The following is a 43,300-nucleotide window of genomic DNA, read 5'->3' on the forward strand; positions in this document are numbered from 1 at the left end:
CAAGCACTAGATCTTCACTCAGGTTTTGACGGGCATAATTGTAAAGATCCCGTATCAAGGTTTCTAGGTTTGGTTCTTCCATACCTATTACCTCCATTTTTTCTGTTTAATAGTTTTTAATCAAATCTACTGTAGAACGATCCAATTTTTTAACCAAGGCTTGTAAGAATGCTTGTGCTTCAAGGAAATCATCCATAGCATAGAGTGTTTGGTGAGAGTGGATATAACGGGCACAAACACCGATTGTTGTTGATGGGACACCACCATTTTTCAGATGAGCTGCACCTGCGTCAGTTCCACCTTTTCCACAGTAGTATTGGTACTTGATTCCAGCTTCTTCAGCAGTTGTCAAAAGGAAATCCTTCATGCCTGGGAGAAGCAAGTGACCTGGATCATAAAAACGAATCAAGGTTCCGTCACCAATCTTACCTTGGCCACCATAAACGTCACCAGCTGGTGAGCAGTCAACTGCAAGAAATACTTCTGGGTCAAATTTGGTTGTTGATGTATGTGCACCACGAAGTCCAACTTCTTCTTGGACATTAGCCCCAAGATAAAGCTCATTCCCTAGTTTTTGACCTGACAAGTTTTCTGCCAACTCACTCACCATAAGAACTCCGTAACGGTTGTCCCAAGCTTTTGAGATGATATTTTTTTCGTTAGCTGTTAGGATTGCGCTACTATCTGGAACGATGGTGTCCCCAGGACGGATACCAAAACTCTCAGCCTCAGCCTTATCCGCAAAACCACCATCAAAGACGATATCTGAAATAGCTGGCATGGTTGGCCCACCTGTTCCACGAGTCAAATGTGGAGGTACTGAACCTGAGATGACTGGAATTGCACGTCCTTGGCGCGTAAAGAGTTTAAATCGTTGGCTGCTAACAACCATTGGGTTCCAACCACCGATTTCAACTACTCGGAAGGTTCCATCTGGTTTGATTTCACTCACCATAAAACCAACTTCATCCATGTGAGATGCTACCAAGACGCGAGGTGCATTCGCAACTTCTGAATGTTTGATACCAAAAATACCACCTAGGCCATCTGTTACTACTTCATCCACGTGAGGAGTTATTTTCTCACGAAGATAAGAGCGTACAGGCGCTTCATGACCTGAGATAGCAGAAAGTTCTGTTACTTCTTTGATTTTAGAAAATAATGTTGTCATTTCTATCCCTTCTTTCTTTCAACCATTTTACCACTTTTTATAGGAGAAGGGTAGCGAAAATCATCAATCTATAGATCTATCTACACCAAAAAAGAATCACAGTCGTGATTCTTTTTATTTTGAATTTCTCTTTAAAGAAAAGTGATCTGGTACGGGGTCCTTACCTATTTCAGACCAAGGATGACATCGTAATATCCGTGCCAATCCCATCAGAACCCCCTTAAATCCATGCTTTTCAATAGCCTGAATCATGTAGTTTGAACAAGTTGGCTCAAATCTACAAGAAGGTGGGAATGCAGGGGATATAAAGCGTTGGTAAAAGCGCACAGGCGCAATTAAAATTCGTTTCATTATTTATTAGTTGTTACAGCCATGGTATGTAGTTGGCTAATTTCCTTTTTATTGAGACGACGTGATTCTCCTGGACGAAGACCTGTCAAGTCTAGATGTCCAAAACGTGTCCGAGACAACTTATCCACTTGAAGCCCAACTGCTTCAAACATCTTTTTAACCTGGTGGTTACGTCCTTCATGGATGGTCAACTGTACAACAGAACGATTTTTAACAGGATCTACTTTAAGAATCTCATAAACCGCTGGCTTCGTTTTCTTGCCATCAATCTCAAGACCACGAGTCAAGGGACGGAGATTTTCTTTGTTAGCAATTCCTTTCACACGCGCAACATAAACCTTGTCAATCTCATTACGAGGGTGAATCATCTCATCGGTAAAGTCACCATCATTGGTCAAAATCAAAACACCTGAGGTATCCCAGTCCAAGCGACCCACAGGGTAAATACGCTCTTTGACATTGGGTAAGAGATCGACAACCGTCTTACGTCCCTTGTCATCTATCACACTGGAAATCACTCCACGTGGTTTGTTAAGCAGATAATAGACTTTTTCTTCGTTATAGATGGGTTGACCTTCAACCTCAACCTTATCGCCTGACTTAATGGTTGTCGCTAATTCACGTACTACCTGTCCATTGACGGTTACCAAGCCTTGCTTGATCAACTCCTCTGCTTTTCTCCTACTGGCCACTCCTGCGTGGGCAATATATTTATTGATTCTCATCTTCTTCTATCCTTTCACCAAACAATTGGCTTTCTTGCGCTTGAATTTCAAGCTCGTCAATCACAGGCAATTCTTCCAAATGGTTAATACCCATGTAATCTAGAAAATAATCCGTAGTTACATAGAGATTAGGTCGTCCAAGAACTTCTTTTTTCCCATCTTCTCTTATCAAATCAAAGGCCTGTAACTTAGCTAGAGCTCCGCTTGAATTAACCCCACGAATAGCATCGATTTCTATACGTGTGATAGGTTGCTTATAAGCAATGATGGACAAGGTTTCAAGGGCGGCCCGAGATAAGCTCTGGTTGATGGGCGCCTTAGAATATTCCTTCAAAACACCCGCAAATTGAGTCTTGGTCACCAATCTATAAGCACCACCTGTCTCAATCAAATCTAGACTAGAATCCTGATCTTTTTTATACTTTTTGGCTAATTTTTCTAAGCTTTGCTGAATTCCTGTTGGTGGAAGCGATAGAACCTCCGCCAGCTGGCGGACTCTAATGCCATCCTCCCCCGCTACAAACAGGAGCGCTTCTATTTTTGCTAAAGTACTCATACTTCCTCTCTATCAAGCCTGACTTTGCTCTACTTGATTTTCGTCTTTCTTTTTCATGAGATAGATATCTCCAAAACTCTCTTTTTGAATCAAGAGAATTTCTTGGGTTTTAATCAACTCCAGGGTCGCTAAAAAGAGTGTAATAACCTCTTGCAAATCCTTGGTTTCTTTAAACAAATCCTGCAAGCATAATTGTTGACCTTCAACCATGGCTTCTCGGACGATAACCATCATATCCTCAATCTTATACTCATCTCGTAAAATAGTTGTATGATTTTTCGAGAATTCTTCCTTTTTCTTGGTCAATAAAGTTGAGAAGGCTAAGAAAAGATCAATCGTCGTCTTATCATGCACAAGTTCTGCATCCTCGTATATTAACTCTGTCGGTGCTTTTGAGTAATATTGAGCTCGTTCCTGGTGCTTGACTTCCAACTGCTCTCCCAAAAGTTTAAATTTGCGGTATTCTTCAATCTGAGAAAGGAGGTCCTGCTCAAGGTCATCCTCTAAATCCGTCACTTCTGCAACCTTTGGTAAGAGCTTGCGACTCTTGATTAGCATCAGTTGGCTAGCCATCACCATATACTCTCCTGCCACTTCTAAACGCATGGCTCGTAAAGTTGATATGTAGGCTAGATACTGCTCGATAACTTCTGTAATCGGTACATCATAGATATCCATCTGATACTTTGAAACCAAGTGTAAGAGCAAGTCCAAAGGCCCTTCAAAATCTTTTAATTTAATATCCATTATCTATATTTTTCTAAGGTCATGACTGTTTTTAATCCTAACTTTTTAGCGATTTCGTACAAGTCAACCTTTTCTTCAATTTGTCTCAGTATAAACTGTTCTCTCAATCCTTGAGCCGATAAATCTGCAAATCCTTTTTCCTTTAAAAAAGATTCCAACTGACGAAAGGCCCATTGACGGGAGTACGGTTTCCCCGCTTTTTCAAAGAGATAGGTCTGTCCCATCAAGGGTTCTAACTCTGCAAGTAATTTTGTGGGAAGACTCAAGATTCTTTGTTGAGAAGCTTTATTGATTCTCAACACTTGAAAATCTAGATTCACATCACTTATTTTTATGGCTAGAATTTCACTAGGCAAGAGGCCCAATTCAACTATCAATAAGGCTATTAAACGCCCTTCTGGATAGGTACTTTCTTGCCAGAAAGAACTCAAGTCTAAAAGCTCTGACTTGACTTGTTTTTTCTCAGCCTGTTTCGGCAATTCCAAACGATAAAAGGTGCCTATCTTTCCTTTTTGGTACAAAAAGAAGAGAAATTGATTACAAGCAGAAACTTTACGCTTTTGGGCACTAATCTTAAAATTTGATAGTTGAGCTTGGTAGATTTTTAAACTTGTCTCAGAAATTCGTTCTCCAATAAGATCTAAAAACTGCTCCAAGTCATACTTATAAGACTGTTTAGAATTACTAGATAGATTTTGTTTTTCTTCTAAAAATGTTAAAATCCATTCTCTCATTTGCTTCGAATCTCATATTCCTTACTAAAATCATGCAGGAGAGCATTGACAGCCTTGAGGATTGACTTCCGCGTGATAATCCCTTGGAAAATACCATCCTTATCAACGACTGGCAAGAAAGACTCATCCACTAGCTTGTGTAATACATCCGTGAGACGATAATCTGGCTCTACTACTGCAACATCCTTTTTAGTCATATGAACAATGTCTGTATCCGCCATGGCCTCTTGACTCAAGCCATTCTCCATTTGATAGGCCAGAATATCTCTAAGTCCAATTGTTCCGACAAATTTCCTCTTATCTGTTACTACTGGAACCCTACTATAGGTCATCTGACTAAGCAAGAGGATTGCATGATCTGCATTGTGGGTATCAATTAAGACAGCCAAATTTTCCGCAGGTGTCAAAAAAGTCTCTTCTTGCTCCAGTAAAAATAGTTCAAATTCCTTGGCAATCATCGAGCGAACTCCTTGGACAAGCCTAGATAAACCTCATGATTACGTGTCAAAAAATCTACTTTAAAATGGCTATCATCAATTTCCACACGAGCATAGAGACATTCTCTGATGGTCCCACGTGGTTGACTAATAGAACCTGGATTTAGAAAGAGGGTCTTCCCCGCCATCCAAGCACTTGGAACATGCAAGTGACCATAGAGACAGATATCTGCCTCTTCTTCTTGTGCCCAGAAATACAATTTTTGAAAATTAAAGTTAATATCAAACAAGTGGCCATGAGTTTGGATAATCTTAGTTGGACCTAGTTGGGTCACCAAACGTTCTGGGTAATCTGAATAAAAATCCATATTCCCTCGGACTACCTGAATCCCTTCCCAGAGTGGAGAATCTGGGCGAAGCTCCGAGTCACCATCGTGAAAAATGGCATCAACTTTCCCAAGATAGCGGTCACGTATTTCTTCTACAATCAAGCTATCTCCATGGGAGTCACTCATTACAATGATGGTTTGCTTTGCCATGATGGAAATACCTCCAAAAGTTTCTTAACGGCTAAGGCACGGTGAGATTGACTATTTTTTTCTTCAAGGGTTAATTCAGCTGATGACTTGCCTGTTTCTCCTACTAGGAAGAGCGGATCATAGCCAAAACCATTTTCACCCTTAGGTTCAAAGTTAATATAGCCTGGCCAATCAGCTTCGACAACCAAGCTTTCCTTACCTGGGCTAGCAACGACCAAGGTTGTGTGAAATTGCGCTGAGCGGTCCTTGAGTTCAAAGACCATGGCTAATTCGTGTAAGAGTTTAGCATTGTTTTCTTGATCGGTTGCTCCGACTCCTGCGAAGCGAGCCGACCAAACGCCTGGTAGACCACCAAGCACATCGACTTTGAGTCCAGAGTCATCAGCTAAAACCATCTTACCTGTCAATTTGGAGATGGTTTCAGCCTTGAGGCGAGCATTTTCTTCAAAAGTCATACCAGTTTCAGCAACTTCAGGCAGATCTGGATAATCATTAAGATTCTCCACATCATAGCCTAGCTTGTCAAAGATAGCACGAAATTCCTTGGTTTTACCCTCGTTACGAGTCGCAATCAGCAAAGTTTCTCTGACCTTGTTTGTCTCAAAGAAGGATTCCACATCGACTCCTTCTTTAGGTAATTCAACATGCAAGAGTTTTCCATTTTCAACTAAGAGCAAGGCACCTTGGCGTTGAATGACTTCCAAGTTTCGACCTGCTTCTGCATTTAAAATCTCAACGATAAAAGATAGCAAGCGGAAGTTGGAAGACCAGCGCATTACCGTAATCGTGATTGGAAAACCATTTTCCTCATCACGGAAAATGCGAGCCAAATCCATAAAATCGAGATCAAGAGGATCTTTTATGAGGCTATAGATTCCACCGTAGACGTCCCAGACACCTACATACCAGTCCTGGTCATCCTTGTATTCATAAATTTTGTTTGTCATAATGTTACATGCTCCACATGAATCTCTTTTTCTAACCATTCGGCTCCAATTTGGGCAAAACTATGGCTATTTGCAGTCGTATAAAAACGGTGTTGTAAAGGCCCTGCATCGCGGCCACGATTAATCTCGAAATAATTGAGTAGGACAGAGATATCCCGCACGCACTCTGCACCACTATCAATCAGTTTTACGTCAGGCCCCATCACATTTTGGATAATGGGTCTGAGGAGTGGATAATGGGTACAACCCAAAATCAAACTGTCTACCTTGCCCACTAATGGACGCAAGGTTTCATAGACCACCTTCTTGGTCACACTGGTTGAAAGAGCACCTGACTCAACCAAAGGAGCAAATTTGGGACAAGCCAGACTTTCAACCTGCAAATCTGGATCCAAATCATGGATCTTCTGACGATAGATGTCAGATGATACAGTCATAGGTGTTCCGATTACACCAATTTTACCACCTTGGCTGGATTTGATAGCCGCTGATGCACCCGGTAAGATGACACCCAGGACAGGGATATCCAACCTAGCTTTGACTTCTTCCCAGACAACTGCTGTTGCAGTATTACAGGCAATGACAATCATTTTGACATTCTTGGTCAAAAGAAAGTTGACCAGTTGCCAAGTGTATTCACGAATTTGCTCAGCAGGACGAGGACCATAGGGTGCCCGTGCTGAATCTCCAATATAGACGATTTCTTCATGGGGAAGCTGGCGCATGAGTTCACGTACAACCGTCAAGCCTCCGACACCCGAATCCAAAAAACCAATTGGTCGATTATCCATATAGTCTTCTTTCTAGTCTTATATTTCTGATTGATAGTTCATTATCATTACATTTCTTACTGAAATTTCTGACAGTTTGGTAAAGTTCCAACTGTCTCCCTCTTAATCATAATCAAATATCAATAGAATGCAAGCAAAATGCTTCAAACTTCAATAAATGTGAACATAGTGAGAAGTCTGGAACTTTCATCCCAGACTTTTCCTATTTATAGTGACAAGAAGCTTTTATTTTTTCTTTTTGCTGTTAGCAAGAGCTGCTTTTTGTTGACGAATAATTTGGTGATACACTTGTTGTACCTTAGCTTCACTTGGTTTTTGACCATTAGCACTCAAAAGGGTACGAACTGCTTCTGCATTCAGACGTGGGTTGTCAGCAAATTCTTTTTCAATTTGTTTACGCACCAAGTACATGCCTCCAAGAGCACCTCCTAGAAAAGCTAAAACAATCAAGATAATCGCTAAAATAAGATCCATAATATTTCTCCTGTTTCTTTTAAAGTCTACTATATTATACCATAAAGTCCCACTGCTGACTAGTTTGATTTGCGCTTTCAGAAAGCAACTCTGCAACATTTTAATTCACTTCACCTATAAAAAAGGCTTGCTTACTATCCATTATAAAATCTAGAATATACACTGTCCTTAAAATAAACAAATGAGGCCTTTAAAACCTTGCAATAAGTTAATGTGTCTGCTATAGTAAAAGCATAGAATTCACTATACTATTTGCTTCAATAATAAAAAAACTATGAAAAATAAAAATAACTATCAACTAATATACGACCAACCAACTGTTCCTTCTTATGATGGATGGGAAAAACAAGCCCTCCCAGTCGGAAATGGAGAAATGGGTGCCAAGGTTTTCGGATTAATCGGTGAGGAAAGAATCCAATACAACGAAAAAACTCTCTGGTCTGGTGGACCGCAGCCAGATAGCATCGATTACAATGGGGGGAACTATCAAGACCGCTATAAGGTTTTAGCAGAAATTCGTAAGGCATTAGAAGAAGGAAACCGCCAAAAAGCAAAACAATTAGCGGAGCGCAACCTAGTCGGACCAAACAATGCTCAGTATGGTCGTTACTTATCTTTTGGTGATATCTTTATGGTCTTTAACAACCAAAAGAAAGGCTTGGAGAATGTTACCGACTATCATCGTGGTTTAGATATTTCTGAGGCCATCTCGACCACTTCTTATACCCAAGACGGTACGAACTTTAAACGCGAAACCTTCTCTAGCTATCCTGACGATGTTACTGTGATCCACTTGAGTAAAAAAGGGGATAAAACCCTTGATTTTTCACTCTGGAATAGCTTGACAAAAGATTTGATTGCTAATGGAGAGTACTCTATGGAAGAATCAAATTTTAAAGAAGGAAGTGTTAATGTCGATACCAACGGTATTCTACTCAAAGGCAGTGTCAAAGATAATGGTCTTCAATTTGCTTCCTATCTTGTAATCAAGACAGATGGACAGGTTACGGCCCAAGATGGCTATTTGACTGTCACTGGAGCTAGCTATGCTTCCCTTTTACTCAGTGCCAAGACCAACTTTGCTCAAAATCCAAAAACCAACTATCGCAAGGATATTGACCTAGAAAATACTGTCAAGTCTATCGTAGAAGCTGCCAAGGCAAAAGATTATGAAACCCTAAAAAATAACCACATCAAGGATTATCAAAGTCTCTTCAATCGTGTTCAACTAAATCTTGGCGGTAGCAAGTCTAGCCAAACTACAAAAGAAGCTCTGCATACCTACAACCCAGAAAAAGGGCAACAACTAGAAGAACTCTTCTTCCAATACGGACGTTATCTACTCATCAGTTCTTCTCGTGACCGGACAGATGCCCTTCCTGCCAACTTGCAAGGAGTCTGGAATGCTGTAGACAATCCACCTTGGAACTCAGATTACCACCTCAATGTCAACCTTCAGATGAACTATTGGCCTGCCTACATGAACAATCTTGCAGAAACTGCTAAGCCAATGGTCAATTATATTGATGACATGCGCTACTATGGTCGTATCGCTGCTAAAGAATATGCATGTATCGAATCCAAAGAAGGCCAAGAAAACGGTTGGTTGGTTCATACTCAGGCAACACCATTTGGCTGGACAACTCCAGGTTGGAATTACTATTGGGGTTGGTCTCCTGCTGCCAATGCTTGGGTGATGCAAAACGTCTATGACTACTACAAATTCACCAAGGATGAAACTTATCTCAAAGAAAAGATTTATCCAATGCTCAAGGAAACAGCCAAGTTCTGGAATTCCTTCTTGCACTACGACAAATCTAGTGACCGTTGGGTTTCTTCTCCATCCTACTCACCAGAGCATGGAACTATCACGATTGGGAATACCTTTGACCAATCTCTAGTTTGGCAGTTATTCCACGACTATATGGAAGCGGCCAATCATCTCAATGTCGACCAAGATTTGGTGACAGAAGTGAAGGCTAAATTTGACAAGCTCAAACCACTTCATATCAACCAAGAAGGCCGAATCAAGGAATGGTACGAAGAAGACAGTCCTCAATTCACTAATGAAGGAATTGAAAACCATCACCGACACGTTTCTCATCTGGTTGGGCTCTTCCCAGGAACCTTATTCGGCAAAGATCAGCCTGAATATCTGGAAGCAGCACGCGCAACCCTAAACCATCGTGGAGATGGTGGAACTGGTTGGTCTAAGGCCAATAAAATCAACCTCTGGGCTCGTCTCTTAGATGGAAATCGTGCCCACCGTTTGTTGGCTGAACAGCTCAAGTCTTCAACTCTAGAAAACCTCTGGGATACGCACGCGCCTTTCCAAATTGATGGAAACTTTGGTGCAACCAGCGGTATGGCAGAAATGCTCCTTCAGTCTCATACCGGCTACATTGCTCCATTACCAGCCCTTCCAGATGCATGGAAAGATGGTCAAGTCTCAGGTCTAGTAGCTCGTGGTAACTTTGAAGTCAGCATGAAATGGAAAGAAAAAAATCTTGAAACGCTATCTTTCCTTTCTAATGTAGGTGGAGACTTAGTCGTAGACTATCCAAATATCGAAGCTAGCCTTATCAAGGTTAACGGTAAGGAAGTACAAGCTACCCACATCAAAGACAACCGCATTCAACTTACGACACAAAAGGGAGACCTAATTACCTTTGAGCACTTGCCTAATCCTGTATCTCCTGAACTAAACTAAGTAGAATCTAACTGATAAAAACTCTACGAAGTTATCATCAGCTTCAACTCTAGTATTGCAATAAATTAAAAAAGGATGGAGGTTTTTCCATCCTTTTTTATCATCTAATTTCTTCATTACTAAAGTAATTTTACAATCCAATCTACAATTGATGTCCCTATGTCTATAAAGAAATTGTATACTACAGAGCAAATAATATACCAAATAATCTCTATTAAAATTATGATTGGTTTAATCAAGATAAAAAATAGAATATCCCAAATCAATTTCATTTCTTATCTTCCTTTCTAGGAAGACCAAGAATCCCTGGTAAGGAGGAACTTAGTTTTAAAGCTAGAATAAATCTAGTCAACTCTAACACTTCTGGCTCTGATTCCTTCTTTTCAGTTAAAACTTCCATCCCCTTTACCCAAAGGCATGCTCCAATAGTTCTAGCAAGATCCGTAAATAAATTTGGTTGATGATCCATTTGAGTCTCCCTTGGTTAATCACACTCATAATCGCTTTCTTCTTATTGTATTCAGTATATCAAATTGTTAAAGATAATCAAGTTTTATAACTAAAAGAAAAAAAGTTTCATAATCTTCATAGAATGAATCTACAAAAATTATAAAACCTTTTCTTATTTCATATCATTTTTATAGCGTTCCAATTCAGCTTGGTTAGCCCAAACATAATGACCTGGTCGGATTTCAACCATAGATGGTTTATCAGTCTCATAGTCGTGTTGGTTTGGATCATAGACTTTTAAGACTTTTTTACGTTCCAAAATTGGGTCTGGAATCGGTACTGCAGACAAGAGAGCTTGAGTATACGGATGGATTGGATTGTTAAATAATTCTTCCGTTTCCGCGACTTCAACAATGACCCCTTTGTAAATAACTGCAATACGGTCAGAGATAAAACGAACAACTGACAAGTCATGGGCAATAAAGAGGTAAGTCAAGCCTAGTTCTTTTTGGAATTTCTTGAGCAAGTTCAAAACTTGGGCACGAACTGAAACGTCCAAGGCTGAAATCGGCTCATCTGCGATAACAAAGTCAGGTTGCATAACCAAGGCACGAGCGATACCAATACGTTGACGTTGTCCACCTGAAAACTCATGAGGATAACGTGTCAAATGTTCAGCCAAAAGTCCAACTTCACTAATAATCTTTTTAACTTTCTCTTGTCTTTCTTCCTCATCCTTAAATAGATGAAAATTATAAAGACCTTCAGAAATGATATAGTCAACCGTTGCACGCTCATTCAAACTAGCAGCAGGGTCTTGGAAAATCATTTGAATACGACGGATTACTTCAGCTTCTTGAGCTCGTGATTTTTTACCGTTGATCTTTTTACCTTCGAAGAGGATATCCCCTTTACTGGTATTATTCAAACCGATAATTGCACGACCAATCGTTGTTTTACCACTACCCGACTCACCAACTAGAGAGAAAGTTTCACCTTTGTTGATAAAGAAGTTAGCATTTTTAACGGCTACAAACTTTTTGCTTCCTTCACCGAAGGAAATCTCTAAGTCTTTAATTTCTACTAATTTTTCAGACATTTCCTTCCTCCTAGTTTTCTAGATGAACAAGACCCATTCTCTCACGAATCTTGTCATGTAAATTTGAAATTACTGCTGGTTTTTCAACTTTTGGAGCTCGTTCATCAAGCAACCAAGTTTTAGCCCAATGAGTATCTGACACAGCAAATTGAGGTGCTTTTTCTTCAAAATCGATCTTCATTGCGTAATCTGAACGAAGAGCAAATGCATCACCTTTTAATTCTGTATATAGTGACGGAGGAGTACCTGGAATTGAATATAGTTCTCCTTTATCATCAGCTAACTGTGGCAAACTTGATAGTAGGCTCCAAGTATAGGGATGACGAGGATCATAAAAGATTTCTTCAACAGTACCGTACTCAACAATCTCACCAGCATACATAACTGCAACTTTATCTGCAATACTTGCTACAACACCGAGGTCGTGTGTGATAAAGATAGTTGTAAAGTGATATTCATTTTGAAGCGACTTCAGCAAGTCAATAATCTGAGCTTGAATAGTAACATCGAGGGCCGTAGTTGGCTCATCACAGATAAGAACATCTGGACGACACGCAAGTGCAATAGCGATAACGATACGTTGACGCATTCCTCCAGAATATTGGAATGGATACTCCTCAAAACGCTTTTCAGCATCTGGAATACCAACCTTATTCATATAGTCGATAGCCAATTCTTTTGCTTCTTTAGCTGTTTTACCTTGATGTTTAATGATAACCTCGGTGATTTGGCTTCCGATTGTTTTAATTGGGTCCAAACTAGTCATAGGATCTTGGAAGATCGTTGCGATCTTAGCCCCACGAATCTGTTCCCAATCCTTGTGTGAAGAAAGTGCTGTTAGGTCTTGACCACGGTAATCAATGTTACCAAAAGCAATACGTCCATTTTCTTCCAACATTCCTGTGAATGTTTTTGTCAAAACAGATTTACCAGATCCAGATTCTCCAACCAAGGCAAGAACTTCTCCTTCAATCAACTCAAGAGAAACTCCGCGAATAGCGGTCAAAACTTTGTCACGAACATCAAATTCCACGACAATATCTTGAGCAGATAAAATTACATTTTTATTATTCGTCATTTCTACTCCTATCTATGTGTACGTGGATCACTAGCATCGGCTAAGTTTTGTCCAACAATGAATAGTGATAAAGAAACCAAGACCAAAGTTGTCAATGGAATCCAGAAGAGGTAGGCATTTGTCGTTACGTTCTGAGAATAATCTGAGATCAAACGTCCCAAACTTGGAACTGTAATCGGCAATCCGAGTCCAAAGAATGAAAGGAAAGCTTCATACGAGATAAAGGCTGGCAGCATTTGTGTCAAAGTCGTCACGATAACAGATACCAACTGAGGCATAATATTTTTTACTATAATTTTATAAGTTGGTGTCCCCAGCGTCTGAGAAGCAAGGTTATATTCCAAATCACGATAACGCATGATTTGAATACGGATTGAATAAGCAATACCAATCCATGTAGTTACACTCATGGCAAAAATCAAGTTCCAGAAACCTGCTCCGATAGAGTAAGTCAAAACGATAACGATCAATAGCGATGGAATATTGTTGATAACGTTGTAGACTTCCATCATGATACGGTCTACTGATTTTGAAATACCCCAGATTCCACCTACAATCACACCGATAACAAGGTTGATAAAGGTCGCAATTACAGAAATCAAGATAGAGTTACGAGCTCCAAACCAGACACCATCAAAGAGAGATTTCCCGTTACTATCTGTACCGAACCAATATTCACCATTCGGTTTGATATAGCGAGCACTAAAATCATTTACCTTACTTACATCGTTAAAGTCAAAATCTGAGAACATTGGATAGATGAAACTCATCAAAACGATGGCAATCAAGATACCGAGCATGATGACTGTTGATTTTTTCTTCAAAAACTGTCTAAAGACAGAACCCCAGTATGAATAAGCAGGAGTATCAATTGCTTCAGAGGCAAAATCATCACGTTTTACAAATTGAAATTTATCATTACTAATTGTAGACATTATTTGCCTCCTTTCTCTGTCAGTTTAATACGTGGGTCAATCATAGTCATCCAAATATCCCCTACAAATAATGAGAAGATAGAAATACATGTAAAGATAAAGACAAGACCAACAACCATATTGTTGTTTGATGCTTTTACAGAGTCAATCAGCATTTTACCCATACCAGGGAAAGCGAAGACTGTTTCTGTAAGAGTTGCTCCACTGATAACACCAATAATAGAACCTGGAATACCTGAAACGAGTGGTACCATAGCGTTCTTAAAGATGTGTTTGTTTGAAATTTCTTTCTCAGATAGACCTTTTGCACGTGCAAAACGAACGAAGTCTTGAGATTGTAAGTCAATCATGTAACGACGAATCCAAATTGCCATACCAGGTGCACCCAACAAGCCCAAAATCACTACAGGTAAAACATATGAACGCCAGTCTCCAGCACCCAAGATAGGGAATGAATCTGGGAATCCAATTGAAGAACCAATCAAACGAATGATGTATACAAGGGCAATCGTTGGAAGAGCAAGTAAGAAGGTCAAAGCTCCTGTAGAGAAACTATCAATCCATGTATTTTTGTAACGAGCCATTGCAGAACCAAGTGGAATTGCAATCGCGTATGAAATAGCAAGACCAATCAAACCTGTAATAGCAGAGCTTGTAATCATTGAAGGATATTGATAATTACTTTCAGTAGCTGTATAAGGATCATCCTTACCATAGTTTGCTACTTCACGTGCATCTGCTTGACTTGGAGATTTGTAGGTTCTTGAGTAAATGTTAACTGATGATGTTTTCTTACCAGTTGGGAATTGAACTTCTGAAGTCTTGGTTTGTCCTTGACCTTGTGTGATAACTTGAAGAACAGGAGTATTGGCATAAGTTGGGTAAGAATCTCCTAAGTTCAAGTTGACAAAGTTTTGGTGAACAAATGGGAATTGACTGTTGAAGTACAAGAGGTATTTATGTTTAGTCCCTGAACCTACTAGAGACCATCCAATAGCCGGATCGTTTTCAAATCGCAAATAACGCTCTAAATTAGGATTTTCCGGGTCTTGAATCTTGTTTGTATGGTCAATGTCAAGCAAGTTTGCATAGAATTTGAACACACGCTCGAAAATAGGGATTTCACGAGTAGCATAGAATTGTCCGCTCTCTGTGAATACACCCAAAGTCCAACCGTTACCAAGTTGTTGGATATATTTTTCGTAGATAGCTTTATTTGTATCGTTTGCATCAACGGTTACAGAAGGGTCAATGCTACTAGCTTTTTCCTGCAACTCTTTCGTATCGTAATATTCGATATACCCCATACGCTCAAAAACGGTATTTTCATAGTTATCACGTTTATCAGCTGTTGTTGCAATTTTATTGTAGTTAGTATCTTGTTTGAAGATCAACTTCCGTGGAACCATCGTATAGATGATTGTGTAAATCAAGGTCGTTACTAAAAAGATAGAAACTAACGACCGCAAGATACGCATAAAAACATATTTTTTCATATTATTTCCTTTAAAATCCCAAAAGAACCTTCTCCTTTTGGAGAGAAAGTTCTGATGAGCATTATTTATTTCACGTGGCTCGCTAATTCTTTTTGAGCTTTTTCGTTTGATTCAGCTTTTTCTTTGAGCCATTTTTCACGAGCTTCTTTGTACTCTTTAGCAGTTACAGTGTTAGCTTGCAATTTAAGATATTTGAAGTAAACATCTGAACCTTTATCACCAGATTGAGTATAAGATGCTGAGAATGGAACAACACGAGAGATAATAGGAGCTGCTCCTGAAGATGCCATTGCAGGAAGGAAGAGTGAGCTATCTGTCAACCAAGCTTGAGCTGCTGCGTATTTTTCATAACGAACTGCTAGGTCGCTTGTTTCATTTCCAGCTTCGTCAACTAATTTATCATATTCTTTCAAACCAACTTGAGCAACTGCTGGGCTAGATGGGTTGTCATATCCCATATAAGACTTAGTTGTTTCGCTATTAGTTGTTTTCAAGATATCTAGGTAAGTTGATGGGTCTTCATAGTCAGGGTTCCATCCAACTGCACCTGAAAGGTCCCAATCCTCTGCAGCTGCGTTAGCTGCGTAGTATGTGATATTGTGTAGTTCGTCTGTAGTGATTTGTTGGATATCAATCACTACATTTTCAGTTCCAAGTGTAGTTTCAACTGATTGCTTGAATGACTGGATACGAGCAATGTAACCTTTAGATGTTTGGTCTACTGGAATGTCAATATGGATAGGGAATTTCACACCTTCTGCTTCAAGAGCAGTTTTCGCTTTAGCCAATTCAGCTTTAGCTTTTTCAGCATTGAAGAGTCCATCTTGACCATCAGCAAGGTTTACATTTTTCCACTCATCACCATAAGTAGCAACTTTTTCAGTTACCATATCACCAAATGATTTACCGTTAGCAGACACAAACTCTGGTTTTACAAAAAGGTTACGAACAGCAAGAGGAGCTCCCTTTTCACCATTAAGTTGAGCAGAGTATGCAGTACGGTCAAATGCAAAGTTCAAAGCTTGACGGAAATCTTTGTTAAGAAGGGCTTTCTTAGTAGCAGTTTTTTCTTCGTCAGTAGTTTTTGAAGTGTATTTGTATGATTGACGGTCAATATTGACACCCAAACCAGCGATACCAGGACCTTGTGGATTGTAGTAGATATTGTCTTTGTATGTTTCTTCAACTTTTGAGAAGTTTGAGCTGGTTGGGAAAAGACGAGCATAGCTGTAAGCTCCACTTGTAAAGTTACGTTCAAGTGACTCTTGGTCTGAACCATCGTAGTAAGCAAGAGTTACAGTATCCAAATGAACATTATCTTTATCCCAATAGTTTTCATTCTTCACAAATTCGATAGATGACTTAGCAGTCAAACCTCTAAGCAAGAATGGACCATTATAAAGCAATGAAGTAGGGTCAGTTGCTTTACCAAAGTCAGCTCCTTTTGATTTTTCAAATTCTTCGTTCAAAGGCCAGAAAATTGAGTAAGCCATTTTAGTATTCCAGTATGGCTCAGGTTTGTTCAAAGTATATTCAAGAGTGTAATCATCAACTGCTTTGACACCAACTGAAGCAAAATCTTTATTGTTTCCAGCTACATAATCAGCAAGACCTTTAACTGAATTTTCAGCTAAGTACATCGCTGCTGATTTATTGTCAGCCGCGTGTTTCAAACCATTTACGAAGTCTTTAGCAGTTACTTCTGCGTACTCTTCACCATCAGATGTGAACCATTTTACTCCCTTACGAATCTTGTAAGTATAAGTTAAACCATCTTTTGATACAGACCAGTCTTCTGCAACTGCTGGTGTAAGGTTCCCATACTTATCATTTGTAAATAGGCCATCAATACCATTTGAAGTAGCCACTTTTGTACTTTGTTTACCTGAGATAAGATAATCCAAAGTTTCTGGATCAGCGGTATATGTATAACCGTAAGCTTTTGGAGCCTCTGCATCATTAGATGACTTTGATGAACCACATGCAGCAAGAACTCCAGCTGCAACTAAAGCAACGCCTGCTAGAGCAAAAATCCGACTTTTTTTCATATTATCTAACTCCTTTGATAAAAATTATATGATAATGATTATTATATCACAGATTCTTAAAAAAGTAAACGAATTTTCAGAATATTTTGTCGCATTTTTTTGAAACATTGAATTATCACTTTTCAGAAAAGAAAGTATTGACGTAAGGAAGTTTTCAAGGTATAATATTAAAAGTTAAGGCGGTATAGCCAAGTGGTAAGGCACGGCTCTGCAAAAGCTTGATCGTCGGTTCAAATCCGTCTACCGCCTTTATATAAAAAGACTCCAAATGGAGTCTTTTTCTTTTTAAAAATTGGAAAAAGCTTTACTAGCCTAAAACTAGTAAAGCTTTTCTGTTAATCAGTTTCTTCTTCTGGTTCGAGTTCTACAATGTGAACCTTAACCTTGGTTACACGACCATTTTTTACTTTGTCATTGGTCAATGTGATGTGTTTGTTTGAGCTTTCCAATTCGTAGCTGAGTTTTTCACTTGTTGGGATAGTACCTACTCCAGTTAAATAGTAACCCGCAATGGTATCTACATCATCACTCTCAAGTTCAACATCAAAGTAATCATTGAAGTCATTCAAATTCATTGTTCCTTGGACGATATAGGTATTTTCACCGATAGTATGAACGTATACTTCAGCACGGTCAGTTTCATCATCTATCTCACCAACAATCTCTTCAAGTAAGTCCTCAAGAGTAACTAAACCAGCCATACCACCATACTCATCAAGGAGAATAGCCATCTGTCTTTGTGTATTACGAAATTCTTTTAACAAATCATTTATAAAGATAGTTTCAGGCACAAAGAGCGGATCTTGTAAGATTCGCTTCCAGACGATATTATCGAACCCACTGGCAAAGGCTTCTTTAAGGAGACTCTTTGTATGAATCAAACCAATGACATTGTCCTTATCACCGTCATAAACAGGAATTCGAGAAAAGTTTTGTTTTAAGATACTTTCGATAATGGTCTGAGTGTCATCTTGGATATCTACCATAAATGCATCTGTTCGAGGGACCATCACTTCACGAGCCAGCAACTCGTCTAGTGAGAAAATCCCTTGTAACATCTCAATTTCATCAGCATCCAAAGTTTCTTCACTATTGGTTAACATATACTCAATTTCATCACGAGTCATCTTTTCATCTGCATCATCAAAACTCATAGGAGTCAAACGACTTAGTAAATTAGTTGAAGCAGATAATAACCAAACGAAGGGACTAACGATCTTACCTAGTCCAATAATAATTGGGACAGAGCGAATTGCTAAAGCATCTTTCAGATTTAGAGCAATACGTTTTGGGTAAAGTTCCCCAAAGACAATCGAAATATAAGTCAAGAAAGCTAGCGACAAGAAAGAAGACACTGCTCTCGCTGTCTCACTATTTCCAATCCATGAAGCAATCTCTTGTCCAAGTGTATCAGCCAATTGCGCCCCAGATAAGATAGTGATTAAGGTGATACCAACTTGAATAGTCGATAAAAAGTGATTAGGGTTTTCAAGTACTTTTAACAAACGGATATAGCGTTTATCTCCCTCTTCTGCTTTTTGCTCAACACGAGAACGACTGAGTGATACCATAGCCATCTCTGTTGCAGAGAAAAAAGCGTTGAAAAGAGTTAATACGACTAATAGTAAACATTGCAGTAACAAATCCTGACTGCTCGGGTCTTCCATTTTACCTTCTCCTAAATAGTATAATTGACACTATTATACCATATTTTTCCTCTTCTACACATTATTTTATGATTTCAAAAATAAATGCCCCCATCTAACAAGATAGGGGCATTTATCTATTTATCTTTTGTTACCGTAACTTCACCTGTACGATAATCTAGTTTGATACCTGTCTGTACATTTGGTACAACTACATTAAACTCTAATTCTCCATCAGAAGATTTGGCTTCAATTTGTGATGCTGATGGAACCAAGTCCTTATCTGTCGCATAGAGAAGAGTAACACGGTAACGAACACGTTTATTTTGGTCCAAGGCCTTACGGACCAAACTCTCATAGTAGTTTTGACCAGTAGAATCTTCTGCACGAGCTTGATTGGCCCAGGCTGTCTGAACAGCAATGTTTTTAGGATTACTTGTAGAGGCATCAAAACCCTCGAGACCTCCGATTAAGGCATAGCCCAGCAAATGACCTCTATCAACCGCATGATTGTAGTTCCCTTTTAAATTTTTAACCTGATGCCATCCTGCTGGCGTCCATGATGTCGAACCATTTCCGGTTTCTTCACGGTCCTTATACTGCCTTGTTGCCTTAGACATTAGGGCATTAGCTACTGTTGGAACTATCTCACCACCCACAGTCTTGGTTTTGTTATCAGCATAGGGTTGACTTGAGACCTTTGCATCTAGATTCGTTTTATTGCCATTGATGATAAAAGCCCCTGCTCCGTTCCATTCAATTGAACCTTTTATTTGTTTCTTAACCGAATCTGTCAGAATGCTTTCCGCTAGTTCCCTACTTGGGGCATCCGACGATTGTGACTTCTGTTTTACTTGCGTCTGAGGCGCAGAATTGGAATCCTGCATCTCTTTGATGTAGTAACTTCCTGCAGACAAGAGCAGAAATATTAGTAAACCAACTAGAGCCTGTCTTGTATTTTTTTCCATTGTGTCTCCTTAATTTCCTAGAAAAAGACTGGTCTCCCAGCCTATTTTCCTGTAAATTTTGTTATGAGTTCTTGCCATTTTGCTGGTGCCAAAATAGCCCATGGATCTTGTCCTTTGCCTAAGATACCATAGCCAATCATTAAACCAATACCAAGCGCTAAAACACCTATTAGAAGCACTATAATCACCAACAAAAAGCGATGTAATACATATGTGACTTGCTTATTCATCTTCATCTGCTTCCACACTTACCCGTTCAATCTTAGCTCCTAGCTGAGCCAATTTTTCATGGAAACGATAGTAACCTCTATCCAAATGGACAAGTTTACCAACAACAGTTTCACCTTCAGCAACTAGGCCAGTTAAAATCAAAGCCGCACTAGCTCGTAAGTCTGTTGATAGAACTTCAGCACCTTGGAGACGTTGACCACCAATGATACGAGCAGTATCACGGATAATTTCTGAGTGTAAGCCCATCCGACGCATCTCCTCTAGATGTTGGAAACGATTCTCAAAGACTGTCTCAACCATAGTTGATTCTCCTTGAGCAACCGTCATAAGAGCAGTAAATTGAGCCTGCATGTCCGTAGGAAATCCTGGATGTGGCAAGGTCTTAACATGAACTGCTTTCAGTTTCTCGCGTTGAGAACGGATACGAATCCCTTCATCTTCATCGATTACTTCAACACCCATTTCCAATAACTTAGCAATCAAGGGACGGTTATGTTCCCAAATCGCATCTTGGATTAAGACGTCTCCACCAGTCATAGCAGCTGCCACCATGAAGGTTCCCGCTTCAATACGATCCTGTACAACATTATGTATAGCACCGTGTAGCTTCTCAACACCAGTGATGGTAATCGTTTCTGTACCAGCACCCTTAACCTTCGCACCCATTTTATTTAGTAGAACAGCCAAATCCACAATCTCTGGCTCACGCGCAGCATTTTCAAGGACAGTTACACCATTAGCAAGAGTAGCCGCCATCATCAAGTTTTGAGTTGCCCCAACACTAGGAAAGTCCATATAAATATGGGCCCCCTGCAAGCGTTCTGCCTTAGCCTCGATATAACCAGCAGTTTGAGTAATCTGAGCGCCCATTGCTTCTAGTCCCTTTAGGTGAAGGTCGATTGGACGACTACCAATCGTACAGCCACCAGGCATAGAAACCTTTGCATGCCCCATGCGTGCTAAAATTGGTCCTAAAACTACAATAGAGGCACGCATCTTGCTCACATACTTATATGGCGCTTCTTCTGTGATATCACCTGTCGCATCAACTTCGACAATATGAGCATCCTGATCGAAATCAACCTGAGCATGCAGGCCACGAACTACCTGATTCATGGTAAACACATCTGATAAGATAGGGACATTTTTTAAGACAGTTTTTCCTTCACTTGCTAAAACAGTTGCAGCAAGTAAGGGTAAGACTGCATTTTTTGCACCCTCAATGGTGACACTTCCTACCAGGCGATTATCCCCACCTTGGACTACAATTTTTTCCATAAAATATTTTCCTTTGCTTACAATTTTAGAGTAGTGTTCGAATCGCTTCTCGCCATAGTTGGAATAGACTTAGGAAAAAGGAGCTAATAAGATAGCCTAGTCCTAAACTAATCAATGCTACTAAGAATCGAACTTTTCCCGCATTTGCCTTTGTTACCTTCAAAATCTGATCCCATTTGACTAAATCCTTCAAAAGTTGAAAGACGAGGTAAATAAAGAACATATGACTACTAAGGGTAAAAAATAATTGAATCATCGGCTTATTATACCATCTTCTTTTGCTCTATGCTAGTTTATGGACTAACTATCTTTTTAAGGATTGTTTTTCAGATAGTCTATCGCATCCTGAAGTGTTTTTACTGGAACAATCTTCATATCTGTCTTAATCATTTCAGCAGCTTCTAAAGCTGTATCATAGTTGTTTTTAGCATAAGGATTAGCTTTTTTAGTCTCTTCAGTGACTGGATTATTTGGAGCAAAGAATACTGTAGCCCCTTTTTTAGAAGCAGCAACAACCTTTTTATCAATCCCACCAATATCACCGACATTTCCATCCCTGTCGATACTTCCTGTACCTGCGACGATACGGCCGTTACGAAGAGTTGGCTCAGCAATTTGTGTATAAATCGATAAACTAAACATCAATCCTGCACTAGGTCCACCGATTCCTGCTGTTGAAAACTGAATAGGTACATCACTCGTTACTTCTGTACGGTCAATCAATCCTATTCCGATTCCATTTTTTCCGTTTTCTAACGTAATAATTTTTCCCTCTGCAGATTTGATCTGTCCGTCTTCTTCATAGGTGACCTTAACCTTATCTCCTAGATTTTGAGAGTTGACATACTCAACCATTTCTTTGGAACTCTCAAAAGTTTTATCATTAACTGCTGTTACTGTATCTGCAATATTGAGAATCCCCTTAAAGGTTGAATTATCCGTTACGGTTAAAACGTAGACACCCAAATAATTGAGCTCTATCTTTTTACCAGCAGTCTTTAGTCCCTGGTATTTTGCCATATTCTGAGAAGTTTCCATGTAAAATTGATTAATACGGACAAATTCTGCGTCTGATGAACCACCCGTCATTTCTTTGGCGCTATGGATATCTGTGAAAGGCGTCAACCAAGCATAAATCAAGTGAGCTAATCTAGCTCTTTGAACTCCAACTGTCACAAATTGGTAGGATCCTGGTTCACTATCTAATTTATCATCTACTTGCAAAATACGTCGGATATCTTCTGATGTCCCCGGAACCTCTATATAGTATGGAAGTGGCACCGTGAATGCAAGAAAAGTCATCACCAAACCTATAATCAGGTATATGGGCCATCTAGTTTTTTTCTTCATTTTTTAACTCCTCTAAGACAGCATCTGGCACATACTCACTAATATCTCGATTAAATTTTAGTAATTCCCTTACCGCTGAAGAACTGAGATATAAGTGTTCTAGTCGACTGTGGAGGTAGACTGTCTCAATTTCTCTTGCCAACTGATGATTGTAATAATCAAAGCTTGCTTCATATTGTAAGTCTGCAGCGTTACGTAATCCACGAACAAGAACATGGACACCCAGTCTTCTAGCAACATCAACAACTAATTCGTCGTGAGATGCCAACACTTCAATATTTTCCAAATGCGCTACTGCTTTTTCGACAGATTTCTTTCGACTTTCTATCGACAAAAAACCTGTTTTATGCGGGTTATAAAAAATCCCTACATACAATTTATCAAACAATATACTAGCACGCTCAATTAGTTCCAAATGTCCATTGGTAATTGGATCAAAAGAACCTGTGAATAGCCCAATCTTATCTGACATAAACCGTCACCTTACTAATACCATATATTTTTTCTTTCCAGATACCCACACAGGCGATTTCTTCTGGAAGCTCTACCGATTTATCTGTTTCACAGACCACCATGACATCATCTGCCAAAAGATTTCTCTCGGCCATTTTTTCAATGTCGGAAACGATCTGTTCCTTTGCATAGGGAGGGTCCAAAAAGATGAGATCAAAGACACCTTCCACTTGTTCCAAAGCCCGTTCAGCTTCCATTTTCAATAACTGAAACTTAGAAGTTTCCTTGGTCATCTGGATGTTCTCTGTCACAATACTTTGAGCTCTTCGATCTTTCTCCACTAATACCGCACTTGACATGCCTCTTGAAACTGCTTCAATAGATAAACCACCACTCCCTGCATAGAGGTCTAATACACGTCCCCCTTCAAAGTAGGGACCAATCATATTAAAAATTGCTCCCCTAACCTTATCAGAAGTAGGTCTGGTCGTTTTTCCATCAAGCGTCTTTAGAGGACGTCCTCCGTAGATTCCTGATACAATTTTCATAAATTATATTATACCAAATTCTTGCAAAAAAGAAAAAACCGAACCTTGTGGTTCGATTCCTTAGAGAATATTTTCATAAGTATCTCTGACTTCTTGAGGCCAAACACTGGTTTGGACTTCACCGATATGCTTCTTACGTAGCAGGAACATCGCCATACGAGATTGACCTATCCCTCCACCGATTGTCAGAGGGAAGAGACCATTCAAAAGTGCTCTATGCCACTCAAGATTTAAGCGTTCTTCATCTCCCGTGATAGCTACTTGACGACGGAGAGTATCTTCATCGACACGAATTCCCATTGAAGATAATTCAAAAGCCGCACTTAGGTTATCATTCCAAACAAGGATATCTCCATTCAGACCCTTATAGCCATTTTCAGACTCAGTTGTCCAATCGTCATAGTCAGGTGCACGTCCGTCATGAGGTTTCCCATCAGACAATTCTCCACCGATACCAATTAGGAAGACTGCGCCAAACTCTTTACAAATAGCATTTTCACGTTCTTTAGGTGTTAAGTCTGGGTAACGCTCTACAAGTTCCTCAGTATGGATAAAAGTAATTTGCTTAGGCAGAATTGACTCAATATCATAACGAGCTTCCACTGCAAGTTCCGTCAGGCGAATAGCCTTATAAATCTTTTCAACTGTTTCTTTAAGATAAGCTAGGTTGCGATGCCCATTAGGAATGACCTTTTCCCAGTCCCACTGGTCAACATAAACCGAGTGAGTCGCATCTAGTGAATCTTCGTCTGGGCGAAGAGCCTTCATATGAACAAAGAGACCCTCTCCTTCGCCAAAACCAAAACGAGCCAAGGTATGACGTTTCCATTTGGCAAGTGAATGGACTACCTCATAAGTTTCATTAGGAATCTGCAAAACCTTAACTGAAACTGGATTTTCAATACCTGAAAGGTTGTCCTGCATCCCATCACCAACCTTACTCAATATTGGGCCTTGTACTTCAACCACTTCTAATTTATCTTTTAAATACTGGGTAAAGGTGTTTTTTACAAATGATATTTCCTCTTGTTGGAGGATAAAACTTTTCTTCATACATCTCTCCTTCTGAATAATAAGATGATTATACCCTTTTGACAGTAAAATTGAAAGCAAAAAATAAAAAAGAGCTCATTTGAGCTCTAAAAGTATTAATCGTCTCTTCCAAAGATACGTAGGAAGCTAAGGAAGAGGTTGATAAAGTCGAGGTAGAGGCTAAGTGCTAAAGAAATTGCCCAGCCTGTAGCTACCTGACCATCTGACTCTTCGTAAACATAACGAATTTTTTGGTTATCCCAAGCAATCAAACCTGAAAAGACAAGAACCATGACAATACTAATGATATAGTCAAATAGACCACTATTCAAGAAGATATTAACAATCATGGCAAGAATGAGTCCGATTAAGGCTGCAATCAAAGCTCGCCCCAGTCCACTCAAATCTTTTTTAATAACAACTCCTACGATAGCCATTACAAAGAAGAGAGCCGCACTAGAAATAAAAGCTGTCAATACTGTTCCAGGAAGGTAGAGCGACACAATAAAACTAAGTGAAAAACCATTTATTACAGAATAAATGAGGAAAATAGGAAGGGCTGCTGGGCTATTCTTATAAGCCATATTACTGGCTGCAATGACAAGGGCAACTTCCACCACACCTGTCACAATTAACCAAATTCGAGCATTCAGCATCAACTGAACTAAAACATCTTGGAAGGTTGTTAGCATCAAGGCTGAAACAAGAGCAGATAAGGCAATTCCAACTCCTACAAAAGCATAGACTTTTGCATAGAATTGATTCAAACCAGAATGTTCTTGAATAATTGTTTGATTCATATTACTTCTCCTTTTAAAATCTTTTTACTGATTATAACAAAAATTAACTATTTTAACTCAAATAAAACATGAGTATACCTGCCGCAATAGCGACATTTAGACTTTCCGCCTGCCCTTTCATGCTTATGTGAACCAGTTGGTCAGCTTGCTCCGTCATGAACGGACTAATTCCTTGACCTTCATTTCCCATAACCAAGGCAAAATTCTCTAGCCGAACCAGCTCACGATAATCTTTAGAATTTTGAGATAGGCTAGTTGCTAGTATCGGTAGGGCAGTCTTTTTTGCCTCTTCAACAAATGTTTCAACAGGCATGCGATAAATCGGCAAATGGAAATGACTACCTTGCATTGAACGAAGTGTTTTTAAACTATAAATATCAGCTGACTTACTTGAAACGATAACTCCAGAAAAACCTGCTGCATCTGCCGTCCGAATCATCGTGCCAACATTTCCAGGATCCTGCACGTCTTCCAAGAAAAGATATTTTCCAGAGGTCAGGTCCGGCACTTGTTCCTCCTCCTTTTTTACTATGGCAACGATGCCCTGAGGAGTTTGCGAATCTGCTAAATCAAGCAAGATTTCTTCCGACACAAAGACAGTCTGAGGATAAGTTCCTAATATTTCACCATGCTCAATCAAAGCAAATATTGTTTCAATGGTGGCACCTGCTTGAACAGCCTCCTCAAACAAATGCCAACCTTCTATTAGGTAACTATTTTTTCGATATTTTTTTTGATGTAATTTCTTAGCCTTTTTCACCACAGAATTGGCTTTAGAGGTTATAATAGTCATAGATATATTATAACACACTCAAGGAGGTTTGGTATGCAAAAGGTGAAAATGATTGCTCAAGGACGAGTCCAAGGAGTCGGTTTTCGCTGGGGTGTCTATAGTCTTGCTTTAGAATTAGGCGGAATCACTGGACGTGTTTGGAACAATGATGACGGAACTGTTGAAATCCTTGCTCAAGCAGAGTCTTCAACCATTATGGCCAAATTTATCCAAGAAATCAGAAAAGGACCAACTCCCTTCTCAAAAGTAACCTACCTAGATGTGCAACTGAGCAATTTCCCTTCCTATCCGGATTTCAAAGTCGCAAATTAGGTCTCTAGAACTATTGTATATTTTCAAAAAAAACAGTAGAATAGAAAGGTATAATTTTTAGATAAGGAATAAAAAATAGTGAAATTAGTAAAACGTTTTGCCATTTCAGCTATGGGAATGGCTATGCTATTAGTCTTGACAGGTTGTGTACAGGTTGATAAAGCAACAGGACAACCTACAGGATTGATTTGGAATACAATCGGAGCACCTATGGCTGAAGCCATCAAGTACTTCGCTAACGACCAGGGGCTTGGTTTTGGTCTAGGAATCATCATCGTGACCATTATTGTCCGCTTGATTATTTTACCGCTTGGTATCTATCAATCTTGGAAAGCAACGCTTCATTCTGAAAAGATGAACGCTCTCAAACATGTCCTTGAACCACACCAAACTCGACTCAAGGAAGCAGAAACACAAGAAGAAAAACTCGAAGCCCAACAAGCTCTCTTCGCCGCTCAAAAAGAGCACGGTATCAGCATGTTTGGCGGAGTAGGATGTTTCCCACTCTTGCTTCAAATGCCGTTCTTCTCAGCTATCTACTTTGCAGCTCAACATACAGAAGGAGTTGCTGAAGCTAACTTCCTAGGAATTGAACTTGGATCACCAAGTTGGATTTTAGTGGCCTTCGCAGGTGTTCTCTACTATCTTCAGTCACTTCTTTCTCTTCATGGGGTTGAAGACGAAACTCAAAGAGAACAAATCAAGAAGATGATTTACATGAGTCCGATGATGATCGTCATGTTCTCAATCTTCTCACCAGCCAGTGTAACTCTATACTGGGTTGTCGGTGGTTTCATGATGATTCTTCAACAATTCATTATTAACTACATTGTTCGTCCAAAACTTCGTAAAAAAGTCCGTGAAGAATACGCTAAAAACCCACCTAAGGCTAGCACTAGTTCAGCTAGTCGAAAGGACGTGACTCCTGAGTCAACAACTGCTATCACAACTTCTAACAAGAAGAAAAACAAAAAACGCAATTCTGGAAAACAACATTCTAGATAAAAAATAAAAGGCTTAGCATTCTAGCTAAGCTTTTTTAATACAACAAAAGCCCGATGTTCCCATCAGGCTTCTTTTTATCCATGTACACGTTTCATGTAATCTTGATAGCTTTCTGTATCCATCAATTCCTTAGCATTCTTCACACGTTCTGCTGTCGGAGGTTTAACCCCTTCAAGTGAATACGGAATCCCAAGTTCACGCCATTTGAACTCTCCCATGGTGTGGTAAGGTAAGATTTCAAACTTATCAACGTTTTTAAGAGTTTTTACGAACTTACCAAGTTCAATCAAATCTTCATCACGGTCTGTCAATCCAGGCACTAGTACGTGACGAATCCAAACAGGTTTACCAATATCTGATAGATATTGAGCACAAGCCAAGATATTTTTATTGGTCTGACTAGTTACAATCTTATGTTGCTCCTCATTGATTTCCTTGATGTCAAGAAGAACCAAATCTGTCACATCCATAAGCTTATTGAATTTTTCAAGATACCGTGGTTTATTACGGAATGGAAGAGCACAGGTATCAAGGGTACAGTGTATACCTTTTTCTTTTGCCTTTGTAAAGAGGGCAATCAAAAAATCAATTTGAAGTAGAGCTTCTCCACCGCTGACTGTAATACCACCCTTTTTGCCCCAGAAACCCCGATAACGAAGAGCTTCTTCTAAAACATCATCCACTGTTCGTTCACGAGACTTATTGGTTTCCATAGCCCATGTATCTGGGTTATGACAGTACTGGCAACGCATTTGACAGCCCTGAAGAAACACAATAAAACGAATACCCGGTCCATCAACAGAACCAAAACTCTCTGTTGAGTGTACCATCCCTGTCACTTGTCCATAATCAATTGTTTCTTCACTCATATCGTTCCCTTTCTTGAAACCGTTTTATAGCTTTATTATATCACGACTAAAAGGAAAAACAAGAATTTTTGTTTACTTTTTAGAAAACAAGCTATTTTTTTCTTTCAACTTTCACGATTTTCAAAAACTCTATTCATTCTTGTCAAAATCAAAGCCATATAAGGTTGCAAAATAGTCCTCAGGTCGCTCTGCTCTACGGATTAGCCGTGCACCACCATCCTCTGTGTAGAGGATTTCAGCTGAGCGTAGTTTAGCATTGTACTGGTAACCCATAGAAAATCCATGCGCACCTGTATCATGAATAACCAACAGATCGCCAATTTCTGTTTGAGGTATTTCACGATTAATCGCAAACTTGTCGTTGTTTTCACATAGTGAACCAACAACATCAACGACTTCAGCTTTACCGTCAGGATTCATCATATTAGTAATATGGTGATAAGCACCATACATAGCTGGTCTCATAAGATTGACAGCTGACGCATCTACCCCTAGATAGGTACGGTAGGTTTTCTTTTTATGAGTTACTTTTGTAACTAGAATTCCATGAGGTGCCAACATAAAGCGTCCTAGTTCTGTAAAAATCTTAACTTGACCAAGACCTGCTGGTGTAAGGACTTCTTCATAAACCTGACGAACTCCCTCACCAATTAAATCAATGTCATTAGGCTCTTGGTCTGGGCGATAGTTGACCCCTATACCACCCGAAAGATTGATAAAGTCTAGTGAAATACCCAATTTATCCTTAATTTCTACGGCTAACTCAAAGAGTTGGCGTGCCAATTCTGGATAATAGAGGTGGGTCACTGTATTTGAAGCAAGAAAAGAATGAATCCCAAAGGTTTTTGCTCCCTTTTCTTTCAGAATAACAAGGGCTTCAAAGAGTTGCTCCTTGGTCATCCCAAACTTAGCTTCACCAGGATTATCCATAATATCTGTTCCTAGTTCAAATACTCCACCGGGATTATAGCGGCAAGAGATAATTTCAGGAATTCCTGTAGCTCGCTCTAAATGCTCAATATCTTCGAAGGCATCCAAGTTAATGGTAGCTCCCAATTCATGGGCATAGGCGTACTCTTGATCAGGAGTGTTATTGGATGAGAACATCATGTTTGGGCCTGTAAACCCAAGCTTGTGACTCATCAAAAGCTCTACATAGCTAGAGCAATCCACTCCACATCCTTCTTCTTTCAAAATTTTTAAGATGGCTGGAGTTGGGGTTGCTTTTACTGCGAAGTATTCTTTAAATCCTTTATTCCAAGAAAAAGCTTGATTAACTGCGCGTGCTTTCTCGCGAATCCCTTTTTCATCGTAGAGGTGGAAAGGGGTTGGAAACTCTTCAACGATTTTTTCTAAGGCTTCACGTTTAATAAATGGTATTTTCATAGAACTCCTTCATATCCATTATCAAAGAAAGGCTGGGACAAAAGTTCCAACCTTTTAGTATCTTATTATCTCTTATTTTTCTGTATCGAAGATATTTCCAACTTCAACAGCAATTTGTTGGTTCTTCACATCAATATTGGTAACCTTCAAGAGTGACTTGTAGTCGAACTGTTGCTCACGGTCTTCCTGTGCATTATCAGCAAAGACAGCTACACCAGCCAACTCTGAATCAAACTCAGACAAGAGGCTAATCATCCCGTTAATGGTTCCTCCACCCTTCAAGAAGTCATCGACGATCAAGACACGACTTCCTGCTTTGAGACTACGTTTTGAAAGAAACATTTTTTCGATACGGTCACTAGAACCTGATACGTAGTTGACACTAACAGTTGAACCCTCAGTAATTTTTAAGTCACGACGGACAATGACAAATGGTACGTTGAGAACATTTGCTACTGCATTTGCAAGCGGAACTCCTTTTGTAGCAACTGTCATGACTGCATCAATCTTTTGATCCATGAAACTTTTCGCAATAATACGGCCAATATTTTTCAAGATTGACGGTGTGCTGAGTAAGTCAGATAGATAGATATAGCCACCAGGAAGGATACGATCGCTTTCTGAAAGCTTTTCCCGTAGCTCATTAATAATTGCTTTAGAATCTTGAGTAGAAATAGATGGTGTAAAAATAACTCCTCCACCTGCACCTGTCACAGTTTGGATATGACCAATTTCAATTTCTTCAAAAGCTCGCTTAATAATGACAATATCTTCTGAAATTGAAGATTTAGCTGATTCATACTTTTCTGCAAAAATATTAAGGCTGGTTAATTTATAAGGATTGTTGATCAAATAATTGGAAATCACAACCATCCGGTCACTTCTTCTTAATTTCATTACGTATTCACCGTTCTTTTATTTAGTCTTGTTTTCATTATAACATACTGAAGTCAAAAAAACGAACTTTATTGTCAAAATAAAGCTCATTTTTTTGTTTCTAGTCTATTTTTGGTTTGTAGAAGGAACGATTGTCCATTGCAAAGACCTTGTTGGTCATTTCTCCTTGATCAACCAATGCTAGTGCAGTTGACATCATCATCATGCTTGCATCTAGATTATCAATCATATGAATAATCTCTGCTTCCATGATACGTGGACGAACAGGACTTCCATATTCAAGAAGACCGTGGTGGCTAAGAATAACATGACGAAGGAGGACAACCTCTTCTTTCGTTTCATCGATTCCCAACTCCATCACTGTCTTTGTAATTTCACTGTCAATCAAAGCAATATGCCCTAAAAGATTTCCTCTTACTGTATATTCTGTCTGATTAGGGCCCGTTAACTCAATGACTTTAGCTAGATCATGAAGCATGATTCCTGCATATAATAGACTTTTATTGAGTTGAGGATAAACATCTCCTATTGCATCTGCCAAACGTACCATAGTTGCTGTATGATAGGCCAAACCTGTTTCAAAGGCGTGATGATTGGTTTTAGCAGCTGGATAAGAATAAAACTGCTTATCGTACTTGGTATAAAGGCTACGAACGATTCGTTGCCAGATGGGATTTTCGATTTTAAAAATCATCTGTGCCATATAGTCACGGATTTCCTTTACATCTACTGGAGATTTCACCTTAAAATCTGCTGGGTCAATGGGTTCTCCAGGCTGAGGCAAACGCAGTGTAATTTGATTGACTTGCGGAGTGTTATTGTATACTTCACGACGTCCCTGCATGTGAACAACCTTCCCTGCCGTAAAGACCTCAACGTTATGAGGTTGGGCATCCCAGAGTTTTCCTTCGATTTCCCCGCTATCATCTTGAAAGGTGAAAGCTAAATAATTTTTTCCTGCACGAGTTTGCCTTAAATCAGCTGACTTAATCAGGTAAAAACCTTCAAAGTATTCGTCTTTCTTCATGTTACTAATCTTCATATTCTTCCTCATCTTCTTGGAACTGGAGTAAATCAAGCGCAGGTTCACCTTCTGACAATTCAATATGTCGAAGAGTTCGCTCGATAGCAGTAGTACGTCGGTTTAATAATTCATCAATATTGCCCGAGGCATGTTGGAGGTGTTTTTGCGCTTTAACCAAAATACCACCGAACTTACCAAACTCAGTTTTAACACTAGCAAGAGTTTTACTAATATGGTCAGCACTCTTTTGGATATTAAGGGTCTTGAAACCAACTGATAGGGAATTGAGAAGAGCTGACAAGGTACTTGGTCCCGCAACGATAATCTGCTCTTCCCGTCTCAAATCATCAAAGAAAATTGGATTGCGAACAATTTCTGAGTAAAGACCTTCCGTCGGTACAAACAAAACTCCAAAATTAGTTGTCCGAGGCGGTGCTATGTATTTGCTCTTAATATCCTTGGCAAAGCGTTTAACACTTGTTAAGAGAGATTTACGACAACGCTCAATCTCATCCTTATCACCTGCTTCATAAGCCTCTTCTAAGCGGTAATAATCTGCAAGTGGAAACTTAGAATCAATCGGTAGGTAGACATATTCCTGGTCACCTTGTCCAGGCAACTTGATGGCGTATTCTACACGTTCACTAGAGTTTGCAACCGTTGCAAATTCTCTTTCATACTGGGCTGGTGTCATGATATCTTCAATAATCTGCCCCAGTTGTAATTCACCTAGAATTCCTCTAGTTTTCGTACCAGACAAGACTTTATTAAGAGCGCCAACATCACGCGCCACAGTCTGCATTTCTCCAAGTCCTCGGTTGACAGACTCCAGTTGTTTGGAAACCGTTTCGAAGGAGGCTTGCAAACGCGTCTGCAAGGTCTTTTCTAACTTTTCCTCGACCGTTTGACGCATCTGCTCTAAACGTTGTTCATTTGATTCCTGCAGGGCTTGGAGTCGTTGGTCGGTCTTATCTCTAGTTTGGAGAAGATTCTCATTCATCTCCTGTCGAACCTGAGTCAGACCTTGGTGCAATTCAATTCGCACTTCCTGCAAACGGTCGCTAACAGCCACTTCTAGATTTTTTTGGTCCAGCTGACTGGCTTGTCTGGCTTGCTCAAATCGATAATCTAGCTGGTCTGAAAGGTTGTCTGCCTGATCTTCTAAACTCTTGGTCAGATATTTCTCCTGCTTGTCCTGCCTCTGCCAAATGAGAAAGAGGCCGGCTAGGTTCACAATTAATAATACAAGAAGTAAACTTTCCATCCTACCTCCTATCCTTGCTATGCAGTACGACCACATAGCCATCTTGGCAAGTCACTGAAACTTCCCTATCTATATATTCGTTAGAGGCGTATACTTTCTTAAAGAAAAAATTCTCCTCTGTCAGTTCATACTTAGCACCGATAATGGTCAACTGGCTATCCCTCACAGGCATAAATGCAAGGTAATCATAGTCCGAACGTGGTTCTAGCTGACTGGTCCCTTCTGGGCAATAGCTAATCAAGTTTTGCCCATCCTCAATCTCTATTTGGCGCATATAGGGTGCCAACTTAGGATTACTAGGTAGAAAAACATTTGCCAACATATGATCGATTCGACCACCTAGGGCACCAAATATAGTCACCTGAGCCTGAGGATTTTTTTCAAAAATCGTTAAAAGTGCTAGTTCCAGATCAGTATCATCCTTCTCTGGCTGAGCTTGGACAAAGTACTGTGAACGTTCTTGAATCAACTGACGCTCTTCTACAGTCACAGAATCAAAATCCCCAACTGCAAGAGCAAGAGGAAGTTTTTCCTCCAGTACCCAAAGTGAGCCTCGATCCACACCGATAAAGCAGTCAAAATCTGTCCGATAGTGACCGCGGTCTCCGCCTGCAAAAACTGCAACTTTAGTCCAGTTGTTTTCTGAGAGCTTGCACTCGTTCATTGACATCTCCCTTAAAGACATAAGAACCTGCTACAAAGACTGTTGCACCAGCTTCTTTGGCTTGAGCAATAGTTTTATCATCAATCCCACCATCAACTTCGATTTCAAAGTTCAAGTCCTTCTCCTCACGAAGTGCCACTAACTCACGAATCTTATCCATAGTTTCAGGTAGGAAAGCTTGTCCGCCAAATCCAGGGTTAACCGTCATCACTAAGACTTGGTCAACTAGGTGAAGCACGTGCTTAATGGCTTCAACAGGAGTACCTGGGTTAATGACAATCGAAGGTTTAACACCGAGAGAACGAATCTTTTGAAGAGCCCCGTGGATATGAGGTGTTGCTTCCACATGGATGCTGATGATATCTGCTCCTGCACGCGCAAAGTCTTCTAGATGATGTTCAGGATTTGATACCATTAAGTGGCAGTCAAAGACCATCTTGCTATGAGGACGAAGAGCCTCGACTACACCTGCACCAAAGCTGATCTGAGGTACAAAGTGACCATCCATGATATCGATATGGGCGTATTCTGCCCCAGTTGCTTCTAGGCGTTTTATTTCACGTTCAAAGTTGGCATAATCTGCTGCCAGAATTGACGGAGCAATCTTGTATTGAGACATAGGTTTCTCCTTATTTTGGAATTTTTTTGCTGACTTTTTTATAGGTTTCTCTACGATTTTCAATCTCACTGAGGAATTGTAGGTAGTTATCAAAACGGAAGGTGGCAATGATGCCCTCTTCTACTGCAGGTTTAACCGCGCAAGAAGGTTCGTGGGTATGCGTACAAGTACGGAACTTGCAGTCTCGACTGACACTAGCAATTTCTGGAAAGGCTTGATTCAGGTCTTCTGCTGTTGTCACTTCGTAATCCAGCGATGAAAAACCTGGTGTGTCTGCGATTTTCCCACCATTGAGATTGTAAAAACTAACCGCTCGAGTAGTATGGCGACCACGGCCTAGACTATCAGAGATCTCTCCTGTTTCTAGATTAAGATCAGGTGCGATTTTATTGAGGAGGGTTGACTTCCCAACACCTGTCTGCCCCATGAAGACCGTAACTTTATCTGTCAACAAGGGTAAAAGTTCCTCTTTACTCGTCACAAAATCGTAACCAATAGCACCATAGGTTTTCTCGTAAAAATCCAGCTCTTCGCTATCCTCTAGTAAGTCCATTTTGGAAATATAGACGATAGGATGAATGCCCTTATGCTCTAAAAGAACCAAGAACCGATCCAATAAGTTGCTATTAAAGTCAGGCTCTTTGGCCGACATGATCACCACAGCTTGGTCAATATTGACAATGGGTGGGCGAACCAGACTATTTTTTCGTTCGTGAATCTTGAGGATATAACCTTCGGAATTTTCCTCCGCAGAAAAATCTACCCAATCTCCAACATATGGCGTATGGCCTTTTTTACGAAAATTCCCACGCGCGCGTGTTTGATAAACCTTGCTATCACTCTCCACATAGTAGAAACCCGCCAAGGCTTTAATGATTTGTCCCTGCATCTTAGAGCCCTTGTCCTTTAAGCGCATCTGCTAGACTGGCAAATTCTTCTAAACCAAGAGCTTCACCACGTACACTTGGTGACAAGCCGGCTTGCTCCAAAGCCTTGGTCAGCTTATCCTTGATCTCCTCAGTCTTCCCAAAGTAACCTGTCAAGTTGTTCCACAAGGTCTTGCGACGATGAGTAAAACTAGCCTTGGAAACTTTAAAGAAGAATTTCTCGTCTTCCACTGCTACAGCCGGTTCTGGGCGACGTACCATTTTCAGGATAGCTGAGTCCACATTTGGTGCTGGCACAAAGACTGTACGAGGTACGATAAAAGCAACCTTAGCTGTCATGTAATACTGAACTGCAATGGACAAGCTACCATATGCCTTGGTATTTGGTTGAGCAGAGATACGATCTGCCACTTCTTTTTGCATCATGACCACAAACTCACTAAAAGGAATGCCACTTTCAATCAAGTGCATGAGAATAGGCGTCGTGATATAGTAAGGCAAGTTGGCTACCACCTTGATTGGTAAGTCAGGATTTTTGAAATTCTGGATATGTTGTGCCAAGTCAACTTTTAGTATATCCTCGTTGACTACGGTCACATTGTCAAAATCACGCAGAGTATCTGCCAGGATTGGTACCAAGCGGTGGTCAATCTCAAATGCCATGACTTGAGCTGCACGCTCAGCTAAAAACTCAGTCAAGGCACCAATTCCTGGCCCAATCTCGATGACATTGACTTGGTCATCAATTTCAGCCGTATCCACAATTTTTTGAAGGATATTGGTATCGGTCAAGAAATTTTGTCCGAAGGACTTTTTAAAGGTAAAACCGTGACGCTCCAGCACTGCCTTGGTCACGCTATAATCTGCAATTCTCATTTATTCTCTTTTCTAATATTAAAGAACTTTCTAATCTTGAGTTCTTCCTTCTTGTCCCTCACTAAGCTTTTGCATGTCTCTAAAAGCTGTTAGGCTAACATAGGCACCCGCTTCATAATACTCAGTTGGGTTAATGGCATAATCAAAAACTTCAATCATGCCTCCCGCTTCTTCAATCATGCCATTCCATTTTTCATCGAAAACCATTCGTAGACGTTTCCAATCAGTAAATACTGGGACGGAATTTCGTCCATCTTTTCCCTCTCTAACGGGAATATTAAAGTTAGCGTCTTTTTCCAAAACAAAGGAATTTCCTTCTGAATTATCCTCTGGGAATCCTGATGTTGCATCTAATGGAAGCAAGAATTTTGCTTTAGGCATAGCCATAGAGAAGAACTTGTAGTAAAGCCCATAAACTAGTTCTTGCTCTTCTGTAGTCGGTTGATCCATCTGCCCCATCAAGAGCATCCATCTTACTAGATCAGGATTCATGACAGGCACTTGTATTTCTGGCAAATCAGAAAAATCTGGTTTTTGGACTAAGGCTGAAGCACTGATGCTGACTTCCTTGGAATTAAAGATTGCTCCCAAGGCACCATTTAAGTAAAAGGCTGTCCCTAGGAAATTTTCAATCCCTTTTTTATCTTCCGTATTTTCAATCAATTTTACGACTGAGTTTGGTCGGCTGTCAATGGTTTCCTTGAATTGGCGATACCAAGATGGGGTCAAAAGCATGATCATGGGATCAGTACACAGATAACCTTCCTCACCTCTGTCATAAGTAGTTGAAAAGAGGTAAGGTTCGCCTGTTTTTTCCGAATAAACAGCATAAATTGAATCTGCTACTAACAACTTATCCTTGACAATTTCTGCTAGACGTTCCAACTTACGAGTGTTGATTTGATAGCTTTCTTCACTTTCAGTTTCCTGATTTTGACGGCATTTCCATAAAAAGAGACGTAAAATCTCTACGCTGTCATCAAGGCTAGCTGCCAAATAATCCTCGTTGGTCAACTGCCCCTCTTGGATGGCTACAAAAGCACGATAAAGAGCATCTGAATAGCTAGATAATTTTTGCTCTTCATCAATGCCTGAACTAAAGAGCACACTTCCCTTTTTCAATTCATCCAAAGAAGGATTCCTATCAACTACTAGATGGGCAAGAACTTCATCAGTTAGACTATCTGCATCTTTGTTTTGACTGCTGAGTTTTTTGACTTCTACAGTACCAAGAGCCTCCATTCCTTGGTCAGGATTGCATAACTGCAACTGATCCCCAACCTTCAGAGTCCCTTCTAAACTCCCAACAATCAATAATTGATTCGTTTCCTTCATAGGAAGAAAATCTAGAACTCCCACACAAGCATTGTCTCTTGTTTCTACTGTTTCCTTATTGGATTCAGTTGTTTTTGTTGCTTCTGTCTTTTTTAAAAAATCAAAGATTCCCATAACTTTTCCTCATTATCTCCACTCAGCACAAATCCTATGGAGTCACTTTTCTAATGATTGCTACCAAGCCTGATTAAACCGTATATGATTACTTCTATTGTATCACATTCCCCTTACATTTTGGGGTAGTTTCTCAATTCTCATAAGATTTCATGGCATCTTCAACTTCAGCTAAACTGATGCCAAATAACTCTAAACGCTTGAGGAGTTGCTTACCGTTAGAATAGCCAATGCGTAGCTGTTCGCCCAGATACTCTCGGCGTTTTCGGCTATCCGCTCCGGCTAAAAAACCTAGACGAATCAAGTCACTACGGTTAATATCAAAGTCGCTTTCTGCTTCAAACTGCTCGGTGACTTGAGCCAAAGCTGTCTTCAAATCTTCGTAGCTGGCATGTTCGATTCCTAGAGAACGTCCCTTTGTCTTAGACTTAGGCACTGCTTCTTCTCGTTTGAGAAAGGCGTGTTGCACTGTCGGAATGGCCGTCATAATCATCCGACGAATCCGCTCCCCGTTAAAATCAGGATCTGTAAAAACAATCACCCCATGACGCTCATGTAAACGTTGAATTCGTTCAAGATCTTGTTCATTGATAGCCGATCCACGAGTCTCATAGGTCTCCACATCAAAATAACGTTTTAGATTTGCCGTGTCATCACGTCCTTCGACTACGATGACTTGGTAAATTTTCTCTTTCATGATTTACTTTCCAATCCAAAGATGCCTTCTGCATTGGCACTTGTCGCAGCAGCTAATTCTTCTGTTGTCATACCACGCAAGTCCGCAATAAAGTCTACTACATAGCGCGTGTAAGCTGTCTTGTTTTCACGACCACGCTTGGGTACTGGGGCTAAATAAGGTGCATCCGTTTCTACCAAAATCTTATCCAAAGGTAAATCTTTGGCTGCTTCCTGAATATCTGTCGCCTTCTTGAAGGTCACCACTCCAGAAAAAGAAATAGTCATACCAAGCTCCACGAACTTCTCTGCCCAATCCAAAGAACCTGAGAATGAGTGCATAATCCCGCCACAAGGACCAACTCCCTCGCTTTTGATAATCTCATAGGTATCTTCTAGCGCATCACGGGTGTGAACCACAAAAGGTAAATCTAGTTCCTTAGATAGCTGAATCTGACGACGGAAAACTTGTTCCTGCACTTCTTTAGGCGCTGTCATCCAATGATAGTCCAAACCAATCTCACCCAAGGCAACCACTTTTGGATGTTTTAGTTTTTCTAGCAAGTAATTCTCAACATCCTCTGTATAGGTCCCTGCCTCTGTCGGATGCCAACCAATAGTCGCATAGAGTTGATCATACTTATCTGCTAGTTCTATGGCCCGCTCAATAGTAGGCTTGTCAAAACCCACGATATTCATACGAGTTACGCCCATTTCAGCTGCTAAGGCAATTTCTTCTTCCTCGCGTCCCAAAAATTCTTCCACATTCAAGTGGGTATGAGTATCAAAAATCATTTATATTTCCTCGTTTTTTCTACCTTCTATTATACCAAAAAAAGTAGTCTCATCCTTATAGGAAAAAATATTTTGAAATCATTCATTTTTTCTTGACTGCTTATTTTCATAGCAGTATAATAACTCTTGTTGAAATTTTCAAAAAAGGAAAGAAAATGTTTACAAAACTAAAATATACCTTCATTGGTCGTCCCCTTAAATCCTTAACAGAGGGTGAAGGAGGACTTCTTGGAAAAACACAAGCACTCGCAATGCTCTCAAGCGATGCTCTATCATCTATTGCTTATGGACCCGAGCAGGTCGTCCTCGTCTTGGCTAGTCTTTCTCCCCTAGCTATTTGGTGGAGTCTCCCTATTGGCATCTTTGTCCTCTTACTATTAGCTAGCCTGACCATTTCTTATCGACAAATCATCCATGCCTACCCTCAAGGCGGGGGAGCCTATATGGTTACTCGAGAAAACCTATCACCTGAGCTAGGTTTGATTGCCGGAGGAAGCCTGCTTGTTGATTACATGCTAACAGTAGCCGTATCTGTGGCTGCAGGTGCAGATGCAATCACTGCTGCACTTCCTTCTCTCCATCCTTACAACCTCTACATCTCCATTTTTCTAGTATGTTTGCTCATGCTTTTAAATCTACGAGGACTAAAGGAATCCGCAAGCTCTCTGATGATCCCTGTCTATCTCTTTATCTTTAGTACGGTCTTCCTCTTATTGTTTGGTATCTTCCAACTGTCGACAGGTTCTCTCAGCTATCATGCAACTTCTGCAATTGGTCAAACCGTCCCAAGCCTCTCAATTGTCCTAATTTTAAGAGCCTTCACCAGCGGTTCAGCTTCACTAACAGGGGTTGAAGCTATCTCAAATGCCGTTCCATTTTTCAAAACTCCCAAAGAGAAGAACGCTGCTCAGACACTGACCATCATGTCTCTGATTCTCGGATTTCTATTTGCAGGCATTACCTTCTTAAGCTACTGGATGGGAATTACACCTCAACACGGAGAAACAATCCTTTCACAAATGGCTAAAGGGATTTTAGGGAATTCAGCTCCCGGTCAGATTGTTTATTATCTCTTCCAATTCTCAACTGCCCTAATCCTAGCCGTTGCTGCAAATACTGGTTTTTCTGCCTTTCCAATGTTGGCTTACAATATGGCTAAGAACAAGTACATGCCCCATCTCTTTATGGAAAAGGGAGACCGCTTGGGTTATTCAAACGGTATTTTAACCTTAGCTTTTGGCGCTATAATCCTTCTGCTTATTTTCAACGGAAATACAGAACGCTTGATCCCTCTTTATACTATCGGAGTTTTCGTCCCCTTTGCACTTTCTCAAACAGGTATGATTCGCCACTGGAAAAAAGAAAAAGGCTCTCATTTCTTAAAACCTGCCTTTGCTAACATCCTCGGCGCTATCATTTGTTACGCTATCGTCCTTATTCTACTCCTCTTCAGGCTTGGAGATATCTGGCCATTCTTCCCAATTATCCTGGTCCTAACCTTCCTATTTTTGTCCATCCACAGTCATTACCAAAAAGTGGCCAAACAACTTCGACTTTATGAAGGGATTCAAAAACAAAGCTACGATGGCAATGTCGTCCTTGTCTTAGTAGGAAATGTTACTCGAGTCAGTGTTGGAGCGATTAATTACGCTCAAAGCATCGGAGATGAAGTTTTGGCCATGCACATTTCCACCAAGGAAACTGAGGAAAAAGACCAAGAAATCCTCCAAGAATTTGCCGACTACTTCCCAAATATTACTCTTAAAAACATTAATACCAACTATCGCAATATTATCACACCTACAGTTCGATATGTTCGAAAAATCTCTCAAGAAGCCAAGAAAAAGAACTACACGGTTACAGTTCTAGTACCCCAATTTATCCCTAACAAACCTTGGCAAAATATCCTCCACAATCAAATGAGCCTTAAATTAAAATATGCTCTCAGATGGCACGAAGATGTCGTCGTTGCTAGCTATTCATATCATTTGAAAGAATAAAGAAAAGCTCAAAATCAGAGAAATTATCTTCTGATCTTGAGCTTTTTCTATATGTGTTATTTCCAATATATTTTCTAAAATTTCCATTCTCGACCAATGACTTTAGAAAATTCTATCTTTTAGATAAAAGAAAAATCAGTAGGCTCGAGTTCCTACTGATTTCTTTGTTTCATTCGTTTGGATTATGCAGCCAAAACTTTGCGTCCTTTACGACGACGAGCTGCCAATACGCGACGACCGTTTTTAGTTGACATACGGTTACGGAATCCGTGTTTGCGCGCACGACGTAGTTTACTTGGTTGATAAGTACGTTTCACGATGAATACCTCCTCATAGATTTTGTATTCGTTTAGCCGGCTATAATGTGATCAGTTACTAAACATACTTTACTATTCTATCTGATTCTGATTCATTTGTCAATAGCCCCGAGCAAATGTTTCCAGCTTTTTCCCATGAAAGCCTTATCTACGATACTGTTTCAAGAAGCGGGTCATCTTTTCTTGTATTTGTGCCAATTCGTCGACACGTGGTAAATAAACAATACGGAAATGATCTGGTTCTTTCCAGTTAAATCCTCGTCCATGTACCAAGAGAATCTTTTCTTGCTTCAAGAAATCGAGCACAAACTGTTCATCATCGTCGATGCGGTACATATTGCGGTCAATTTTAGGAAAGATATAGAGACCTGCTTTAGGTTTAACTGCTGACAAACCTGGAATTTCTTGAATGGCATTATAGATGAAGTTTCTTTGCTCATAGATGCGACCACCAGGAAGAAGCAATTCATCTACCGACTGGTGACCACCTAAAGAAGTTTGAACAACCTGTTGAGCTAGAACGTTAGAACAGAGTCGCATATTAGAGAGCATGTTAAGACCTTCAATGTAGCCTTTTACATGATGTTTAGGCCCAGACAAGACCATCCAGCCTACACGAAAACCTGCGATACGGTGAGATTTTGAAAGACCATTCATGCTGACACAGAAAAGATCTGGAGCCAAACTTGCGACTGGTATATGGACAAGTCCATCCATGACCATACGATCGTAGATTTCATCCGCAAAGATAATCAAGTCATTTTGGCGAGCAATCTCGATAATATCTAGTAAAAGCTCTTTAGGGTATAAAGCCCCTGTTGGATTATTGGGATTGATTAAGACAATAGCCTTGGTATTTGAACTAATTTTTGACTTGATATCATCAAGGTCTGGATACCATTCTGCTTCTTCGTCACAGATATAGTGAACAGCATTTCCCCCAGCCAAGCTGACAGCAGCAGTCCACAATGGATAGTCAGGCATTGGCACTAGAACTTCATCACCATTATCTAGAAGTCCTTGCATGGACATAACGATTAGCTCACTGACACCATTCCCTACATAAATGTCTTCAATATCAACATTAGGAATTTTTTTCAATTGGCAATACTGCATAATAGCTTTACGAGCTGAGAAAATTCCTTTTGAATCCGAATAACCTTCACTATCACGCGCATTCATAATCAAGTCATGAATAACCTCGTCAGGAGCTGTGAAACCAAACTCTGCAGGGTTTCCTGTATTCAAACGGAGGATCTTTTCCCCATTTGCTCGCATACGCATAGCCTCTTCGAGAACTGGACCACGAATATCATACGCGACGTGCTCTAATTTGATGGATTTATTAAATTCTTTCATATGACTTCCTCTATTCATCAGGATACTTAATATTATACCACTTGATGTTAAAATCGTAAATTTCCGAGTTTCAATCTACAAAAAAACCTTGCGTAACACAAGGTAAACAGAGCAAGATCGATTCCTTTTCTTTAAATTAGGAGAAGGAAGGGTAAATATGAATCTTCAAACATAGAGACTCTACAGTTAGAGAATACATAAGAACTCCTTTGAATCGATAAGGAAGGCTTCGTAATGGATGATAGTTGCAAGAACTCAGAAATCTCTTCCTGTGCTCAGCAAAACGCAAAGAAAAAATAAGTTGACTCAACAAACAACATAAATGATGTCTGGGCTAATTCGAGCCTAATTGTAAAGAATTTTACCATATCTCTGGCTTCTTCCTTGCTCTGATATTTAACATTATACACTAAAATTTTTGCATTTTCAAATAAGCACATGTAAAAAGAACTCAAATATTGAGTTCTTTTTATCTACTATTTTGTAATTTCTGCCAACATTTTTTCGATATGTTG

General features: G+C 39.9%; 46 protein-coding genes, 1 tRNA gene and 1 pseudogene (1 of these 48 only partly in view). 5 read left to right on the forward strand and 43 right to left on the reverse strand.

Annotation, left to right across the window (positions count from 1 at the left end):
• From PAN07_RS04710 to PAN07_RS04765, 12 genes are all read right to left on the reverse strand, one after another.
• Positions 1-82, reverse strand: partial view of a bacteriocin immunity protein gene (locus PAN07_RS04710; RefSeq protein WP_269797284.1) — the start only. The gene continues 215 nt to the left of window position 1, outside the view; the window shows 82 of its 297 coding nt (coding positions 1-82); it begins with the start codon at positions 80-82; its stop codon lies off the left edge, out of view.
• A 24-nt stretch (positions 83-106) separates the two neighbouring features.
• Positions 107-1,171 (reverse strand): glutamyl aminopeptidase, encoded by a 1,065-nt coding sequence (pepA, locus tag PAN07_RS04715; RefSeq protein WP_269797285.1) that lies wholly within the window; start codon positions 1,169-1,171, stop codon positions 107-109.
• A gap of 114 nt (positions 1,172-1,285) precedes the next feature.
• A complete protein-coding gene (yidD, locus tag PAN07_RS04720) occupies positions 1,286-1,522 on the reverse strand; it encodes a membrane protein insertion efficiency factor YidD (protein ID WP_025170542.1) in 237 nt (78 codons plus the stop codon).
• Entirely contained in the window at positions 1,522-2,247 is a 726-nt protein-coding gene (locus PAN07_RS04725) for a pseudouridine synthase (RefSeq protein ID WP_269797286.1), read from the reverse strand. Before PAN07_RS04725 ends, yidD begins: the two co-directional genes overlap by 1 nt.
• Positions 2,234-2,803, reverse strand: a complete 570-nt coding sequence (scpB, locus tag PAN07_RS04730; protein WP_269797287.1) for an SMC-Scp complex subunit ScpB — start codon at positions 2,801-2,803, stop codon at positions 2,234-2,236. The genes PAN07_RS04725 and scpB overlap by 14 nt, the downstream gene beginning before the upstream one ends.
• Positions 2,804-2,815: 12 nt before the next feature.
• On the reverse strand, positions 2,816-3,550 hold the full coding sequence (locus tag PAN07_RS04735; protein ID WP_269797288.1) for a segregation/condensation protein A: 735 nt from the start codon (positions 3,548-3,550) through the stop codon (positions 2,816-2,818).
• Positions 3,550-4,284 carry a site-specific tyrosine recombinase XerD gene (gene xerD, locus PAN07_RS04740; RefSeq protein WP_269797289.1) on the reverse strand — a complete coding sequence of 245 codons (735 nt, stop codon included), beginning with the start codon at positions 4,282-4,284 and terminating at the stop codon, positions 3,550-3,552. Before xerD ends, PAN07_RS04735 begins: the two co-directional genes overlap by 1 nt.
• Complete coding sequence (gene cbpB, locus PAN07_RS04745) at positions 4,281-4,742, reverse strand: cyclic-di-AMP-binding protein CbpB (protein ID WP_269797290.1); 462 nt, start codon at positions 4,740-4,742, stop codon at positions 4,281-4,283. Before cbpB ends, xerD begins: the two co-directional genes overlap by 4 nt.
• The gene (locus PAN07_RS04750; protein WP_269797291.1) at positions 4,739-5,260 is read right to left on the reverse strand and encodes a metallophosphoesterase; all 522 of its coding nucleotides are present in this window, start codon (positions 5,258-5,260) and stop codon (positions 4,739-4,741) included. Before PAN07_RS04750 ends, cbpB begins: the two co-directional genes overlap by 4 nt.
• The gene (locus PAN07_RS04755; RefSeq protein WP_269797292.1) at positions 5,236-6,207 is read right to left on the reverse strand and encodes a nucleoside-triphosphate diphosphatase; all 972 of its coding nucleotides are present in this window, start codon (positions 6,205-6,207) and stop codon (positions 5,236-5,238) included. The genes PAN07_RS04750 and PAN07_RS04755 overlap by 25 nt, the downstream gene beginning before the upstream one ends.
• Positions 6,204-6,998 carry a glutamate racemase gene (gene racE / locus PAN07_RS04760; protein WP_269797293.1) on the reverse strand — a complete coding sequence of 265 codons (795 nt, stop codon included), beginning with the start codon at positions 6,996-6,998 and terminating at the stop codon, positions 6,204-6,206. The genes PAN07_RS04755 and racE overlap by 4 nt, the downstream gene beginning before the upstream one ends.
• 225 nt (positions 6,999-7,223) lie before the next feature.
• The gene (locus PAN07_RS04765) at positions 7,224-7,472 is read right to left on the reverse strand and encodes a YneF family protein (protein ID WP_269797294.1); all 249 of its coding nucleotides are present in this window, start codon (positions 7,470-7,472) and stop codon (positions 7,224-7,226) included.
• A 289-nt stretch (positions 7,473-7,761) separates the two neighbouring features.
• Here PAN07_RS04765 and PAN07_RS04770 point away from each other — a divergent pair.
• Positions 7,762-10,149, forward strand: a pseudogene (locus PAN07_RS04770) (glycoside hydrolase N-terminal domain-containing protein); the annotation flags it as partial.
• A gap of 301 nt (positions 10,150-10,450) precedes the next feature.
• On the opposite strand, the gene PAN07_RS04775 reads toward PAN07_RS04770, so the two are convergent.
• From PAN07_RS04775 to PAN07_RS04800, 6 genes are all read right to left on the reverse strand, one after another.
• A complete protein-coding gene (locus tag PAN07_RS04775) occupies positions 10,451-10,651 on the reverse strand; it encodes a mechanosensitive ion channel protein MscL (RefSeq protein WP_269797296.1) in 201 nt (66 codons plus the stop codon).
• A gap of 153 nt (positions 10,652-10,804) precedes the next feature.
• Entirely contained in the window at positions 10,805-11,731 is a 927-nt protein-coding gene (locus PAN07_RS04780) for an ATP-binding cassette domain-containing protein (protein ID WP_269797297.1), read from the reverse strand.
• A 10-nt stretch (positions 11,732-11,741) separates the two neighbouring features.
• Entirely contained in the window at positions 11,742-12,809 is a 1,068-nt protein-coding gene (locus tag PAN07_RS04785; RefSeq protein ID WP_269797298.1) for an ABC transporter ATP-binding protein, read from the reverse strand.
• 8 nt (positions 12,810-12,817) lie between these two features.
• Positions 12,818-13,744 (reverse strand): oligopeptide ABC transporter permease OppC, encoded by a 927-nt coding sequence (gene oppC / locus PAN07_RS04790; protein ID WP_036752266.1) that lies wholly within the window; start codon positions 13,742-13,744, stop codon positions 12,818-12,820.
• On the reverse strand, positions 13,744-15,240 hold the full coding sequence (locus tag PAN07_RS04795; RefSeq protein WP_036752263.1) for an ABC transporter permease: 1,497 nt from the start codon (positions 15,238-15,240) through the stop codon (positions 13,744-13,746). Before PAN07_RS04795 ends, oppC begins: the two co-directional genes overlap by 1 nt.
• Positions 15,241-15,305: 65 nt before the next feature.
• A complete protein-coding gene (locus tag PAN07_RS04800) occupies positions 15,306-17,288 on the reverse strand; it encodes a peptide ABC transporter substrate-binding protein (protein WP_269797299.1) in 1,983 nt (660 codons plus the stop codon).
• Positions 17,289-17,466: 178 nt separating this feature from the next.
• Between PAN07_RS04800 and PAN07_RS04805 the strand changes: the two genes are divergently transcribed.
• Positions 17,467-17,537, forward strand: a tRNA-Cys gene (locus PAN07_RS04805).
• An 86-nt stretch (positions 17,538-17,623) separates the two neighbouring features.
• On the opposite strand, the gene PAN07_RS04810 is transcribed toward PAN07_RS04805, so the two are convergent.
• From PAN07_RS04810 to PAN07_RS04860, 11 genes are all read right to left on the reverse strand, one after another.
• Entirely contained in the window at positions 17,624-18,955 is a 1,332-nt protein-coding gene (locus tag PAN07_RS04810) for a hemolysin family protein (RefSeq protein WP_269797300.1), read from the reverse strand.
• Positions 18,956-19,071: 116 nt separating this feature from the next.
• Entirely contained in the window at positions 19,072-19,902 is an 831-nt protein-coding gene (locus PAN07_RS04815; protein WP_269797301.1) for a DNA/RNA non-specific endonuclease, read from the reverse strand.
• Between the two features lie 41 nt (positions 19,903-19,943).
• Positions 19,944-20,132 (reverse strand): DNA-directed RNA polymerase subunit beta, encoded by a 189-nt coding sequence (locus PAN07_RS04820; protein ID WP_346658446.1) that lies wholly within the window; start codon positions 20,130-20,132, stop codon positions 19,944-19,946.
• Positions 20,125-21,411, reverse strand: coding sequence for a UDP-N-acetylglucosamine 1-carboxyvinyltransferase (gene murA, locus PAN07_RS04825; protein WP_269797303.1), 1,287 nt, complete (start codon positions 21,409-21,411; stop codon positions 20,125-20,127). The genes PAN07_RS04820 and murA overlap by 8 nt, the downstream gene beginning before the upstream one ends.
• 25 nt (positions 21,412-21,436) lie before the next feature.
• On the reverse strand, positions 21,437-21,667 hold the full coding sequence (locus tag PAN07_RS04830; protein ID WP_269797304.1) for a DUF1146 family protein: 231 nt from the start codon (positions 21,665-21,667) through the stop codon (positions 21,437-21,439).
• A gap of 56 nt (positions 21,668-21,723) precedes the next feature.
• Positions 21,724-22,761: a SepM family pheromone-processing serine protease gene (locus PAN07_RS04835; protein WP_269797305.1), complete on the reverse strand. Its 1,038-nt coding sequence runs from the start codon at positions 22,759-22,761 to the stop codon at positions 21,724-21,726.
• Positions 22,745-23,233 (reverse strand): pantetheine-phosphate adenylyltransferase, encoded by a 489-nt coding sequence (gene coaD / locus PAN07_RS04840; RefSeq protein WP_269797306.1) that lies wholly within the window; start codon positions 23,231-23,233, stop codon positions 22,745-22,747. Before coaD ends, PAN07_RS04835 begins: the two co-directional genes overlap by 17 nt.
• Positions 23,223-23,762, reverse strand: coding sequence for a 16S rRNA (guanine(966)-N(2))-methyltransferase RsmD (rsmD, locus tag PAN07_RS04845; RefSeq protein ID WP_269797307.1), 540 nt, complete (start codon positions 23,760-23,762; stop codon positions 23,223-23,225). Before rsmD ends, coaD begins: the two co-directional genes overlap by 11 nt.
• A 60-nt stretch (positions 23,763-23,822) precedes the next feature.
• Positions 23,823-24,815, reverse strand: a complete 993-nt coding sequence (gene asnA / locus PAN07_RS04850; RefSeq protein WP_269797308.1) for an aspartate--ammonia ligase — start codon at positions 24,813-24,815, stop codon at positions 23,823-23,825.
• A gap of 95 nt (positions 24,816-24,910) precedes the next feature.
• Positions 24,911-25,594 carry a Bax inhibitor-1/YccA family protein gene (locus tag PAN07_RS04855; protein WP_269797309.1) on the reverse strand — a complete coding sequence of 228 codons (684 nt, stop codon included), beginning with the start codon at positions 25,592-25,594 and terminating at the stop codon, positions 24,911-24,913.
• Positions 25,595-25,646: 52 nt separating this feature from the next.
• Positions 25,647-26,387, reverse strand: coding sequence for an RNA methyltransferase (locus PAN07_RS04860; RefSeq protein ID WP_269797310.1), 741 nt, complete (start codon positions 26,385-26,387; stop codon positions 25,647-25,649).
• Positions 26,388-26,420: 33 nt separating this feature from the next.
• On the opposite strand from PAN07_RS04860, the gene PAN07_RS04865 reads away from it, so the two are divergent.
• Both PAN07_RS04865 and yidC read left to right on the forward strand, forming a co-directional pair.
• Entirely contained in the window at positions 26,421-26,699 is a 279-nt protein-coding gene (locus PAN07_RS04865) for an acylphosphatase (RefSeq protein WP_269797311.1), read from the forward strand.
• 78 nt (positions 26,700-26,777) lie between these two features.
• Positions 26,778-27,704 (forward strand): membrane protein insertase YidC, encoded by a 927-nt coding sequence (gene yidC, locus PAN07_RS04870; RefSeq protein ID WP_269797312.1) that lies wholly within the window; start codon positions 26,778-26,780, stop codon positions 27,702-27,704.
• A 74-nt stretch (positions 27,705-27,778) separates the two neighbouring features.
• On the opposite strand, the gene pflA is transcribed toward yidC, so the two are convergent.
• The 12 genes from pflA to PAN07_RS04930 form a co-directional block, all read right to left on the reverse strand.
• Positions 27,779-28,573, reverse strand: a complete 795-nt coding sequence (gene pflA, locus PAN07_RS04875; protein ID WP_075566184.1) for a pyruvate formate-lyase-activating protein — start codon at positions 28,571-28,573, stop codon at positions 27,779-27,781.
• A gap of 129 nt (positions 28,574-28,702) precedes the next feature.
• On the reverse strand, positions 28,703-29,959 hold the full coding sequence (locus PAN07_RS04880) for a diaminopimelate decarboxylase (protein WP_269797313.1): 1,257 nt from the start codon (positions 29,957-29,959) through the stop codon (positions 28,703-28,705).
• A 72-nt stretch (positions 29,960-30,031) separates the two neighbouring features.
• A complete protein-coding gene (purR, locus tag PAN07_RS04885; RefSeq protein ID WP_269797314.1) occupies positions 30,032-30,856 on the reverse strand; it encodes a pur operon repressor in 825 nt (274 codons plus the stop codon).
• A gap of 100 nt (positions 30,857-30,956) precedes the next feature.
• Positions 30,957-31,898: a 3'-5' exoribonuclease YhaM family protein gene (locus tag PAN07_RS04890; RefSeq protein WP_269797315.1), complete on the reverse strand. Its 942-nt coding sequence runs from the start codon at positions 31,896-31,898 to the stop codon at positions 30,957-30,959.
• Complete coding sequence (locus PAN07_RS04895; RefSeq protein WP_269797316.1) at positions 31,888-33,144, reverse strand: DNA recombination protein RmuC; 1,257 nt, start codon at positions 33,142-33,144, stop codon at positions 31,888-31,890. The genes PAN07_RS04890 and PAN07_RS04895 overlap by 11 nt, the downstream gene beginning before the upstream one ends.
• Position 33,145: 1 nt before the next feature.
• Complete coding sequence (locus PAN07_RS04900) at positions 33,146-33,808, reverse strand: thiamine diphosphokinase (protein WP_269797317.1); 663 nt, start codon at positions 33,806-33,808, stop codon at positions 33,146-33,148.
• Positions 33,771-34,427, reverse strand: a complete 657-nt coding sequence (gene rpe / locus PAN07_RS04905; protein WP_269797318.1) for a ribulose-phosphate 3-epimerase — start codon at positions 34,425-34,427, stop codon at positions 33,771-33,773. The genes PAN07_RS04900 and rpe overlap by 38 nt, the downstream gene beginning before the upstream one ends.
• Positions 34,428-34,437: 10 nt before the next feature.
• On the reverse strand, positions 34,438-35,316 hold the full coding sequence (rsgA, locus tag PAN07_RS04910; RefSeq protein ID WP_269797326.1) for a ribosome small subunit-dependent GTPase A: 879 nt from the start codon (positions 35,314-35,316) through the stop codon (positions 34,438-34,440).
• Position 35,317: 1 nt separating this feature from the next.
• Positions 35,318-36,190, reverse strand: coding sequence for a 16S rRNA (adenine(1518)-N(6)/adenine(1519)-N(6))-dimethyltransferase RsmA (rsmA, locus tag PAN07_RS04915; RefSeq protein ID WP_269797319.1), 873 nt, complete (start codon positions 36,188-36,190; stop codon positions 35,318-35,320).
• Positions 36,191-36,220: 30 nt separating this feature from the next.
• A complete protein-coding gene (locus tag PAN07_RS04920) occupies positions 36,221-37,639 on the reverse strand; it encodes an SseB family protein (RefSeq protein WP_269797320.1) in 1,419 nt (472 codons plus the stop codon).
• A 133-nt stretch (positions 37,640-37,772) separates the two neighbouring features.
• Positions 37,773-38,336, reverse strand: a complete 564-nt coding sequence (gene rnmV / locus PAN07_RS04925) for a ribonuclease M5 (RefSeq protein ID WP_269797321.1) — start codon at positions 38,334-38,336, stop codon at positions 37,773-37,775.
• Positions 38,333-39,109, reverse strand: coding sequence for a TatD family hydrolase (locus PAN07_RS04930; protein WP_269797322.1), 777 nt, complete (start codon positions 39,107-39,109; stop codon positions 38,333-38,335). Before PAN07_RS04930 ends, rnmV begins: the two co-directional genes overlap by 4 nt.
• 155 nt (positions 39,110-39,264) lie before the next feature.
• Between PAN07_RS04930 and PAN07_RS04935 the strand changes: the two genes are divergently transcribed.
• The gene (locus PAN07_RS04935) at positions 39,265-41,109 is read left to right on the forward strand and encodes an APC family permease (RefSeq protein ID WP_269797323.1); all 1,845 of its coding nucleotides are present in this window, start codon (positions 39,265-39,267) and stop codon (positions 41,107-41,109) included.
• Positions 41,110-41,291: 182 nt separating this feature from the next.
• On the opposite strand, the gene rpmH is transcribed toward PAN07_RS04935, so the two are convergent.
• On the reverse strand, positions 41,292-41,426 hold the full coding sequence (gene rpmH / locus PAN07_RS04940; protein WP_000831905.1) for a 50S ribosomal protein L34: 135 nt from the start codon (positions 41,424-41,426) through the stop codon (positions 41,292-41,294).
• Between the two features lie 144 nt (positions 41,427-41,570).
• Positions 41,571-42,785: a pyridoxal phosphate-dependent aminotransferase gene (locus PAN07_RS04945; protein WP_269797324.1), complete on the reverse strand. Its 1,215-nt coding sequence runs from the start codon at positions 42,783-42,785 to the stop codon at positions 41,571-41,573.
• Between the last annotated feature and the right edge of the window lie 515 nt (positions 42,786-43,300).

The sequence above is a fragment of the Streptococcus sp. SM5 genome (assembly GCF_027497975.1).

Excerpts from the sequence above, each read along its gene's own strand:
- pepA (WP_269797285.1), bottom strand. The coding sequence starts at position 1,171 with ATGACAACATTATTTTCTAAAATCAAAGAAGTAACAGAACTTTCTGCT.
- yidD (WP_025170542.1), bottom strand. The coding sequence starts at position 1,522 with ATGAAACGAATTTTAATTGCGCCTGTGCGCTTTTACCAACGCTTTATA.
- PAN07_RS04725 (WP_269797286.1), bottom strand. The coding sequence starts at position 2,247 with ATGAGAATCAATAAATATATTGCCCACGCAGGAGTGGCCAGTAGGAGA.
- scpB (WP_269797287.1), bottom strand. The coding sequence starts at position 2,803 with ATGAGTACTTTAGCAAAAATAGAAGCGCTCCTGTTTGTAGCGGGGGAG.
- PAN07_RS04735 (WP_269797288.1), bottom strand. The coding sequence starts at position 3,550 with ATGGATATTAAATTAAAAGATTTTGAAGGGCCTTTGGACTTGCTCTTA.
- xerD (WP_269797289.1), bottom strand. The coding sequence starts at position 4,284 with ATGAGAGAATGGATTTTAACATTTTTAGAAGAAAAACAAAATCTATCT.
- cbpB (WP_269797290.1), bottom strand. The coding sequence starts at position 4,742 with ATGATTGCCAAGGAATTTGAACTATTTTTACTGGAGCAAGAAGAGACT.
- PAN07_RS04750 (WP_269797291.1), bottom strand. The coding sequence starts at position 5,260 with ATGGCAAAGCAAACCATCATTGTAATGAGTGACTCCCATGGAGATAGC.
- PAN07_RS04755 (WP_269797292.1), bottom strand. The coding sequence starts at position 6,207 with ATGACAAACAAAATTTATGAATACAAGGATGACCAGGACTGGTATGTA.
- racE (WP_269797293.1), bottom strand. The coding sequence starts at position 6,998 with ATGGATAATCGACCAATTGGTTTTTTGGATTCGGGTGTCGGAGGCTTG.
- PAN07_RS04765 (WP_269797294.1), bottom strand. The coding sequence starts at position 7,472 with ATGGATCTTATTTTAGCGATTATCTTGATTGTTTTAGCTTTTCTAGGA.
- PAN07_RS04775 (WP_269797296.1), bottom strand. The coding sequence starts at position 10,651 with ATGGATCATCAACCAAATTTATTTACGGATCTTGCTAGAACTATTGGA.
- PAN07_RS04780 (WP_269797297.1), bottom strand. The coding sequence starts at position 11,731 with ATGTCTGAAAAATTAGTAGAAATTAAAGACTTAGAGATTTCCTTCGGT.
- PAN07_RS04785 (WP_269797298.1), bottom strand. The coding sequence starts at position 12,809 with ATGACGAATAATAAAAATGTAATTTTATCTGCTCAAGATATTGTCGTG.
- oppC (WP_036752266.1), bottom strand. The coding sequence starts at position 13,744 with ATGTCTACAATTAGTAATGATAAATTTCAATTTGTAAAACGTGATGAT.
- PAN07_RS04795 (WP_036752263.1), bottom strand. The coding sequence starts at position 15,240 with ATGAAAAAATATGTTTTTATGCGTATCTTGCGGTCGTTAGTTTCTATC.
- PAN07_RS04800 (WP_269797299.1), bottom strand. The coding sequence starts at position 17,288 with ATGAAAAAAAGTCGGATTTTTGCTCTAGCAGGCGTTGCTTTAGTTGCA.
- PAN07_RS04810 (WP_269797300.1), bottom strand. The coding sequence starts at position 18,955 with ATGGAAGACCCGAGCAGTCAGGATTTGTTACTGCAATGTTTACTATTA.
- PAN07_RS04815 (WP_269797301.1), bottom strand. The coding sequence starts at position 19,902 with ATGGAAAAAAATACAAGACAGGCTCTAGTTGGTTTACTAATATTTCTG.
- PAN07_RS04820 (WP_346658446.1), bottom strand. The coding sequence starts at position 20,132 with ATGAATAAGCAAGTCACATATGTATTACATCGCTTTTTGTTGGTGATT.
- murA (WP_269797303.1), bottom strand. The coding sequence starts at position 21,411 with ATGGAAAAAATTGTAGTCCAAGGTGGGGATAATCGCCTGGTAGGAAGT.
- PAN07_RS04830 (WP_269797304.1), bottom strand. The coding sequence starts at position 21,667 with ATGATTCAATTATTTTTTACCCTTAGTAGTCATATGTTCTTTATTTAC.
- PAN07_RS04835 (WP_269797305.1), bottom strand. The coding sequence starts at position 22,761 with ATGAAGAAAAAAACTAGATGGCCCATATACCTGATTATAGGTTTGGTG.
- coaD (WP_269797306.1), bottom strand. The coding sequence starts at position 23,233 with ATGTCAGATAAGATTGGGCTATTCACAGGTTCTTTTGATCCAATTACC.
- rsmD (WP_269797307.1), bottom strand. The coding sequence starts at position 23,762 with ATGAAAATTGTATCAGGAATCTACGGAGGACGTCCTCTAAAGACGCTT.
- asnA (WP_269797308.1), bottom strand. The coding sequence starts at position 24,815 with ATGAAGAAAAGTTTTATCCTCCAACAAGAGGAAATATCATTTGTAAAA.
- PAN07_RS04855 (WP_269797309.1), bottom strand. The coding sequence starts at position 25,594 with ATGAATCAAACAATTATTCAAGAACATTCTGGTTTGAATCAATTCTAT.
- PAN07_RS04860 (WP_269797310.1), bottom strand. The coding sequence starts at position 26,387 with ATGACTATTATAACCTCTAAAGCCAATTCTGTGGTGAAAAAGGCTAAG.
- PAN07_RS04865 (WP_269797311.1), top strand. The coding sequence starts at position 26,421 with ATGCAAAAGGTGAAAATGATTGCTCAAGGACGAGTCCAAGGAGTCGGT.
- pflA (WP_075566184.1), bottom strand. The coding sequence starts at position 28,573 with ATGAGTGAAGAAACAATTGATTATGGACAAGTGACAGGGATGGTACAC.
- PAN07_RS04880 (WP_269797313.1), bottom strand. The coding sequence starts at position 29,959 with ATGAAAATACCATTTATTAAACGTGAAGCCTTAGAAAAAATCGTTGAA.
- purR (WP_269797314.1), bottom strand. The coding sequence starts at position 30,856 with ATGAAATTAAGAAGAAGTGACCGGATGGTTGTGATTTCCAATTATTTG.
- PAN07_RS04890 (WP_269797315.1), bottom strand. The coding sequence starts at position 31,898 with ATGAAGATTAGTAACATGAAGAAAGACGAATACTTTGAAGGTTTTTAC.
- PAN07_RS04895 (WP_269797316.1), bottom strand. The coding sequence starts at position 33,144 with ATGGAAAGTTTACTTCTTGTATTATTAATTGTGAACCTAGCCGGCCTC.
- PAN07_RS04900 (WP_269797317.1), bottom strand. The coding sequence starts at position 33,808 with ATGAACGAGTGCAAGCTCTCAGAAAACAACTGGACTAAAGTTGCAGTT.
- rpe (WP_269797318.1), bottom strand. The coding sequence starts at position 34,427 with ATGTCTCAATACAAGATTGCTCCGTCAATTCTGGCAGCAGATTATGCC.
- rsgA (WP_269797326.1), bottom strand. The coding sequence starts at position 35,316 with ATGCAGGGACAAATCATTAAAGCCTTGGCGGGTTTCTACTATGTGGAG.
- rsmA (WP_269797319.1), bottom strand. The coding sequence starts at position 36,190 with ATGAGAATTGCAGATTATAGCGTGACCAAGGCAGTGCTGGAGCGTCAC.
- PAN07_RS04920 (WP_269797320.1), bottom strand. The coding sequence starts at position 37,639 with ATGGGAATCTTTGATTTTTTAAAAAAGACAGAAGCAACAAAAACAACT.
- rnmV (WP_269797321.1), bottom strand. The coding sequence starts at position 38,336 with ATGAAAGAGAAAATTTACCAAGTCATCGTAGTCGAAGGACGTGATGAC.
- PAN07_RS04930 (WP_269797322.1), bottom strand. The coding sequence starts at position 39,109 with ATGATTTTTGATACTCATACCCACTTGAATGTGGAAGAATTTTTGGGA.
- PAN07_RS04935 (WP_269797323.1), top strand. The coding sequence starts at position 39,265 with ATGTTTACAAAACTAAAATATACCTTCATTGGTCGTCCCCTTAAATCC.
- PAN07_RS04945 (WP_269797324.1), bottom strand. The coding sequence starts at position 42,785 with ATGAAAGAATTTAATAAATCCATCAAATTAGAGCACGTCGCGTATGAT.